43 protein-coding genes and 1 pseudogene are annotated in these 55,778 nt (G+C 60.6%); 10 read left to right on the top strand and 34 right to left on the bottom strand.

Features of this window, described 5'->3' with window-relative positions:
• Positions 1-109: 109 nt before the first annotated feature.
• Entirely contained in the window at positions 110-2,026 is a 1,917-nt protein-coding gene (locus M5B43_RS24375) for a methyl-accepting chemotaxis protein (RefSeq protein ID WP_248752459.1), read from the top strand.
• Positions 2,027-2,161: 135 nt separating this feature from the next.
• Entirely contained in the window at positions 2,162-4,069 is a 1,908-nt protein-coding gene (locus M5B43_RS24370) for a methyl-accepting chemotaxis protein (protein WP_248752458.1), read from the top strand.
• 3 nt (positions 4,070-4,072) lie between these two features.
• Here the strand turns inward: M5B43_RS24370 and M5B43_RS24365 are convergent, their stop codons facing one another.
• The 22 genes and pseudogenes from M5B43_RS24365 to hutC all read right to left on the bottom strand — a co-directional run bounded on the left by M5B43_RS24365 (position 4,073) and on the right by hutC (position 30,682).
• Positions 4,073-4,807, bottom strand: a complete 735-nt coding sequence (locus M5B43_RS24365; protein ID WP_071497080.1) for an amino acid ABC transporter ATP-binding protein — start codon at positions 4,805-4,807, stop codon at positions 4,073-4,075.
• Positions 4,800-5,759, bottom strand: a complete 960-nt coding sequence (locus M5B43_RS24360; protein WP_248752457.1) for an amino acid ABC transporter permease — start codon at positions 5,757-5,759, stop codon at positions 4,800-4,802. Before M5B43_RS24360 ends, M5B43_RS24365 begins: the two co-directional genes overlap by 8 nt.
• Positions 5,760-5,967: 208 nt before the next feature.
• Positions 5,968-6,765 carry a transporter substrate-binding domain-containing protein gene (locus M5B43_RS24355; protein WP_248752456.1) on the bottom strand — a complete coding sequence of 266 codons (798 nt, stop codon included), beginning with the start codon at positions 6,763-6,765 and terminating at the stop codon, positions 5,968-5,970.
• Between the two features lie 219 nt (positions 6,766-6,984).
• A complete protein-coding gene (locus M5B43_RS24350) occupies positions 6,985-7,785 on the bottom strand; it encodes a transporter substrate-binding domain-containing protein (RefSeq protein ID WP_248752455.1) in 801 nt (266 codons plus the stop codon).
• Between the two features lie 185 nt (positions 7,786-7,970).
• Positions 7,971-10,543 (bottom strand): annotated as a pseudogene (gene mdoH / locus M5B43_RS24345) (glucans biosynthesis glucosyltransferase MdoH); the annotation flags it as partial.
• Entirely contained in the window at positions 10,536-12,284 is a 1,749-nt protein-coding gene (locus M5B43_RS24340; RefSeq protein WP_349292385.1) for a glucan biosynthesis protein G, read from the bottom strand. The pseudogene mdoH and the gene M5B43_RS24340, both read right to left, overlap by 8 nt.
• 266 nt (positions 12,285-12,550) lie before the next feature.
• On the bottom strand, positions 12,551-12,988 hold the full coding sequence (dtd, locus tag M5B43_RS24335) for a D-aminoacyl-tRNA deacylase (protein ID WP_248752453.1): 438 nt from the start codon (positions 12,986-12,988) through the stop codon (positions 12,551-12,553).
• Positions 12,985-13,956, bottom strand: coding sequence for a prolyl aminopeptidase (gene pip / locus M5B43_RS24330; RefSeq protein ID WP_248752452.1), 972 nt, complete (start codon positions 13,954-13,956; stop codon positions 12,985-12,987). Before pip ends, dtd begins: the two co-directional genes overlap by 4 nt.
• Positions 13,957-14,059: 103 nt before the next feature.
• Entirely contained in the window at positions 14,060-14,989 is a 930-nt protein-coding gene (locus tag M5B43_RS24325) for an alpha/beta hydrolase (RefSeq protein ID WP_248752451.1), read from the bottom strand.
• Between the two features lie 38 nt (positions 14,990-15,027).
• Positions 15,028-15,969, bottom strand: coding sequence for a choline ABC transporter substrate-binding protein (locus tag M5B43_RS24320; RefSeq protein WP_248752450.1), 942 nt, complete (start codon positions 15,967-15,969; stop codon positions 15,028-15,030).
• Positions 15,970-16,211: 242 nt separating this feature from the next.
• Complete coding sequence (gene hutG / locus M5B43_RS24315) at positions 16,212-17,012, bottom strand: N-formylglutamate deformylase (protein ID WP_248752449.1); 801 nt, start codon at positions 17,010-17,012, stop codon at positions 16,212-16,214.
• Positions 17,013-17,023: 11 nt separating this feature from the next.
• Positions 17,024-18,229 carry an imidazolonepropionase gene (hutI, locus tag M5B43_RS24310; protein WP_248752448.1) on the bottom strand — a complete coding sequence of 402 codons (1,206 nt, stop codon included), beginning with the start codon at positions 18,227-18,229 and terminating at the stop codon, positions 17,024-17,026.
• A gap of 15 nt (positions 18,230-18,244) precedes the next feature.
• On the bottom strand, positions 18,245-19,654 hold the full coding sequence (locus M5B43_RS24305) for an amino acid permease (protein ID WP_248752447.1): 1,410 nt from the start codon (positions 19,652-19,654) through the stop codon (positions 18,245-18,247).
• Between the two features lie 115 nt (positions 19,655-19,769).
• Positions 19,770-21,308: a histidine ammonia-lyase gene (hutH, locus tag M5B43_RS24300; protein WP_248752446.1), complete on the bottom strand. Its 1,539-nt coding sequence runs from the start codon at positions 21,306-21,308 to the stop codon at positions 19,770-19,772.
• Between the two features lie 32 nt (positions 21,309-21,340).
• Positions 21,341-22,864: a histidine ammonia-lyase gene (hutH, locus tag M5B43_RS24295; protein WP_248752445.1), complete on the bottom strand. Its 1,524-nt coding sequence runs from the start codon at positions 22,862-22,864 to the stop codon at positions 21,341-21,343.
• Between the two features lie 133 nt (positions 22,865-22,997).
• A complete protein-coding gene (locus M5B43_RS24290) occupies positions 22,998-23,822 on the bottom strand; it encodes a glycine betaine/L-proline ABC transporter ATP-binding protein (RefSeq protein WP_248752444.1) in 825 nt (274 codons plus the stop codon).
• Entirely contained in the window at positions 23,819-24,670 is an 852-nt protein-coding gene (locus M5B43_RS24285; RefSeq protein ID WP_248752443.1) for a proline/glycine betaine ABC transporter permease, read from the bottom strand. Before M5B43_RS24285 ends, M5B43_RS24290 begins: the two co-directional genes overlap by 4 nt.
• A gap of 71 nt (positions 24,671-24,741) precedes the next feature.
• Positions 24,742-25,707: an ABC transporter substrate-binding protein gene (locus M5B43_RS24280; protein ID WP_248752442.1), complete on the bottom strand. Its 966-nt coding sequence runs from the start codon at positions 25,705-25,707 to the stop codon at positions 24,742-24,744.
• A 69-nt stretch (positions 25,708-25,776) separates the two neighbouring features.
• The gene (locus tag M5B43_RS24275; protein ID WP_248752441.1) at positions 25,777-27,222 is read right to left on the bottom strand and encodes a cytosine permease; all 1,446 of its coding nucleotides are present in this window, start codon (positions 27,220-27,222) and stop codon (positions 25,777-25,779) included.
• A gap of 48 nt (positions 27,223-27,270) precedes the next feature.
• Positions 27,271-28,941, bottom strand: coding sequence for a urocanate hydratase (hutU, locus tag M5B43_RS24270; RefSeq protein ID WP_248752440.1), 1,671 nt, complete (start codon positions 28,939-28,941; stop codon positions 27,271-27,273).
• A 404-nt stretch (positions 28,942-29,345) separates the two neighbouring features.
• Positions 29,346-29,906, bottom strand: coding sequence for a HutD family protein (locus M5B43_RS24265; protein ID WP_248752439.1), 561 nt, complete (start codon positions 29,904-29,906; stop codon positions 29,346-29,348).
• On the bottom strand, positions 29,903-30,682 hold the full coding sequence (gene hutC, locus M5B43_RS24260; protein ID WP_169918764.1) for a histidine utilization repressor: 780 nt from the start codon (positions 30,680-30,682) through the stop codon (positions 29,903-29,905). The genes M5B43_RS24265 and hutC overlap by 4 nt, the downstream gene beginning before the upstream one ends.
• A 78-nt stretch (positions 30,683-30,760) precedes the next feature.
• Here hutC and M5B43_RS24255 point away from each other — a divergent pair, with 78 nt between their 5' ends.
• Positions 30,761-32,125, top strand: a complete 1,365-nt coding sequence (locus M5B43_RS24255) for a formimidoylglutamate deiminase (protein ID WP_248752438.1) — start codon at positions 30,761-30,763, stop codon at positions 32,123-32,125.
• A gap of 96 nt (positions 32,126-32,221) precedes the next feature.
• Here M5B43_RS24255 and M5B43_RS24250 read toward each other — a convergent pair whose 3' ends face one another.
• The 6 genes from M5B43_RS24250 to M5B43_RS24225 all read right to left on the bottom strand — a co-directional run bounded on the left by M5B43_RS24250 (position 32,222) and on the right by M5B43_RS24225 (position 41,869).
• Positions 32,222-32,791 carry a lipocalin family protein gene (locus M5B43_RS24250; protein WP_248752437.1) on the bottom strand — a complete coding sequence of 190 codons (570 nt, stop codon included), beginning with the start codon at positions 32,789-32,791 and terminating at the stop codon, positions 32,222-32,224.
• A 30-nt stretch (positions 32,792-32,821) separates the two neighbouring features.
• Complete coding sequence (locus M5B43_RS24245; RefSeq protein ID WP_248752436.1) at positions 32,822-33,076, bottom strand: outer membrane protein assembly factor BamE; 255 nt, start codon at positions 33,074-33,076, stop codon at positions 32,822-32,824.
• Positions 33,077-33,260: 184 nt separating this feature from the next.
• Positions 33,261-34,271: a class 1 fructose-bisphosphatase gene (locus M5B43_RS24240; protein ID WP_248752435.1), complete on the bottom strand. Its 1,011-nt coding sequence runs from the start codon at positions 34,269-34,271 to the stop codon at positions 33,261-33,263.
• 96 nt (positions 34,272-34,367) lie between these two features.
• On the bottom strand, positions 34,368-35,714 hold the full coding sequence (locus tag M5B43_RS24235; protein ID WP_248752434.1) for a DUF3999 domain-containing protein: 1,347 nt from the start codon (positions 35,712-35,714) through the stop codon (positions 34,368-34,370).
• Positions 35,714-39,247, bottom strand: coding sequence for a DUF2339 domain-containing protein (locus M5B43_RS24230; protein ID WP_248752433.1), 3,534 nt, complete (start codon positions 39,245-39,247; stop codon positions 35,714-35,716). Before M5B43_RS24230 ends, M5B43_RS24235 begins: the two co-directional genes overlap by 1 nt.
• Before the next feature lie 171 nt (positions 39,248-39,418).
• Positions 39,419-41,869, bottom strand: a complete 2,451-nt coding sequence (locus tag M5B43_RS24225) for a glycogen/starch/alpha-glucan phosphorylase (RefSeq protein ID WP_248752432.1) — start codon at positions 41,867-41,869, stop codon at positions 39,419-39,421.
• A 236-nt stretch (positions 41,870-42,105) separates the two neighbouring features.
• Between M5B43_RS24225 and M5B43_RS24220 the strand changes: the two genes are divergently transcribed.
• Positions 42,106-42,540 (top strand): YkgJ family cysteine cluster protein, encoded by a 435-nt coding sequence (locus tag M5B43_RS24220; RefSeq protein ID WP_248752431.1) that lies wholly within the window; start codon positions 42,106-42,108, stop codon positions 42,538-42,540.
• A gap of 194 nt (positions 42,541-42,734) precedes the next feature.
• Here M5B43_RS24220 and typA read toward each other — a convergent pair whose 3' ends face one another.
• Both typA and thiI read right to left on the bottom strand, forming a co-directional pair.
• The gene (gene typA / locus M5B43_RS24215) at positions 42,735-44,555 is read right to left on the bottom strand and encodes a translational GTPase TypA (protein WP_248752430.1); all 1,821 of its coding nucleotides are present in this window, start codon (positions 44,553-44,555) and stop codon (positions 42,735-42,737) included.
• 139 nt (positions 44,556-44,694) lie between these two features.
• Complete coding sequence (thiI, locus tag M5B43_RS24210; protein ID WP_248752429.1) at positions 44,695-46,149, bottom strand: tRNA uracil 4-sulfurtransferase ThiI; 1,455 nt, start codon at positions 46,147-46,149, stop codon at positions 44,695-44,697.
• 333 nt (positions 46,150-46,482) lie between these two features.
• Between thiI and glnA the strand changes: the two genes are divergently transcribed.
• The 4 genes from glnA to ntrC all read left to right on the top strand — a co-directional run bounded on the left by glnA (position 46,483) and on the right by ntrC (position 51,475).
• A complete protein-coding gene (gene glnA, locus M5B43_RS24205; protein ID WP_024072899.1) occupies positions 46,483-47,889 on the top strand; it encodes a glutamate--ammonia ligase in 1,407 nt (468 codons plus the stop codon).
• Between the two features lie 204 nt (positions 47,890-48,093).
• Positions 48,094-48,630, top strand: a complete 537-nt coding sequence (locus tag M5B43_RS24200; protein ID WP_248752428.1) for a chorismate mutase — start codon at positions 48,094-48,096, stop codon at positions 48,628-48,630.
• Positions 48,631-48,956: 326 nt separating this feature from the next.
• A complete protein-coding gene (gene glnL / locus M5B43_RS24195; protein WP_248752427.1) occupies positions 48,957-50,042 on the top strand; it encodes a nitrogen regulation protein NR(II) in 1,086 nt (361 codons plus the stop codon).
• On the top strand, positions 50,039-51,475 hold the full coding sequence (gene ntrC, locus M5B43_RS24190) for a nitrogen regulation protein NR(I) (RefSeq protein ID WP_248752426.1): 1,437 nt from the start codon (positions 50,039-50,041) through the stop codon (positions 51,473-51,475). The genes glnL and ntrC overlap by 4 nt, the downstream gene beginning before the upstream one ends.
• Before the next feature lie 388 nt (positions 51,476-51,863).
• On the opposite strand, the gene M5B43_RS24185 is transcribed toward ntrC, so the two are convergent.
• Positions 51,864-52,304 (bottom strand): hypothetical protein, encoded by a 441-nt coding sequence (locus M5B43_RS24185; protein WP_248752425.1) that lies wholly within the window; start codon positions 52,302-52,304, stop codon positions 51,864-51,866.
• Between M5B43_RS24185 and M5B43_RS24180 the strand changes: the two genes are divergently transcribed.
• Positions 52,303-52,758, top strand: a complete 456-nt coding sequence (locus tag M5B43_RS24180) for a tRNA (cytidine(34)-2'-O)-methyltransferase (protein ID WP_003171120.1) — start codon at positions 52,303-52,305, stop codon at positions 52,756-52,758. The genes M5B43_RS24185 and M5B43_RS24180 overlap by 2 nt on opposite strands.
• 126 nt (positions 52,759-52,884) lie before the next feature.
• Here the strand turns inward: M5B43_RS24180 and secB are convergent, their stop codons facing one another.
• The 3 genes from secB to M5B43_RS24165 are packed head-to-tail and all read right to left on the bottom strand — an operon-like array spanning position 52,885 to position 54,076.
• Positions 52,885-53,364, bottom strand: coding sequence for a protein-export chaperone SecB (gene secB / locus M5B43_RS24175; RefSeq protein WP_005783933.1), 480 nt, complete (start codon positions 53,362-53,364; stop codon positions 52,885-52,887).
• A 42-nt stretch (positions 53,365-53,406) separates the two neighbouring features.
• Entirely contained in the window at positions 53,407-53,661 is a 255-nt protein-coding gene (gene grxC / locus M5B43_RS24170; RefSeq protein WP_248752424.1) for a glutaredoxin 3, read from the bottom strand.
• 1 nt (position 53,662) lies between these two features.
• The gene (locus tag M5B43_RS24165) at positions 53,663-54,076 is read right to left on the bottom strand and encodes a rhodanese-like domain-containing protein (RefSeq protein WP_248752423.1); all 414 of its coding nucleotides are present in this window, start codon (positions 54,074-54,076) and stop codon (positions 53,663-53,665) included.
• 152 nt (positions 54,077-54,228) lie between these two features.
• Here M5B43_RS24165 and gpmI point away from each other — a divergent pair, with 152 nt between their 5' ends.
• Positions 54,229-55,755: a 2,3-bisphosphoglycerate-independent phosphoglycerate mutase gene (gene gpmI, locus M5B43_RS24160; RefSeq protein WP_248752422.1), complete on the top strand. Its 1,527-nt coding sequence runs from the start codon at positions 54,229-54,231 to the stop codon at positions 55,753-55,755.
• Positions 55,756-55,778: the final 23 nt, after the last annotated feature.

The following is a 55,778-nucleotide window of genomic DNA, read 5'->3' as shown; positions in this document are numbered from 1 at the left end:
TGGGAGGGGGCTTGCCCCTCCCACATGGGGTCTGTGTCGCTACAGAATAATCCCGCACTGCCGATAGCCTCTGAATAAGTCCAAGCCTTGTTCCAGGGGAGATCGCAGCATGTATCGTTGGTTAGCCGAGAAATTGGGGAATGTCAGCGTCAACCGCAAGCTGGGCATCGGCTTTGGCTCAGTGTTGGTGCTGACACTGCTGATCACCTTCACCGGCTGGACCGGCCTGGGCGATGTGATCAGCCGCGGCGACAAACTGGGCTTTATCTCCAGCCTCAACGGCCTGACCAAAGACTTGCGCCTGGCGCGCCTGGACTACGAAATGCGTCGGGGAGAACAAGGCCCGGGTGCGGTCAACGACTTGCTGACCCGCTTGGGCGATGGCCTGAAAACGGCCCGTTCGCTGATCGAGCAACCCGCCGACGTTGCCCTGATCGACGAACAACTGGCCGCCGTGGAGCAGTACAAACGCGCCTTTAGCGCCATGGTCCAGGCTGGCGTCACCCGTGAAGACGCGCGCAGCAAGCTGGGGGATACCGCCGACAATGCGGCGGCCAAAACCAGCGAGATCGAAAAAAGCCTGCTACAGGGTGACAGCGTCACCCAGTTCAATAGCGTGGTAGACCTGAGCAAACTGATCCAGCAATCACGCTTCCAGGTACGCGGCTACACCTACAGCGGCAAAGCCGAAGCCGAACAACCCGCCCTCGACGCCATCGACAACACGCTGAAGAAAATTACCGAGCTCCAAGGCCAACTGCCGACGCAGTACCAGGCCAACCTGCAGCAGGCCAGCGCCTCATTCCAAGCCTACCGCGCCGCCGTCAGCCAGTACCGCGATTCCCAGGTTGCCAGCACCGCGGCCCTGACATCCATGATCACCCAAGGCGATACCCTGCTGGGGCACAGCGAGAAACTCACCACGTCTCAAACCGCCGTGCGTGACCACGATGCCGCGCAGGCCAAGTCGCTGTTGCTGCTGGCCACCGTGCTGGCGCTAATCTTCGGCTTCGTCGCGGCCTGGGCCATCACCCGCCAGATCGTCATCCCGCTGAACCAGACCCTCAAGGTCGCTGAGCGAGTCGCTTCCGGCGACCTGAGCCACAACCTGAACTCCGGCCGCCAGGACGAATTGGGCCAGTTGCAACGCGCCATGCAAAGCATGACCGTGGGCCTGCGCGAGTTGATCGGCGGCATCAGCGACGGCGTTACCCAGATCGCCAGTGCAGCAGAACAACTGTCGTCCGTGACGGAACAGACCAGCGCCGGGGTCAACAGCCAGAAAGTCGAAACCGACCAAGTGGCCACGGCCATGAACGAAATGGCTGCCACCGTGCAAGAAGTCGCGCGCAACGCCGAAGAGGCTTCGGAAGCCGCCGTAGCAGCAGACCAACAAGCCCGCGAAGGCGACAAGGTGGTCGGTGAAGCCATCGCACAGATAGAGCGCCTGGCCACCGAAGTCGGCCACTCCACGATCGCAATGGGCGACCTGAAGCGCGAAAGCGACAAGATCGGCAGCGTACTCGACGTGATCAAGTCGGTGGCCCAGCAAACCAACCTGCTGGCGCTGAACGCGGCCATTGAAGCAGCGCGGGCTGGGGAAGCCGGACGTGGCTTCGCCGTGGTGGCCGATGAAGTGCGCAGCCTGGCCCAGCGCACGCAGAAGTCCACCGAGGAGATCGAAGAACTGATCGTCGGCCTGCAAAGCGGTACTCAGCAGGTGGCGACCATCATGAACAATAGCCGTGGGCTGACCGACAGCAGCGTCGAACTGACCCGGCGCGCCGGTGACGCCTTGGGCAACATCACGCGCACGGTCTCGACCATTCAGGCGATGAACTCACAGATCGCCACCGCCGCCGAGCAACAAAGCGCCGTGGCCGAAGAGATCAACCGCAGCGTGCTGAATGTGCGGGATGTGTCGGAACAAACCTCTTCAGCCAGTGAAGAAACTGCCGCCTCCAGCGCCGAGCTGGCGCGCCTGGGGATCTACTTGCAGAGCCTGGTCGGGCGCTTTCGCATCTGACCCACCCTTCGCGGTGGCCCATCGAGGCCACCACATCTTGTGAAATTTCCTACGCAGTTATCAGCCCGCCATGGCTCCGAATCGATTTAGCGTTTCATCTGTCGCGAAACGCTTTTTCTGATTGGGAGGTTCACCATGTTTTCTCGGCTGACCCGTTTGCTGGTCAATGCCAGCGTCCGCCTCAAGCTCGCCCTGGGTTTTGGTCAAGTACTGATCCTCAGCTTCCTGATTGCCGCCACGGGCTGGCAAGCCTTGAACGCCGTGCTATATCGCTCCAGCAGCCTGACGACCCTGGGCGCGCTGACCGTGGAAGCCGAGGCCATGCGTGCAGACCGCATCGTGTACCGCACCCTTGCCAACCGTGACAACCTGGAAAAAATGGCCGTGAAAATCAAACAAATCGACCAGCACCTGAGCGACCTTTCAAGCCGCCTGAAAGACCCGGACGACCTGCAGCGGCTCCAGCAGGCAACACAGCTGGTGGCTGGCTTCAAAGCGTCACTGGCAGAGCTACCCGCCCTGATCGAGCAGCGCGAAAATATCCGCCCGGCACTCAAACGCACGGCGCTGCAAGCCAGCGACACCCTCTCCCAACTCGCCAGCGAACTGCCCGACCAGGAAGACGACAAGGCCCTCGACGCCATCGAACAGCTGCGCCAAGCCATGGAACAAGCCGAGGATCGCGCCCAGAACCCCGCCTGGGCCGCCGATTCATTGCAAGCCTATGCCGAGGCCGTCGGCATGGCGCTCGAGGCACTGGAGGTCGCGCAAACAGCCGTCGCGACACTGCCGGTGGACTCAACGCTACTCAAAGCCGACTTGACCCACTATCGCGAGCAACTGGTAAGGCTCAAGCAAGCCCAGCTCAACATCGAGACCGTGCAGAACCGCTTCGAACAACAACTCAATGAGTTGCGCGAGCACAGCAACCTATTGAGCCAAGGCCAGAACGCCAAGCGTGACAACGAGGCCGAGCAGACCCGCTCGCGGCTGGTCAGTGTCACCGCGGCCGCACTGCTGCTGGGCGCCCTGGCCGCCTGGTGGATCGCCCGGCAGGTTGCCAGCCCATTGCGGGATATCCTCATCGCCGCCCACCGTGTCGCCGAGGGCGACCTGAGCCACGACACTCAAGTGGATCGCCATGACGAGCTAGGCCAGCTACAGCAAAGCATCGGGCAGATGACCCGCAGCTTGCGCAACCTGATCAGTAGCATCGGTGACAGCGCTCGGCAGATCGCCGGTGCCGCCGCCCAGCTATCCACCGTGACCGAACAGACCCGTACCGGGCTCAACGAACAGAAAGATGAAACCGATCAGGTCGCCACGGCAATGAATGAAATGCTCGCCACCGCTCAGGAAGTTGCCCGCCACGCCGAACAAGCCTCCGTTGCAGCGAATGAAGCCGACCAGCAGGCCAGCGCCGGAGAGCAAGTGGTTACACAGGCGGTTGAGCAAATCGGCCACCTGGCGAGTGAAATGGCGCTCTCGGGCCGGGCAATGCTGGCACTGCAACAGGAGAGCCAGAAGATCGGCAGCGTGCTGGACGTGATCAAGTCAGTGTCCCAGCAGACCAACCTGTTGGCACTGAACGCCGCCATCGAGGCCGCGCGCGCAGGCAGTGCCGGGCAAGGCTTTGCGGTGGTCGCCGATGAAGTGCGCAGCCTGGCCCAACGTACCCAGGAGTCCGCCGAAGAAATTGAAGGGCTGATACTCGGCTTGCATAACGGCACCCAGCAGGTGGCTGACATCATGGACAGTAGCCGCGGCCTGACCGACAACAGTGTTGGCCTGACCCGTGACGCTGGCGACGCACTGGCAGCGATAGCCCGCACGGTGTCGGTCATTCAGGAGATGAACCCACAGATTGCCGCCGCTGCCGAGCAGCAAAGCGCGGTGGCCGAGGAGATCAATCGCAGCGTGTTGAAGGTGCGGGATGTATCGGAACAGACCGCCGCCGCCAGTGAGGAAACGGCGGCCGCGAGTGTTCAGTTGACGCGGCTGAGCCTGGATTTGCAGACGCTGGTCGACAAATTCAAGCTCTGAGGTTTACAGGACCTGGCGCAGGAACGCCTGGGCCCGCGGGTCCTTCGGCGCATCGAAAAATTCGGCAGGTGCCGCATCCTCCAGCAACTTGCCGTGATCGAAGAACAACACCCGGTCCGCGACCTCACGGGCAAAGCCCATCTCGTGCGTGACACAGACCATGGTCATGCCTTCCAGAGCCAGGGTCTTCATCACGTCCAGCACCTCACCGACCATTTCCGGATCGAGGGCCGAGGTCGGCTCATCAAACAGCATCACCTTGGGCTCCATCGCCAGGGCACGGGCAATCGCCACCCGTTGCTGCTGGCCACCCGAGAGGCGCGAAGGAAACTCGTTGGCCTTCTGCGCGATCCCAACCTTTTCCAACAAGGCCAATGCCTTGGCTTCGCGCTCTTGCTTGCCGCGCTTGCGCACGACCTTTTGCGCCAGGCACAGGTTCTCCAGCACGGTCATATGGGGGAACAAGTTGAAATGCTGGAACACCATGCCGACCTCGCGGCGATAGGCATTCACATCGGTTTTCGGGTCGGCCAGTTGCAGGCCGTCAATGCTCACCGACCCCGAGTCGAACGCTTCCAGGCCATTGAGGCAGCGCAGGAAGGTGGACTTGCCGGAGCCGGATGGGCCGATCACCACCAGCACTTCGCCCTTGGCCACTTGGGTGGTGACATGATCCACCGCGCGCACCACGTGCCCGCGGGTATCGAAGACTTTTACCAGATCGCGGACTTCAATCACTTTGCGCGAGCCTCCGCTCAAGCCGGCTGGCCATTTTCGACAGCGGCAGGTTGATCAGCAGGTACAAGCCTGCCACACAGAACAGGATTTCAAACGGCGAGAACGAGGTGGTAATCACCTCACGACCACTCTTGAGCAGTTCGGTAATGGCAATGACCGAAACCAGCGAAGTGTCTTTCACCAGGCTGATAAATTGCCCGGCCAGCGGCGGCAGCACGCGCTTGAAGGCTTGCGGCAACACCACGTGACGCATCGACTGGCTGGCACTCAAGCCCAGCGAGCGCGCCGCTTCGTTCTGGCCACGGGTGATGGACTGTACGCCGGCGCGAACGATTTCCGCCACGTAGGCCCCCGTGAACAGCGACAGCGCAGCGATCCCGGCGAACTCCCGGGACAGGTTGAGTACCGTGCCGATAAAGAAATAGAAAATGAAGATCTGCACCAATAGCGGCGTGCCACGTACCAGTTCGACGTAGATCGTCGACAGGTCGCGCAAGGTCGGGTTGCTGGACAAACGGCACAAGCCCGTCGCCAGCCCGATCACCAGCCCCAGGATGCCGGATATCACCGACAGCCACAGCGTGGTCCACAAGCCCCACATCAGCGGGCCCAGCGCCCAATGCCGGGTCACGCCGATGACATCGCCTTCGGCCACATCATCGCCACGCGCCACTTGCAGGCTATTGTCGGCCACCGTCAGTTTTTGCTCGACGCCTGCGTCGTTGCGCAAGGTGACTTCGGCCACATCGCCTTTGCGCACCAGCTCAACGACGGTGGCTATATCCGACGCACGCTGGGAGGTCTCGGCCTGGTAGGCAAAATACTGCGGGACGCGGTTCCAGCGCCATTCGTAGGACATCAGCGAGGTGGCGTAATACAAGGCACCGGCCAGGCCAACCAGCACGACCACGGTCAGCAGGTGCCAGGGCCATTGGGCTTTTTTCTGTTTCATTACTCAACATCCAAAAGGGTCGGGTAAGCCCCCGCCTTTGTGGCGGGCGGGCTTGCCCTAATGCCATTCAGTCAAGGCATTTTGTAGGAGCGAGCTTGCTCGCGAAAAACTCAAAGACACCGCGTTTATTCAGCAAGCCCGCGTTATCGTTGACGGCCTTCGCGAGCAAGCTCGCTCCTACAGAAAGCAGGAGCCATAGGTGCCGGCGTTATTCCATGTCCTTGAGCCACTCGGAGCTCTTGAACCACTTGTCATGGATGCGATCGTAGGTGCCGTCGTTGCGGATCTGGTGCAGGAAGTTATTGATGTAGTTGATGCTGTCGTAGTCGCCTTTTTTCAGGCCGAATGCCAGAGGTTCAAAGGTGAAGGGTTCTTCGAGGAACACCAGCTTGCCATTACCGACCTTCTTCTCGGCGACCACGTTATATGGCGCGTCATACACAAAGGCATCGGCCTTGCCGTTGACCACGTCCAGCACACCTTCCTGCTCATTGTCATAGCCGTGGTACTTGGCCTTGGAGATCAGCTTCTTGGCGACCATCTCGCCGGTGGTACCGAGCTTGGAGGTCAGGCGGTACTTCTCATCGTTCAGGTCTTTATACGACTTGATGGTGCCTTCCAGGTCCTTGCGAATCAGCAGGGTCTGGCCGACCACGATGAAGGGTTCGCTGAAGTTCAGGCGCAGGTTGCGCTCCTGGGTCAGGGTCATGCCGCTGCCGATCATGTCGAACTTGCCGGTCAGGAACGCCGGGATGATCCCGTCATAACCGGTGGAGACCAGTTCCAGCTTGACGCCCATGGACTTGGCCATGGCCTTGAGGATGTCGACTTCGAAGCCGATGATTTCACCCCGTTTGTCGGTCATTTCGAACGGCATGTAGGTCGGGTCCATGCCGACTTTCAGCGTACCGCGCTTGACCGCATCATCGATGGCGCCGGCCTGGGCCGCAGCAGCGGCGACCAGCGCGGTGACGCCGAGCATCAGCATCGAAAGATACTTTTTCATCATCAAGTCCCCAGAACGATTCTTGTAAGGTCGGCGCGCAAAAGGGCTGCACCATTTCGGGGTGCGATCCTAACCCACTCGTTGTCCGTCACAAAGGTTTCACGGGTAAATGTTATCGGCATATGTCGGAAAAGACCTACAGCCATGCAGCTAAGCGCAGGGGCAGACGCGTCAGCACAAGGACTCGGCAATTGATTGATGTGTAAGTAGTTATGACGATCAGTCCATCTCTGCCATCCAGTCCGTGTCCCTGAACCACTTGTCATGCAGGCGATCATAGGTCCCGTCCTGGGCCACCTGATTGAGGAAGTGGTTGATCCAGTTGAGGCTGTCGTAATCGCCCTTTTTTAATCCGAACGCCAGGGGCTCAAAGGTGAACGGCTGCTCCAGCGTCAGCAATGCGCTGTTTTCCGGCCGGCTCATCGCGATCAAGTTATAGGGCGCGTCATGAACAAAGGCATCGGCCTTGCCTTCCACCACCTGCCGTACGCCTTCTTCCGGTGTGGCAAAGCTGCTGAGCCGAGCCGCCCCCAGAAAGCGTTGCGCCGCCGCTTCCCCGGTGGTGCCTTCCGTGGCCGCGATCCGGTAACCGGCCTCGTCCAGGTCTTCGATACTGGAAATCGTACCGGCCAGGCGCGGATGCATCAGCACGGTCTGGCCCACCACGATAAAAGAGTCACTGAAATTGAGCTTCAGGTTACGCTCCTGGGTGACCGTCATACCGCTGCCAATCAGGTCAAACTTCCTTGCCATCAGCCCCGGTACCAACTCGGTGTAGGGCACTGCAACCAACTCCAGCTCAACACCCAGCGCGCGGCTCATCGCCTGGAGCAAGTCGATCTCGAAACCGACGATGCGCCCCTGCTTATCCGTCATTTCGAAAGGCACGTAATTGGGCGTGGTGCCCACTTTCAACACGCCACGGCGTACCGCATCGTCGAGAGCGCCAGCAGTGAGCAGGCCCGCATAAACCCATACGACAACGCCAATCAGCAGTGCCGAACCATACCGTTTGATCATGAATGCCCCCGTGGCGAGTCAAATTTTGGGGGGCGATGCTAACCCAGGCGCAGGCACGGCAATACGCCTCGAACAAAGGTCTTTTGTTTCGAAATAACAAGGAGTTAGCGCAGGAGTGAAGAGACTGGAAACGCTGTAGGAGTAGCGCTTGGAACGCCCCCGAGGTGAGCCCTCGGGGGTGTCTGAATCAAGCCGGTTGGGCTTGGGACGACAGCGGCTTGAGCGGCAGCAAAGGTGCGTGCGGATCAGCCTTGATCGAGGCACGCCAAGCCCCCAGCCACTCGGCGTGACCTTCGCTCCACACCTGCTGGTGCAGACGCGCCAGGGCGACCGGATCGCTGAGCAACGCCAGGCGCTCGCCATTGTTGAGACCGGCGGGGCCGGCTTTCAATGCATGGCGAACACGCTCCTGACGCAAGAGCTCAATCGGCTCCGCCTCACGGTGACGCGAGGTCGCCAAGGCGCAGGCCAAGGCGTTCTGCTGCGGGTCGACCACCGAACGCACAAACCCGTCATTGAGGGCATGCCAACGGTTTTCGTGGGTGTACTTCTCGGTCGACAGCAGCGCTTGCGGCGGATTGTATTCCTCAGGGATCAGGAACAGGCTCTCGTCACGGGACTTGAGGCCCAGCTTGACCCGGCTGGAAATCACCGACACCGGGATCGACAGCATCAGCGAACCGACGATCGGGATCAGCCACCATAGAAAGCTTGGGTTCAACCACACCACCAACAGTGCCCAGAGGAAACCCAGCAGGGTTTGCGGGCCGTGGCGCTTGACCGCTTCGCTCCATGGAGTGGAGTCGTCGTCACGCTGCGGCGAGTTCCAGGTCGCAGCCCAGCCGAGGAATGCGGCAAGCACGAAACGGGTGTGGAAAATCATCCGCACCGGCGCCAGCAACATGGAGAACAACATCTCCAGCAGCATCGACAAGGTCACCTTGAACTTGCCACCGAACTCTTTGGCGCCCTTGGCCCAGATCAGGATGATGCTCAGCAACTTAGGCAGGAACAGCAGCACGATGGTGGTGGAGAACAGCGCCACCGCCTTGTCCGGATGCCATTGCGGCCACAGCGGGTACAACTGGCGTGGCGCCATGAAGTATTGCGGCTCCATCAGGGTGTTCACCGCCAGCAACGCGGTGGACAACACCAGGAAGAAGAACCATAACGGCGCCGACAGGTAGGACATCACGCCGGTCAGGAACACCGCGCGGTGCACCGGGTGCATGCCTTTGACCAGGAACAGGCGGAAGTTCATCAGGTTACCGTGGCACCAGCGACGGTCACGCTTGAGTTCGTCCAGCAGGTTCGGTGGCAATTCTTCGTAGCTGCCCGGCAGGTCGTAGGCGATCCACACGCCCCAGCCGGCACGGCGCATCAGCGCAGCTTCAACGAAGTCATGGGAGAGGATTGCACCGGCAAACGCGCCTTTACCCGGCAATGGCGCCAGGGCGCAGTGCTCGATAAACGGCTTCATGCGAATGATGGCGTTGTGACCCCAGTAGTGGGACTCACCCAACTGCCAGAAGTGCAGGCCGGCGGTAAACAACGGGCCATAAACGCGGGTGGCGAACTGCTGCATGCGCGCATACAGGGTGTCCATGCCCGACGCCCGTGGCGCGGTCTGGATAATCCCGGCGTCCGGCGTGGCTTCCATCAAGCGCACCAGGCTGGTCAGGCATTCGCCACTCATCACGCTGTCGGCGTCGAGTACCACCATGTATTTGTATTCACCGCCCCAACGACGGCAGAAGTCGTCGAGGTTGCCGCTCTTGCGCTTTACACGCCGCCGACGACGGCGATAGAAGATCTTGCCGAAGCCGCCGGCCTCGCGGCACACGTCGAGCCAGGCTTGCTGCTCGGCGATACAGATGTCGGCGTCGTTACTGTCACTGAGCACGAAGAAGTCGAAGCGATCCAGGTCACCGGTAGCGGCCACCGATTCGAATGTCGCGCGCAGGCCGGCGAATACCCGGGGCACGTCCTCGTTGCAGATCGGCATTACCAGGGCGGTACGCGCGTCCTTCGGAATCGGCTCGTCACCGGCACTTTTACCGGAAATACGGTATTTATCGTGACCGGTCAGCAACTCCAGGAAGCCCATCAACGCGGTCCAGAAACCCGCCGAAACCCAGCAGAACAGAATCCCGAACATGATCAGGATGCTGGTTTGCAGGGCGTAAGGCAGTACCTGGGTGGCGGTTTGCAGCAGGGTCTGGTTGCGGATTTCGTCGAAGTCGACCAACGACCAACCCTGGTACGGCATGATGCCTTTCATGTACCAGCCGGCAACGATGGTCTGGCCGAGCATCAGGATCAGCAGGATATAGCGACGAATGGAGCCCACGGTACGCCAGCGCGCGGCCGGCAGTACACGCTCGTCTTTCGGCGGCTGCGGTGGGTTGGTACGCCCGGTCATCCGGCGCCAACCGCGCACCAGGATGTTGGTGCGCCAAGGCTCAGGCACCACCTTGGTCCGGCGGATCGCAGGCGTGGCCTTCAGACACACGCGACCGGTGGCGTCGAGCACCAGCATTTCCGCGTCTTGCAGCTCTTCGGCGGTGCTGAGGGTCAGTCGGCGGCCGACGGATGCTTGCGCAGCTTCCGTCGGTGCGTCAAACGTCTTCGACGACAGGCGTTCGTGCAACTCACTGAAGGAGGTGCAGCCCGCCAGCTCGGCGCGCTGCTCAGCCGTCATGGGTAGATGCGCCAGGTACTCGGACAGAGTCTCCGGCTGGATGTGTGAATTACTCATCGGCAGGCAACTGATAGCTCCAGGTCTCGGTCAGGACATGTTCTGTCTTGGCCGGCTCTGTATTGGCTGGGGCAGCAGCTTCTGGCTGCTTGGCTTCCTTGTCTTTCGCCTCTTTGGCGTCTTTCCTGGCCTGTTTTTCGTGCTGTTTAGCCAGCACTTTGTCGGCCTTCAACACTTGAGTCGAGACCTTCTCAGGCTCAGGCTTGACGATGTCCTCGACCAGGGCAGCACGCATTTCAGTCGGTTTGCCTGCGTCCTTGATCTTCATGCGCAGGGTCAGGCGCCAGCCTTTGGTGTGCTCGTTGTAGCGCACGCTGTTTTCAACCAGCTCGGCGTTGTCACCGACACTGACCTGGCTGCGTACCGGGGCATCCGCCGGCAGGTTCTTCAGGGACGGGCCCTCGAAGTCCACCAGGTAAGCCACGCTGCCGTCGGGCTGACGGATCAGGTTGGATTGCTTCACGTCACCGGTGGAGCGCAGGGTCTGCTTGACCCAGGCGCTGTCGGCCGGGTGCAGGTCCTTTTCGTCCATGGTCCAGTGCAGGCGGTAGCTGACGTCCAGCGGCTCACCCACCTTCGGCAATTCGGCCGGGCTCCAGAACGCAACGATGTTGTCGTTGGTTTCGTCGGCGGTCGGGATCTCTACCAGGTCGACGGAACCCTTGCCCCAGTCGCCCTCAGGCTCGATCCAGGCGCTTGGACGCTTGTCGTAGTTGTCGTCCAGGTCTTCGTAGTGGCTGAAGTCGCGACCACGCTGCAGCAGGCCGAAACCACGCGGGTTCTCGACGCTGAAATTGCTGACCGACAGGTGCTTGGGGTTGTTCAGTGGGCGCCAGATCCATTCGCCATTGCCGGCATGGATCGACAGGCCGCTGGAATCGTGCAGCTCGCGACGATAGTTGAGCACCTTGGACGGCTGGTTGGCGCCGAACAGGAACATGCTGGTCAACGGGGCAACACCTAGCTTGCTGACCTTGTCACGCAGGTACATCTGGGATTTCACATCGACAATGGTGTCGGTGCCCGGACGCAGGGTCAGGCGATAGGCGCCGGTAGCCCGTGGCGAGTCCAGCAGGGCAAAGATCACCAGCTGCTTCTCACCCGGCTTTGGACGTTCAATCCAGAACTCGGTGAAACGCGGGAACTCTTCACCAGACGGCAAGGCGGTATCGATCGCCATGCCACGGGCGGACAGGCCATAGGACTGGCCCTTGCCAACGACGCGGAAGTAGCTCGCGCCGAGCATGGTCATGATCTCGTCTTGCTTGTCAGCCTTGTTGATCGGGTACAGCACGCGAAAACCGGCGTAACCCAGTTGCTCGGTGGATTTTGGATCAAACTTCACGTCGCCGAAATCGAAACGAGTCGGGTCGTACTTGATTTCCTGGACGCTGTCGGCGGTGACTTCGTTGATTTTCACCGGCGTGTCGAAGTGCATGCCCTGGTGATAGAAGGACAGCTTGAACGGGGTGTTTTGATCGGCCCACTCGGCTTTTTCATTGCGGAAACGAATTTTCTGGTAGTCAGCGAATTTCATTTCGCGGAATTCGTTCGGCAGATTGCTGCGCGGAGCTTCGTATTTTTGCCCGGCCAGCTCTTTTGCCTTGGCCGACACATCATCCAGACTGAATGCCCACAGTTGACCCGCGCCGAACAGGCAAAACAGGGCAGAGCCCGTCACCAGTGCGTTTCGTAACCGTTTGGCAGACAATTTTGGTGCATTACAGGGACTAACAATCACGAGCAACCCTCGCCGAAAACAGATCAAAAAACCAACGGCCAGCTATCTATATGCCAGGTTGGCGAGCATTGTTCCGACTCCCCTGGGACAAAATGATTCCCCAAAGGCTATCGGACAAGTCTCTACCTAAGTCAAAAATGGACCAAACAACGCTGATCCCCGTAGCGCGCGATTATCTAGCAGCACGCGATACAACGCATCAGGGGCAGCGAAGTATTTGTAGCGAAACCCTGCGTTTTTAGGCATTAAAGTCGTTTTTAATACATTCATGTCTGTAAGAGGAAGGTCACAGGGCCATCATTGACCAAATGCACCTGCATATCCGCGCCAAAACGCCCTGACGCCACCTTGCCATGCAATTGTTGCGCTTGTAACAACAAGTGATCAAAAAGCGCCGCTCCCAACGCCGGAGGGGCCGCGGTGGAGAAGCTTGGCCGCAGCCCGCTTTTAGTGTCCGCCGCCAGGGTGAACTGCGACACGAGCAACAAACCGCCCTCAATCTCCTTGAGCGACAGGTTCATCTTGCCCTCCTCGTCGCTGAACACCCGATAGTTAAGCAGCTTGTGCAACAGTTTGTCGGCGCTCTCGGGGGTATCTGCAGGTTCGACCGCCACCAGCACCAATAACCCCTGGTCAATCGCGCCCACAACCTCACCCGCTACCTCGACCCGGGCGCCACGCACCCGTTGCAACAGGCCCTTCATGCTTCTTCTGGCGGCAGATCGAGCAGGCGCCGCGCCATTTCGCCGGTCGCACGCACCAGGGCGTCGGTAATACCGGGCTCCGACGCGGCATGGCCGGCCTCGCGAATCACCTGCAGCTCGCTGTTGGGCCACGCCTGATGCAGCTCCCAGGCATTATCCAGCGGGCAGATCATATCGTAGCGGCCATGGATGATGACGCCAGGCAGATGGGCGATCTTGTGCATATCGCGAATCAGCTGGTTGGGTTCCAGGAAAGAGTTGTTGGTGAAGTAGTGGCACTCGATGCGTGCGATCGACAAGGCGCGTTGCGGCTCGGAAAACCGCTCGACATGCTGCGGGCTCGGGCACAGGCCCAGCATGCGGCCTTCCCAGCCAGACCAGGCTTTGGCCGCGTGCATCTGGGCGATCTGGTCGTTGCCGGTCAGACGCTTGTGATAAGCCGCAACCATATTGTGGCGTTCGTCCTGCGGGATCGGCGCCAGATAGTCCTGCCAGTAATCCGGGAACAGGCGGCTCGCCCCCTCTTGGTAGAACCAGTGAATGTCCTGTGGGCGCGCCAGGAAAATACCGCGCACGATCAGGCCATGCACGCGCTCGGGATGGGTTTGCGCGTAGGCCAGGGCCAACGTCGAGCCCCAGGAGCCGCCGAACAATACCCATTTGTCGATGCCCAGGTGCTCGCGGATGCGCTCAAGGTCGGCGACCAGATCCCAGGTGGTGTTGTTTTCAAGGTTGGCGCGAGGCGTGGAGCGGCCGCAGCCGCGCTGGTCGAAAGTGACAATGCGATAAAGGTTCGGATCGAAGTAGCAACGGCTCTGGGCGTCGCAACCGGAGCCTGGGCCACCATGGATGAATACGACAGGCAAGCCTTCGGGGGAGCCACTTTCATCGACGTACAGCGTGTGAATGTCATCGACGGCCAGATCGTGCCGGGCGTAGGGTTTGATCTGCGGGTACCAAGTCTGCATTGCGCGCTCCGTAAGGGGTCGGGTTCATCCCTGGGGGGACGTCTATTATTTTGCCGTCTGGCATCATAAACCCGAATTGTGCAATGAGCATGTCCTTGAGCACTTAGACCTGTGTCAGTAGTTCCCTCCCCAGGTAAGCCAGCAGATAACGGTACAGCTGGTCGACCTCCGCCACCTGGCCACGCGCGCGCAAACAGCCGTGCACGAGGCCCTTGCCGGGATACAGGACGGTTTCCACTGCCGCCGCTTGCAGGCGTTCGGCGTAGAGCCTGCCGTCGTCGCGCAGTGGGTCGTACTGGGCCACAGCGATCAGCGCCTTGGGTAAACCGCTGAAAGCCTCGGCCAACAGCGGCATGGCGTAGGCGGACGGTTTGCCTGGGCCCGGGCAATACAGCGCCAGGTAGCCGTCGGTGTCCGCGCTGCTGAGCAAGGGCGCATCCTGGCAGTCACGCCGTGACGGCAAATCGGGCGGGCCGCCCAGGCCCGGGTAGATGAGTACTTGGGCACGGGGCAGCGACTGCCCGTCGTCCCGCAGGCCCAGGCACAACGCCGCCGCCAAGCTGCCGCCGGCGCTGTCGCCCATCACGACCACCCGCTGCCGGTCAATGGCGTGCGGGCTCTCGCCCACGTGGATCGCCTGCCACACGGCACGACAATCCTCGTACGCTGCGGGAAACGGGTGCTCCGGCGCCAAACGGTAGTCGATGGCGATCACCAGCACGTGCAACGCGCTCGCGAGTTCGAAACAGATGAAGTCGTGGGAGTCCAACCCGCCGACCACCCAGCCGCCACCGTGTATATAAAGAAGGCATGGCCAACCTTCGGACGGCGTCGACGCCTTGGGCCGATAACTACGCACGCCGACTCCAGACAAGGAAAAGTCCGACACCAATAGCCCAGGCGGCCGTGGTGGGGTGAACGCCTGGCACATGCGGTCATAGCCGTGGCGCAAGCCCGCCAACGACGAATCGTCGCTGGTGAAAGACTCTGTCTTGGCGACGAAGGCTGCAAGTTGCGGGGATATGGGATACATACGCAATGATCTCTAGCACATTTGGATCTTCATTTGGCTTAAGGTTTGAGGCTCGCCTGTACGGCCGTCACGCCATCCTGGCCATCAAACGCCGTCACCCCCGCCAACCAGCGCTGCAAATCCTCGGGATGCTCACGCAACCATTGCTTGGCCACCTCCTGGGGCGACTGGCGCTCCATGATCGGGACCATCAGTTGGCTTTCCTGGGCGGAGGTGAACGTGAGGTTGGTGAGCAACCGGTTGGCATTCGGGCAACGTTCGGCAAAGTCCGGCGCAGTCACCGTGGAAACCGTGGCACGGCCTTCATTGGGCCCAAACACGTCCTCACTGCCGGTGAGGTAGGCCATTTTCATGTTGATGTTCATCGGGTGCGGCGTCCAGCCCACAAACACCACGAACTCCTTGCGGTTCACCGCACGCTGCACGGCGGCGAGCATGCCCGCCTCGCCAGAGGCCACCAACTTGAAGCCCCCCAGGCCAAAGTGGTTGGTGTCGATCATTTTCTGGATATCGGTATTGGCGCCGCTGCCCGGCTCGATGCCATAGATCTTGCCGCCCAGTGGGTCCTTGAAGCGGGCAATGTCTGCAAAGGTTTTCAACCCGGCATCGGCGACATATTGCGGCACAGCCAGGGTGGCCTGGGCGTCGGCCAGGCTGGGCGTGTCGAACACCTTGACCTGCTTGGCCGCCAGGAACGGCGCGATGTTGTTGTCCATCGCCGGTTTCCAATAGCCCAGGAAGATATCCAGGCGTTTGTCGCGGATGCCGGCAAAGATGATCTGCTGCACGGCGCTGGTCTGCTTGCTGTCGTAGCCCAGGCCATTGAGCAGCACGTCGGCCATACCGGAAGTGGCAATCACGTCAGTCCAACTGACCACGCCCATGCGCACGGTTTTGCAGGAAGCCGGTTCAGCGGCCATGGTTTGGGCACTGGCACTGAGCAATGCCGCGCCGGTGAGGGTCAACAATAGTCGTTTCATGGAAGAAATCTCACTCGGCAGTTTTTATTGTGGGGATGGCGTCTGATGCGCCGTATCCACAACCTTACCTAGCGAAACCTTGGTGAACTCGACCTGTGGCGACCGACACTTGCACTGTGGCGACTGCCAGTCCGTCTTCACGAGCAAGCCCGCTCCCACACTTGAGCGCGATCCATCATGAGAATGCGCTCGAAATGTGGGAGCGGGTTGGCTCGCGAAAGCTGTTGCAGCGGCACCAAAAATTACCGGTAGTGTTCCTTTCCCCAAGCCAGGAATCCTTCCAGCAACTGCCTCAACACCACCCGCGTCGGCTCGGCAAGGTCGGGGCGATAACGGAACGGCTCAAACTCCTCCATGTAGGTGCTCTGGCACAGTTCCAATTGCACAGCATGGATATCCTGCGCCGGGTCGCCGTAGTGGCGGGTAATGTGGCCGCCCTTGAAGCGTCCGTTCAGCACATGGGTGTACTGCGGATGCGTGGCGCAGATGGCTTCCAATTGGCTGGCCAGTTGCGGGTCGCACGCGGCGCCGTTGAAGGTGCCGAGGTTGAAGTCCGGCAGCTTGCCCTCGAACAGGTGCGGGATCACCGAGCGGATCGAATGCGCATCGAACAGCAACGCATAGCCGAACTCGGCCTTGAGGCGTGCCAGCTCCTCTTGCAGCTTACGGTGATAAGGGCCCCAGATCTTTTGCAGGTAGGTCGCGCGCTCTTCCTCGGACGGAGTGTGCCCGTCACGGAACAACGGCACGCCATCAAACAGCGTCTCCGGGTACAGGCCGGTGGTAGCACCCGCGTAGAGCGGTTTGTTATCGGAGGGCCGGTTCAAATCGATGACAAACCGCGAGTACTCCGCCGCCAAAGTACTGGCGCCCAGCGCTTGGGCAAAGTCATACAACACAGGGATGTGCCAGTCGGTGTCCGGCAGGCTTTGCGCCTCAGGGATCAACCCGGCCTCGACCACAGGCGTAAGACGCAGGCCGGCGTGGGGCATGCTGATCAGCAGCGGCACGCGGCCTTGTTTGAATGTCAGAACCTTATCCACAACAGCGCTCCTTAAACAGTGACATCGACGCCATGGCGCACGACGCGTTTATCCAGCTCGCCGCCCAGCCAGTAAGCCAGGTCGGCAGGACGATCGATCTGCCAGGCGACAAAGTCAGCGACCTTGCCCACTTCCAGGGAGCCGTGGGTGTCGCCCATGCCCAGCGCGGTGGCGGCGTGTTGCGTGGCACCGGCCAGGGCTTCTTCCGGGGTCATGCGGAACAGGGTGCAGGCCATGTTCAGCATCAGCCGCACGGACAACGCAGGCGAGGTACCGGGGTTGAGGTCGCTGGCAATGGCGATCTTCACACCGTGCTTGCGCAGGGCCTCCATCGGCGGCAGTTGGGTTTCGCGCAAGAAGTAGAAAGCCCCTGGCAGCAAGACGGCGACAGTGCCGGAAGCGGCCATGGCGATGGCGTCTTCTTCGGTCATGAATTCCAGGTGGTCCGCCGACAACGCCTGGTAACGCGCGGCCAGGCTGGAGCCGTGCAGCGACGACAGTTGCTCGGCGTGCAGCTTTACCGGCACGCCGAGTTGCTGGGCGACTTTAAACACACGCTCAACCTGCTCGGGGGAAAACGCCAGGTATTCACAGAACGCGTCTACCGCGTCCACCAGCCCCTCTGCCGCCAGAGCCGGCAGCATCTCGTTGCAGATGTGCTCGATGTAGTCGTCGGCGCGGTCCTTGTACTCCGGCGGCAGCGCGTGAGCGGCCAGGCACGTGGCGCGCACACTGACCGGCAGCGTTTCACCCAGGCGCCGGGCCACGCGCAACATCTTGCGTTCGTTGGCCAGGTCCAGCCCGTAGCCGGACTTGATCTCTACCGTAGTGACACCGTCACGCAGCAAACTGCGCAGGCGCTTTTCAGCGCTGACAAACAGTTCATCTTCCGTGGCCGCGCGGGTCGCGCGCACAGTGCTGGCAATACCGCCGCCCTTGGCCGCGATCTCGGCATAGCTGACGCCTTCGAGGCGTTGCTCGAATTCGCCGCTGCGATTGCCGCCAAACACCGTGTGGGTGTGGCAGTCGATCAGCCCGGGGGTGACCCACGCGCCTTGCAGGTCATGCACCTGGGCGTAATCCGCCGTTGGCGCTTGGCTGCGGGGGCCGATCCACTCGATGAGTACACCCGCAGTCACCATGGCGGCATCCTCGATGATCGAGTATTTGCCGTCGGCCATGGTTGCGACGTGGCAGTGTTGCCAAAGCGTTTTCATCAACGCCTCCCTAAGTTATTGATGAGACAAAACCGGATCGTAATCGACCTTGGCCGCTTGCCCGGCGGCGGGCTTGACCCACAGCAGGTACGCGACCACCAGCAGCACGATCCACACGGCGCCGACCAGCAAGGCCGCCTGGGTGTCCGGGAAGTAGCCAAGCACGCCAAACACAAACAGCATGAACACAATGGCCGCTGCCGGCGCATAGGGCCAGAACGGCACCGGGAATTTCAGTTGCGCGACCTGCGCCTGGGTCATCGAGCGGCGCATGGCGACCTGGGTGAACAGAATCATCAGCCAGACCCACACCGTGGCGAAGGTGGCAATCGAGGCAATCAACAGGAACACGTTTTCCGGGATCAGGTAGTTGAGCACCACACCGCCGAGCAACGCCGCGCCCATGACCACCACGGTCATCCACGGCACACCTTGCTTGGACAACTGGGCGAAGCCCTTGGGTGCCTGCCCTTGCTGTGCCAGGCCATACATCATGCGCCCGGCGCCGAAGATGTCGCTGTTAATCGCCGACACGGCCGCCGAGATCACCACGATGTTGAGGATAGTCGCGGCCGAGCCAATCCCTAGATTGCTGAAGATCTGCACAAACGGACTGCCCTGGCTACCGATCTGCGGCCATGGGTAGATCGCCATCAACACGAACAAGGTCAGCACGTAGAACAACAGGATACGCAGCGGCACGGCGTTGATCGCCTTGGGGATCACTCGTTGCGGGTCCTTGGCCTCACCGGCGGTGATGCCGATGATTTCGATGCCGCCAAAAGCGAACATTACCACCGCAAAAGAAGCGATCAGGCCACCGATGCCGTTGGGCATGAAGCCGCCGTGGGCCCAGAGGTTACTCAGGCCACTGGCCGGGGATTGGCCTGCCGAGTGAATGCCGAACAGCATGATGCCGAACCCGCCGAGGATCATCGCCACGATGGCGCCGACCTTGAGCAGCGACAACCAGAACTCCATCTCGCCAAAGACTTTGACGTTGCACAGGTTCAGGCCGCCGATCAGGAACACAATGCCGAGCACCCAGACCCAACGTGCGACCTCGGGAAACCAGAAGCCCATGTAGATGCCGAAGGCGGTGACGTCAGCCAGGCAGACGATGATCATTTCAAACGCGTAGGTCCAGCCGAGGATAAACCCGGCCATGGGGCCCAGGTAGGTGCTGGCGTACTGGCCGAAGGAGCCGGACACTGGGTTGTGCACCGCCATTTCACCGAGGGCGCGCATTACCATGAACACTGCGGCGCCGCCGATCAGGTAGGCCAGCAGCACGGCGGGGCCGGCCATTTGGATCGCGGAGGCAGAGCCGTAGAACAACCCGGTGCCGATCGCGGAGCCGAGTGCCATGAAGCGAATATGTCGGGCGGTGAGCCCGCGTTTCAAACCTTTTTCTTGCTGGTGCATTTCTCTTCCCTAATTATTCTTATCCCGAGAAAGTCTGGATCTGCAGAAGATCAAATGTAGGAGCTGTCGAGCTTTAGCAAGGCTGCGAAGGCTCCCACATTGATCGGTGTCGCTCTTACAGGCTCGGCAGCAACTGGGCCGGCATCAGCTCATTCAGACAGCGGGTGGCGAGCAGTTCGCTGGCGGCGTTGATGTCCGGGGCGAAGAAACGGTCCTTGTCATAGAAGGCGACTTTGTCGCGCAGGATGCCGCGGGCTTTTTCCAGCTTGGGCGACGTCTTGAGGCCATCGCGCAGGTCCAGGCCCTGGCATGCGGCGAGCCATTCCACCGCGAGGATGCCACGGGTGTTCTCGGCCATTTCCCACAGACGCTTGCCCGCAGCTGGCGCCATCGACACGTGGTCTTCCTGGTTCGCCGAGGTCGGCAGGCTGTCGACGCTATGGGGATGAGCCAATGCCTTGTTTTCGCTGGCGAGCGCGGCAGCGGTCACCTGGGCGATCATGAAGCCGGAGTTCACTCCGCCATTGCCCACCAGGAACGGCGGCAGTTGCGACATGTGCTTGTCCATCATCAACGAGATACGGCGCTCGCTCAGGGAGCCGATCTCAGCGATGGCCAGCGCCATGTTGTCGGCCGCCATGGCCACAGGTTCGGCGTGGAAGTTACCACCGGAGATCACGTCGCCTTCAGCGGCAAATACCAGCGGGTTATCCGACACCGCGTTGGCTTCGACCACCAGCACTTCGGCAGCCTGGCGGAACTGGGTCAGGCAGGCGCCCATGACCTGAGGCTGGCAGCGCAGCGAGTACGGGTCTTGCACCTTGTCGCAGTTCTGGTGCGACTGCGACACCTGGCTGCTTTCACCCAACAGGTCGCGATAGGCCGCGGCCGAATCGATCTGCCCCCGCTGGCCGCGAGCGGCATGAATACGCGCATCGAACGGCGAGCGCGAGCCCAGCACGGCTTCTACCGTCAGGCCACCACACGCGAGTGCACCGGCGAACAAGTCTTCGCCTTCGAACAGCCCCCGCAGGGCATACGCGGTGGACACCTGGGTGCCGTTGAGCAGTGCCAGGCCCTCCTTGGCGGCCAGGGTCAACGGCGTCAGGCCGGCCACTTTCAGCGCTTGGGTCGCCTCCAGCCATTCGCCTTTGTAGCGTGCCTTGCCTTCGCCCAGCAGCACCAGGGACATGTGCGCCAACGGCGCCAAGTCGCCGGATGCACCGACCGAACCTTTAAGCGGGATATGTGGGTAGACCTCGGCGTTGATCAGCGCGATCAGCGCGTCGATCACCTGACGACGAATCCCGGAGAACCCACGGCTGAGGCTGTTGACCTTGAGCACCATGACCAGCCGCACCAGCGCATCGCTGATCGGTTCACCAACACCGGCGGCGTGGGACAGCACCAGGGAGCGCTGGAGGTTTTCCAGGTCTTCGCTGGCGATACGGGTCGAAGCCAGCAGGCCGAAACCGGTGTTGATGCCGTAGGCGGTGCGATTCTCGGCGAGAATCTGCTCTACGCAGGCAACACTGGCTTCGATCTGCGCCGTGGCGCTGTCATCCAGGCTGAGGGTTACCGGCTGCTGGTAGATAGCCCGCAGTTGGGCGAGGCTCAGTTGGCCTGGAATCAGATTTAGCGCAGTCACATTCATACTCCTTGTGAATTATTTTTTTGAATCAGTGTTCAGTGCAAATTCGGTAATACGCGGGGCAGCAAAGCGGTGTCTTTGAGCAGCGCGGCGGCGGACGCGATGTCGGGTGCCAGCCAGCGATCCTGCTCGTAAGCCGGGACCTGCTCACGCAGCAGACGCCAGGCACTGTCGGTGCCCGCGCCAAAACGCTGGTCCTTGAGAAACTCAAACGCCTGGGCCGCCAGCAGGTACTCGATGGCGAGAATCTGGGTGACGTTGGCCAGCACCTGGTGCAGCTTGAGTGCGGCGTTGGTGCCCATGCTCAGGTGGTCTTCCTGCAAGCCTGAGGTGACGAAGTTATCGAGTACCGCAGGTTGTGCCAGCTGGCGGTTTTGCCCGCACAGGGACGCCGCGACGTACTGCGTGATCATCATCCCGGAGTTGACCCCGGGGTTGCTCACCAGGAAAGCCGGCAGGCCACTGACGTGCGGGTTGATCAGGCGGTCCAGGCGGCGTTCGGCCACCGAGCCGATTTCGGCCAGGGCAATGGCGAGCATGTCGGCCGCCAGTGCGACGGACTGGCCGTGCGGGTTGGCCTGGGACACCACGCGGTAGGCGTCGGGTGTACCGAGTACCAGCGGATTGTCGGTGGCGCTGTTGAGCTCAGTCTCGATCTGGCGGGTGGCATGTTCCACCTGATCACGCGCCGCACCGTGGATCTGTGGGATCGAGCGAATGCTCAACGCGTCCTGGGTACGAATACCTTTGCTGCCGGCAATGACTTCACTGCCGTCGAGCAGCGCGCGCAGGTTGATGCCGACTTGCTGCATGCCTGGGTGCGGCTTGAGGGCAATGATTTCTTCGTCAAAGGCATCAATCTGGCCGCGCTGGGCTTCAAAACTCATGGCGCCAATCACGTCGGCCCATTGCAGCAAATGATGCGCATCGGCCAGGGCCAGGCTGCTCAGGCCGGTCATGCACGGCGTACCGTTGACCAGGCAGAGGCCGTCCTTGGCACCGAGTACCACCGGCTGCAAGCCTTCTGCTTCTAACGCGGCTTGCGCCGTCACGATCTGACCGCGATAACTCACCGTACCGACGCCCAGCAACGCCACGCCGATATGGGCCATGTGCGTCAGGTAGCCCACCGAACCCTGGGACGGCACTTGCGGTGTGATGCCGTGGTTAAGCAGCGCCAGCAGCGAATGCACCACCTGCGGGTGCAGGCCGGACTTGCCGTGACTGTAGTTGATAACAGCCGCGCACATGATCGCGCGGGTTTGCTCATCGCTCAGCATCGGGCCGACGCCGCAGGCGTGGCTCAGCAGGGTGTTGCGCGATAGCTGGCTGAGTTGCTCGCCCTTGAGCGACACATTGCACAGCGCCCCCAGGCCGGTGTTCACGCCATAAGCACGCTCACCGCTGGTGACGATGCGCTGCACGATGGCCTGGGCATTGTCGATACGCGCCCATGCCTGGCCCGCGAGTTCGAGCACCGCACCGTGGCGGGCCACGGCGACCACGTCCTGCCAGCGCATTGGCGTATCGGCGATGGTGATTTTTGTTGCCTGGGACATTGTTGACCTCTTCATATTCTCGACAGCTTCGCCGGCCTCATCGGAGGCAAGCCCCCTCCCACAGGGGAGCGTATTTCAAATGTGGGAGGGGGCTTGCTCCCGATAGGGCCAGCAGCCTCACCACCAACCTGGGTCAGACCACCGCCGCCCGCCGCTGAACAAACCGGTCCACATACTCATCTGCCGGAGAATGCAAGATCTCGCGAGGCGTGCCGACCTGGATCAGCTTGCCGTCCTTGAGGATCGCAATGCGGTTGCCGATGCGCACGGCCTCATCGAGGTCGTGGGTGATAAATACGATGGTTTTGTGCAGGGTCTTTTGCAGCTCCAGCAACTGGTCCTGCATCTCGGCGCGGATCAATGGGTCCAGGGCGCTGAAGGCTTCGTCCATCAGGATGATGTCGGTGTCGGCCGCCAGTGCACGGGCCAGGCCGACACGCTGGCGCATGCCACCGGAAAGCTGGTGCGGGTATTTGTTTTCATAGCCCTTGAGGCCCACGGTTTCGATCCAGTGCAGGGCACGCTCGGTGCAAACCTGCTTGGTTTCGCCACGCACCTTGAGGCCGTAGGCAACGTTGTCGAGCACGCTCTTGTGGGGCAACAGGCCGAAGCTCTGGAACACCATGCTGATCTTGTGCCGGCGGAATTGACGCAGGGCATCCATGTCCAGTTGCAGGATGTCTTCGCCGTCGACAAGGATCGCGCCGCTGGTCGGGTCGATCAGGCGGTTGAAGTGACGTACCAGGGTCGATTTGCCGGAGCCCGACAAGCCCATGATCACGAAAATCTCACCCGTGCCAATGCTCAGGGACAAATCGTTCACGCCGACCACGCAACCGGTCTCGGCGAGTACCTGGTCCTTGGTCTTGCCCTGGCCGATCATGGCCAGCGCATCCTTGGAACGGGCGCCGAAAATCTTGAAGACGTTTTTTACTTCAATTTTGCTGACAGTAGTCATTTGCTCGCCTCGTGCCGTGGACGACCATAAGCCTGGGTAATGCGGTCGATGACCACAGCAAGAATCACGATCGCCAGCCCGGCTTCAAGGCCACGGCCGACGTTGAGGGTCTGGATGCCGACGAGTACGTCTTCACCCAAGCCACGGGCACCGATCATCGAGGCGATCACCACCATCGACAGCGCCATCATGGTGGTCTGGTTGATGCCGGCCATGATGCTCGGCAGGGCCAGCGGCAATTGCACACCGAACAGTTGCTGCCAGCGGTTGGCACCGAAGGCGTTGATGGCTTCCATGACTTCGCCATCGACTTGGCGAATGCCCAGGTCCGTCAGGCGGATCAGTGGCGGCGCGGCGTAGATGACCGTGGCGAAAATCGCCGGCACCTTGCCCAGGCCAAACAGCATCAGCACCGGAATCAGGTACACGAAGCTGGGCATGGTTTGCATGATGTCGAGCAGCGGCATGAGCACAGAACGCAGGCGATTGCTGCGCGCCGACAGGATGCCCAGGGGAATGCCGATCAGCACCGAGATCACCGTGGCGACCATCATCAGTGCCAGGGTTTGCATCAGCTTGTCCCACAGGCCCACCGCGCCCACCAGGAACAGCAAACCGACGATCACCACCGTGGTCACCAGCTTGCGGGTGGCGTGCCAGGCGATGCCGCCGACGATGGCCAGCATCAGCCACCAGGGCGCTGCGCGCAGCAGCCCTTCCAGGTTGACGATGGCCCACAGCAGGGTGTCGGAGATGTGCCGGAATACATCGCCGTAGTTGGTGACCAGTGAGTCCACCCAACCGTTGACCCAGTCGGCGATGGAAAACGTAAAACTCTCAGGAAACATATCGTGCTCTCGATCCAGTGGGTTGTGGCCAGGCGTCCGGTTGCCTGTTAAGGCAACCGGAAACGCTCAACCTACAAGGCCGCGTCGATTTTCTTGGCTGCGTCGTCGCTCACCCATGCGTGCCAGACCTCAGGATGTTCCTTGAGGAAAACTTTCGCCAGTTTTGGTGATTCAATTCTCTCTTTGGCCATACGCCCAAGGTTCTGGTTGAGCAGATCGATGGGCAGGTTGACCTTTTCCAGCACCGCAACGAGCTCCGGTGCTTGTTCGTGGAAGGTCTTGGACAGGCCGACCTTGATGCTCACGGTTTTATCCACTCCAGGCTTTTCTTCCAGCTTGACCAGATCGACCTGGCCCATCAGCGGGGTGGGCGACCAGTAGTAGAACAGGATCGGTTCGCCACGCTTGTAGCTCGACAGCACAGCGGCATCCAGCGCCGGGCCGGTGCCCGGGCGGAAGTTGGTGTAGGTGCTTTCCAGGCCGTAGCTTTTGAGCATCTCGCTGTTGTCCAGCTCACAGGTCCAGCCGGCCGGGCAGTTGTAGAAACGGCCCTTAGAGGGCTCTTCCTGGTCCTTGAATACCGAGGCGTATTTGGCCAGGTCGGCGATATTTTTCAGGTCCGGCGCTTTGGGTTCCAGCTTGCGCTTGGCGTCGCCTTCGATCACATAACGCGGCACGTACCAACCTTCCACGGCACCGACAACCGGCGCGCCAACGCCGACGACTTTGCCGGCCTTCTCGGCCTTGTTCCAGACTTCGCTGCGGCCCACCCACTCTTCGGCGAACACCTGAATGTCGTTGCTGCTCAGGGCGTTTTCCATGGTGATGGAGTTGCCCGGCAGGCTGTCGGTTTTACAGTCGTAGCCTTTTTCCAGAACGGTTTGCAGGATGTCGGTGAGCAACATGCCGCTTTCCCAGTTCAGGCCGGCGAACTTCACCGGTTTACCGGATTCACACCAGCCAGCCGCTTGAGCGCCGGCACTCGCCAATACGCTTGCAGAGAACAATGTGGCCAGCAGGGTCTTATTCATTTTCATTGTTGTGACGCTCCCAATCTTGAAATGGATTACGGCAGTCAGTAGGCATCCTGCCCTGTCCACGTCCCATCAGGCTTGTGCGGCCAGCCCGTTTGTTATGGGTATAGCGCCCTGCTCTACCGGCAGGATCAGGTGTTCAGGAATCGCGCTGTGCCACTTCTTCGCGGCCCAGTAATAAAGTGCGGCAGGCACCACCAAACCGATGATCCAAGAGATATCGGTGTCGCCAAGGCTGGCGACCAGGGGGCCGGTGTAGAAATGCGTAGAGATGAACGGCATCTGGATCAGCACGCCGAACACATAGATGCTGATGCCCATCCAGTTCCAGCGGCCGTAGCGGCCATTGGGGTTGGACAGCGCCGGAATGTCGTAGCGCTCTTTGGTGATGCAGTAGAAATCCACCAGGTTGATCGCGCTCCAAGGCGTGAAAAACGCCAGCAGGAACAGGATGAACGCGGAGAAATCCTTGAGGAACGAGTCCTTGCCGAGTAACGCCAGCGCGGCGGCAATCGACACCATCAGGAAGATGTACAGCAGGCGTACCGCACTCGAGATGTGCCGGCTGCCACGAAAGCCGCTGATGATCGTCGCGATGGACATGAAGCTGCCGTAGGCATTGAGCGTGGTCACCGTGACCTTGCCGAATGCGATGCTGAAATACAGCAGCGCCGCGACAATGCCGGTGCCGCCCAAACCGACAATAAACGACACTTCGTGGTGGGCGAATTGCGCACCGGCCAGGGCCGCCGCAAATACACCGAACACCATCGACGCCTGCGCACCGATGACCGAACCCAGGCCCACGGCCCAGAAGGTTTTCGAGGCCTGCGTACTCCGCGGTAAGTAGCGCGAGTAGTCCGCCACATACGGACCAAACGCAATCTGCCAGGACGCCGAAAGGGAAATCGCCAGCAGGAAACTGCTGAGGGAAAAATGCTTGTTGCCCAGCAACGCACCCACGTCGTTACCGGCCAACAATTTGTAGAACAGGTAGATGAAGGCAACCACGCCAAGCACACTGGCGACGCGGCCAATCCCGTGGATCACGCGGTAGCCGAAAATGGTGAACACCATGATCAACCCGGCGAACAGCACAATGCCGACCCAGTCTTCCACGTGCAGCAACTGTGCAACGGCCTGCCCTGCCAGCAGCGAGCCGCTGGCCGAGAAGCCGATGTACATCAGGCACACCAGCACCAGCGGAATCACCGCCCCATACACGCCAAACTGCACGCGACTGGAGATCATCTGCGGCAAGCCCAATTGCGGGCCTTGCGCAGCGTGCAGCGCCATGACGCCGCCGCCCAGCAGTTGACCGATCAACAGACCGATCAACGACCAGAACACATCACCGCCCAGCACCACGGCCAAGGCCCCGGTGACGATGGCAGTGATCTGCAGGTTGGCACCCAACCACAGGGTGAACTGGCTCAATAGACGACCATGTCTTTCCGCTTCCGGGATGTAGTCGATCGAACGCCTTTCGATCAACGGGGTGGTGTCATTCGCAGCCATGTTGTTCAACCTCTGATGGATTGTTTTTGGGTCACTGCAGTTCAAATGTTATTTGATCATCGGGAGATTGAGGCCCTGCTCTTTGGCGCAGTCGATGGCGATCTGGTAACCGGCATCGGCGTGACGCATCACACCGGTGGCCGGGTCGTTGTGCAGCACGCGCGCAATGCGCTCGGCCGCTTCGTCGGTGCCGTCGCAGACGATCACCATGCCGGAGTGCTGGGAGAAGCCCATGCCCACGCCGCCACCGTGATGCAGCGAAACCCAGGTCGCGCCGCTCGCGGTGTTGAGCAGGGCGTTGAGCAATGGCCAGTCGGACACGGCGTCGGAACCGTCCTGCATGGATTCGGTTTCGCGGTTGGGGCTTGCAACCGAGCCGGAGTCGAGGTGGTCACGACCGATGACTACCGGGGCCGACAGCTCACCGCTGCGCACCATTTCGTTGAACGCCAGGCCCAACTTGGCGCGCTGGCCCAGGCCAACCCAGCAGATACGTGCCGGCAAGCCCTGGAAGCTGATGCGTTCGCGGGCCATGTCCAGCCAGTTATGCAGGTGGGCATCGTCCGGGATCAGTTCTTTGACTTTGGCGTCGGTCTTGTAGATGTCTTGCGGGTCACCGGACAGTGCCGCCCAACGGAACGGACCAATGCCACGGCAGAACAGCGGGCGGATGTAGGCGGGTACAAAGCCTGGGAAGTCAAAGGCGTTTTCCACGCCCTCTTCTTGCGCCATCTGGCGAATGTTGTTGCCGTAGTCGAAGGTCGGAATGCCTTGCTTCTGGAACTCCAGCATGGCTTTGACGTGCACGGCCATCGACTGCTTGGCGGCCTTGATCACGGCAGCAGGCTCGGTCTTGGCGCGGGCGCGGTATTCGTCCCAGGTCCAACCGGCCGGCAGGTAGCCGTTGAGTGGATCGTGGGCGCTGGTCTGGTCGGTGACCATGTCCGGGCGCACGCCACGCTTGACCAGTTCCGGCAGGATCTCGGCAGCATTGCCCAGCAGGGCGATGGAGATGGCCTTGCCTTCCTTGGTGTACTTGGCAATACGGGCCAGGGCGTCGTCGAGGTCGGTGGCTTGCTCGTCGACGTAACGGCTGTTCAGGCGGAAATCGATGCTGACCTGCTGGCACTCAATGTTCAGCGAGCAGGCGCCGGCCAGAGTCGCGGCCAGAGGCTGGGCCCCGCCCATACCGCCGAGACCGGCGGTGAGGACCCAGCGGCCCGTCAGGTCGCTGTTGTAATGCTGGCGGCCGGCTTCGACGAAGGTTTCATAAGTACCCTGGACGATGCCCTGGCTGCCGATGTAGATCCAGCTGCCGGCGGTCATCTGGCCATACATGGCCAGGCCCTTGGCATCCAGTTCGTTGAAGTGTTCCCAGCTGGCCCAGTGCGGCACCAGGTTGGAGTTGGCGATCAGTACGCGCGGGGCGTTGCTGTGGGTCTTGAATACGCCGACTGGCTTGCCGGATTGCACCAGCAGGGTTTCATCGTCATTCAGGTGGGTGAGGCTCTCGACGATCTGGTCGTAGCACTCCCAGTTGCGCGCCGCACGGCCGATACCACCGTATACCACCAGCTCTTTCGGGTTCTCGGCCACTTGAGGGTCGAGGTTGTTCATCAACATGCGCAGCGGCGCTTCGGTCAGCCAGCTTTTGGCGGTGAGCTTGTTACCGCGGGCGGCACGGATTTCGACGTCACGGTATTTTGTAGGCTTGGTCACTGCTAGGACTCCTCGGCGATCGATGCGCGAACATTGATGGTGCGAAGGAGAGTCTTACGCACACATCTTTACTTGTACATACAAGCATATGCAATCAAGCGGCCAACTTTCTGCGCGAGCGGTTGAGATTTTTTTGCGAGGCGTGTGTAAGCCTTGGAAATTAAGGCTTGGAGGCTTGGTGAAATTTCTTGCAAGAGCGTTTTACGGCGAGGAAGGTTTGTCACGAGCAAGTGGTTTTGCGCCACTCTGGGGCATTCGGTAACAAATGGGTGCGCGGGTTGGAAACAGATTATGTGCACAACGTAAAACCAAATGTGGGAGGGGGCTTGCTCCCGATGGCGGTGGATCAGTCAGTACATCTACGACTGAAACACTGCTATCGGGAGCAAGGCCTCCCACATTTTTTAACCGCGTGCGGTCAGTTCGATCAGGCAGCAACGGCCAGTGACCGAGATATCCAACAGGCCAGTGTTACCGTCCACTTGCAGGCAATCATGATGCCCCAGCTTCTGGCCCAGCACCTTCACCTCATCCGCCACACTGAACACCAACACAGTCTGCGCCGTCGTGAAAAACTGCTGCACACCCTCCACCCACTGAAAGCGCGCGTGGTAACGCTCAGGCGAGTAGATCAGGTTGAAATCGCGGATCGGCCCAGCGATCAAGCGGCATGACACCTCGCTTTCACCCTTGAACGCGAACGGCTGCAGCGGTAACAAGCCGCGCTGCTCCTCGCCATCCACCGTCAACACCATGCCCGCGCCTTTGATCACCGTGATCACGCGCTGGTAGCCGGCGAAGGTGGAGAACCCACCCGACTCGCCGATGTCGGCAATCGACAGGCGCCAACCAAAACCCTCCAGGCCAGTGCCCGCATCACGGGTGATTTCTTCGGTACTACCGCCGCCGTTTTTCCACGGCATGCGTACATAGTCGGCGGCGCGCCAGACGTTGACTTCACTCATTTACTGAAACGTCCTTCCAGGCTGTGACGGGAACCGGGGTGGATCAAACGTGCGGCGGTCACGGGCTGGCGTCCGGACCAGGTACGCCGGCGAATCAACAGGCACGGCTCACTCGGCTCGATCTGCAGCAACTTGCACTCGGCAGCATCGGCGAGGATCGCTTCAACCACGTGCTCGCCCTCGGTCAGCGGCGCAACCTGGTTCAAATAGGCATAGGGTGTTTGCTGGGTAAAATCCTGCTGCAAGTATTCCGGCGCCACCAGGGCGTTGACGAAACGGTCCTCGATTTGCACGGGAATATCGTTCTCGTAATGCACGATCAGCGAGTGAAACACCCGCCCGCCTTCGCGCATTTCCAGGGCGACGGCGCGCTCGGAACCGGCCGCCTCTTCACCCAGGGTGATGACCTGGCACGTATGACGATGGCCGCGGGAGGCAATCTCATCGGCAATGTTATGCACTTCAAAGAGCGCCGACTGACTCTTGGGCTCGGCGACAAACGTACCGACACCTTGCATGCGTACCAGCAGGCCTTCGGCGGTGAGTTCACGCAGTGCACGGTTGATGGTCATGCGGCTGAAACCCAGCTCGCTGACCAACTCGCTTTCGGATGGCACACGGTAATGAGGCGGCCAGTTACCGTTGAGAATCTGCTGGCTGATCATCTGTTTGACGCGGGCATACAAGGGCGCCGGACTTTCGTCCATGTGGGCAGCCAGCGAAGAGTTGGCGGGCGGAGTCGGCACAGGGAATCCTTGCAGGGGGAAAAGATGCATAGATTGCCGGAGTTTACCGAGCAGGCAAACGTCTGTATATGTATATACAAATAAACACACGACCGGGGTGCCTTGATCATGTCCGCTTTCTTTGCCGAACGCGCGCTGCTGCCTAATGGATGGGCTAACGATGTACGTCTTGAGGTCAGCGCCGACGGCCTACTGACTCAAGTTGAGCCCAACGCCAGTGCGGCCGGTGCCGAACGGCTCAGAGGCCCGGTATTGGCGGGCATGCCGAACCTGCACTCCCATGCCTTCCAACGCGCCATGGCGGGCTTGGCGGAAGTGGCCGGCAACCCGAATGACAGCTTCTGGACCTGGCGCGACCTGATGTACCGCATGGTCGGCAAGATCAATCCCGATCAATTGCAGGTCATCGCCCGCCAGCTGTATATCGAGATGCTCAAGGCCGGCTACACCTCGGTGGCCGAATTCCATTACGTGCACCACGACGTCAGCGGCCAGCCCTATGCCGAGCGCACGGAACTGTCCCGCCAGATCAGCCAGGCGGCTGCCAACAGTGGGATCGGCCTGACCCTGTTGCCGGTGCTCTACACCCATTCAGGGTTTGGCGGCCAGGCGCCGAATGAGGGCCAGCGTCGGTTTATCAACAGCACCGAACACTACCTGGACCTGCAAGCGCAGCTCAAGCCCATGCTTGCCGCGCAACCGGCACAGCAATTGGGCCTGTGCTTCCATTCGCTGCGCGCCGTAACACCGGCACAAATCACTGAAGTCCTGGCCGCCAGCGACAAGGCTTGCCCGGTGCATATCCACATTGCCGAGCAGCAAAAAGAAGTCGACGATTGCCTGGCCTGGAGCGGTAAACGCCCACTGCAATGGCTGTATGACAACATCGAAGTAGACGAACGCTGGTGCCTGGTGCACGCCACCCATGCCGATCCTGATGAAGTGACACGCATGGCCAAGAGCCGCGCGATTGCGGGCCTGTGCCTGACCACCGAAGCCAACTTGGGCGACGGGATTTTCCCGGCGGTGGATTTCCTCGCCCAGGGCGGGCGCATGGGTATTGGCTCCGACAGCCATGTGTCACTGAGCGTGGTGGAAGAACTGCGTTGGCTGGAGTACGGCCAGCGCCTGCGGGACCAGCGGCGTAATCGCTTGTACCGCAGCGATCAACCGATGGTTGGCCGCACGCTGTTCGACGCCGCACTGGACGGTGGCGCACAGGCGCTGGGGCAGCCGATTGGTCGGTTGGAAGTGGGCAAGCGTGCGGATTTGATCGTGCTGGACGGTAATGATCCGTACCTGGCGACAGCGACCGAAGACGGGATTCTCAACCGCTGGCTGTTCGCCGGGGGTGACCGGCAGGTGCGCGATGTGCTGGTCAACGGCAAGTGGGTCGTGCGGGATGGACGGCATGCCAGCGAAGAAGAAAGCAGCCGCGCATTCACGCAGGTCTTGAGAGACTTACTCGGTTAAACATGTGGGAGGGGGCTTGCTCCCGATAGCAGTGTTTCAGTCATGGATGTATCGACTGATCCACCGCAATCGGGAGCAAGCCCCCTCTCACATTAGTTACTGCGAAGTCTTCGCCATCTGCTGATCCGACGTACGCCAGATCAACCGCGTGGTGTCGTACCCTTGCTGTCGCGCCCTGCTCAACAGGTCTTCACGGGTGTCGGCACTCACCGTTGGCGTGCGCGACAATATCCACATGTAGCGTCGGCTCGGGCTGCCGACGATGGCGGTCTTGTAGTCATCGCTGACGTACAACACCCAGTAATCGCCTTTGGCGACGCCCGGCAGCAGCGACGTAAACCAGTTATTGAATTCCACCCAAAGCTTGTCGGTCTTGCCCGGCACCTGCGGCGTGGCCGTGCCTTTGGCCTCTTCCCACTTCCATTCAGGTGTCAGGCAGCGGTTGAACACCGACATGTTGCCGTCAGGCAGCAAGGTATAACGGGCTTCCGATTGCGCGCAGTTACGCTGGAAGTACATCGGCAATCGGGCCAACTCATACCAGGTACCCTGGTAACGCTTGAGATTGACGTTGCTCGCGGTCTTGGGTTGCAGATCATCGCCAGAATGGCTGGCGCAGCCCGCCAAAAACAGGCTGGCACAAAGGCATAAAACAAAACGCATCATTCTTTTTCTCCCGCAGGCTCGCGCCCCGGTTTACTTCAGGCCTTGCCCGGAAAACATCAGAACTTTGTCACCGGCGTACTGCACGCTGATAAAGCTGTTTTTATCGCCCCACGTGCAACTGGACATGCCCAGCGCACCGGAACAATCGGTCGGCTTGCCCAGCAACGACTCCACCTCGGCCTTGGCCATGCCAGCCGACAGCTTTGTGTAGTTTTCTTGAGTGACCTTGCTGCAAGCGGCTAACAGCACGCAAAAAGTCAGCAAGGCGAGACGGCGTAAAGACATGGAAAAGCTCCTGGAGAGACAAAGCAGCTGGGGTATCTGCCAGAAGCTTAGAAGGGAAAAGGGGTGTCTGGTTCCCGACGAGCAAAAACAAAAAAGCCCCGAAAACGCTGAAACGTTTCGGGGCTTCCTGTTGTTCAAAGCATCACGCCTGAAAGTGATGAGGGAGCCTGCTCCCTCGCCACCGTTACTTCTTGTGGTAAGCCGTCACACGCGCAACTTCTTCTTTCGAACCCAGGAACACCGCCACACGCTGGTGCAAGCCTTCTGGCTGGATATCGAGGATGCGCTGGTGACCATCGGTGGACGCGCCGCCCGCTTGCTCAACCAGGAACGACATCGGGTTGGCTTCGTACATCAGGCGCAGTTTGCCCGGTTTCGATGGCTCGCGGCTGTCACGTGGGTACATGAACACGCCACCACGGGTCAGGATACGGTGCACGTCGGCGACCATCGCGGCCACCCAGCGCATGTTGAAGTTCTTCTTCAACGGGCCTTCTTCGCCTTCCATCAGTTCGTTGACGTAGCGTTTTACCGGCTCTTCCCAGTGGCGCTGGTTGGACATGTTGATCGCGAATTCCTGGGTGGAAGCAGGAATGGAGATGTCTTCATGGGTGAGCACGAAGCTGCCCATTTCGCGGTCCAGGGTGAAACCCTTGACGCCGTCGCCCAGGGTCAGCACCAGCATGGTCTGCGGGCCGTAGATGGCGTAGCCGGCTGCGACCTGCTCGGTGCCTGGCTGCAGGAAAGCCTTTTCGTTCAGGGCTTCGTTCTGGCTCAGGTATTCGTTCGGGCAACGCAGTACCGAGAAGATGGTGCCGACCGGCGCGTTGATGTCGATGTTGGACGAACCGTCCAGTGGGTCAAATACCAGCAGGTACGCGCCTTTCGGGTATTTGCCCGGGATCTGGTAGGCATTGTCCATTTCTTCGGACGCCATGCCGGCCAGGTGACCACCCCATTCGTTGGCTTCGAGCAGGATTTCGTTGGAAAGCACGTCGAGCTTCTTCTGCACTTCGCCTTGGACGTTTTCAGTGCCCATGCTGCCCAGGACACCACCCAGTGCGCCTTTGGACACGGCGTGGCTGATTTCCTTGCAAGCACGCGCCACCACTTCGATAAGGAAGCGCAGATCGGCAGGCGTGTTGTTGCTGCGGGTCTGCTCGATCAAATAGCGACTCAGGGTAACGCGGGACATGGAAGGCTCCGAAGAATGGGGGGCTTAAAAACCCGCGCAGTTTAACGCGAGTCGGGGCGTATTTCCTCTAATCAGAGGATTTAACTCCAATAGAGTTCACGGCTTGGCCTGCGGCTTGCGCAACAGACTGTAGGCCATGCCCCCCAAGGCCGCCACGCCCAGCAAGAGCACGGCCCACAAGCCAAGCTTCTTCCAGTCGGTGCCCACCTGCGGCGCGACGACCAGCGGCGGGGTCTTGACCGTTACGTCTCCCGCGACCGTGGCCTGCCCCAAGGTCTTGAGACGTTCGGCGCTGTAGTCGGGAATAAGCGTCGATAACGGCAAGTTCGCCGCCTTTACCGACGCATTGCCCAACGCCAGCGTAAACGGCGGTTCGCCCCGCGCCAGGAACACCAACTGCGTGGCGCGCACGGCAAAGCGCAAGGCCGGGGCTTCGACGCCTACGCCACCACCGCGCTCATCCACGTGCAACTTGAGTTCGCCAACGGTCACGCCCGGCAATTGCAATTCATCCTGCACCACGTCCTGGCCGTTTTGAGTCAGGCGATACAACAAGCCATTGCTTAGCGGCTGCCAGGCTTGATTGGCTTCACGGCGCCCCGACAAGGTCACCGGCGCCAGTGTATTGGGTTGCTTGAGCTCGACGCGCAACCGTTCGACGTGCAGACCTGCCGGCAACTGCCAGCTGTATTCCCCGGCCTGGAGCCGCGTACCCGCCAACGGCTGCGACCACACCAACGGCAGCGGCAAGCTGCTGCTGGTGGCGCTGACCAACTTGGCCGAGGTCAGTTGCGGCGCCGCCTGCCCTTGCCATACCAAGCGCAGGTAACGCGCCGATTGGCCCGGCAAACTCACGTCATGCTGTTCGACGCGCTCGTCGGCAAACGACAGGCGTGCCACTTGCCCATCGCCCCAGGATTGCCAGTGCTGCAAGTCATCGCTGGCTTCAATGCTGAAACGCTGGAAGCCGTCCCGCTCACGGCTCCAGTCCAGGCTCAACTGTTGCAACGGTGCCTTGATCGCACTGGCGTCCAGCACCCAACCGCGCAGCACCTGCGGGCCAGCCTTGGACGGGCGCATTTCCAACAACGTGCCTTCGGCGGTGGCTTTCACCACCACGTCCGGCACGCTTTCGCGGGTATCAGCGGCGTACAGCGGGAACCACTTCACATCGGCAACGTCACGGCTCTCGGTACGCTGCGCCGACTGGCGCGACAGCGCATACGCCTGCGGCTCACCGGCGGCGTTGAACACGCGCACGTCTCCGAGATCCGCCTGGCGCGCAGCCAATTGCACCGCCAGCGGCAGTTCCAGGCGATACCAGGGCCCATTGCCGCTCACGGCCAGCGGCACTTGCGTGGTGAAATCGGCCGGACCTTCCTGCGCGTACACCGCCGAACACACCAGCCACAGCGCCAACCCGCACACATTCAGCTTGCCCATCAAGAAGGTGCTCCCTCGGTTTCAATCACAGGTTCGACACGCTTGGGCGGCAGCGGTGCAAAGTAGCCCACCACCAGCAACAACCCGCCTACGCCGATAAACGACACAATCCGCGCCAGGCCGCCACGGTTGCTCAGCTCGACAAAGAACAGCTTGGCGACCACCACGGCAATCAGCGCCGCACCGATCAGCCACACTTCGCGGCGATGGCGCAGGTGCCCGCCGATCATCAGGCCGAGGGCAACCAGGGTCCAGACAATCGACAGGCCGGCTTGTACCAACATCGATTCCAGCAGTGCATCCAGGTGAAACGGCACTGCGCCCCAATGGTGGGCGCTGCGCATGACCAGCGCCGTAAAGAAGGCAAATAGCGACACACCCGCGACCCCTTGAGCAATCAGCTGCGCCCGAGGCCCGCGCTGCGGCGCCACGCTGCGCGACCACAAATACACACCGAGCAGCGCAAACAACAGGCCCAGATCCAGTGGGTTAAGCAGCGGCACATACGGCAGTGGCTTGGCCGTACCGTCACTGAAAATGTTCGCCAGCCAGAACCAGCCGAGCATCAACACGGCCAACGGCAGCGCCGCCAGCACGCGGTATTCACGCGGATACGCCGACACCGGCCATGGCCAACTGCGTGGCGCCGCCGCGAGTACCAAATACAGGCTTGGCAGAATCGCCCAGCCCAACCAGCGCCAGGCGTTGTACTCGCTCGACAGCAACAACAGGCCGTAACGCAGCTCCAGTGCCAGCACGCCAATCAGCATCCAGCAGCCTAATACATGCGCAACGCTCAGTACTTTGCCCGGAACCACCGCCGCCAAACGGCGCAGGGCGATGAAGTGCACCACAAACACTGCCAGCCAGGCCAGCCAGCCGTCATGGGCCGCCGGGTGGTAATAGGCATGGGCGGACATCAGCAATACCACCCCCGCCGCCGGCATCAGTAAGGTGCAGAGCATGCCCAGCGACGCCCAGCGCAAACGCTCGGCCAGCAGCGCCCAGATCGCCACGCTCACCGCCGCAATCGCCAGCAGGAAAGTGCCTTGCAGCTCGTCAGGGATAAACCGCAGCACTTCACCGCCCAACGCCAATGCCCACCACGCCGCGCCCCACACCAGCAGCAGGTCGGACAAGCGTTGCAGCTTGAGCACGGTAAACGTCGGCGCATGCGGCTCACGCTGCAAGCGCCAGGCGCCGACCAGCGCGGCCAGGCCCAACACCATCGGCGTCCAGAAACCGCTGTGGGCCAATGGGCGCAGGCCGTCGCTGGTCAACGGACCAAGCAACTGCGGCACCGCCAGCAGGAACGAAGCGCCGCCAAGCAATTGCAACAGCAAGCCGAACACGAAGCTGACGCGCTGTTGCAGGTACAGGCTCAACCAGATGATCAACAAGCCACTGGCCGCCCACACACCACTGGCGCTTTCCCACGGCAACACGAACAGCACAGCGAGGTTGATCAGTACCAGACCGGCCAACAGCACCACCGAGAGCCCGCGCAACAGGCGCACATCGCTGCGCACCCTGTCATCGCGCGCCGCCAGGAGCATGCCGCCGACCAACGCCAGCCCGATCAGCGAGGCGGTCAGCAAGCCGGTCCAGCCCGCATTGAATACCGCCGCCCCATCACCACCCTGCAACCGCAGGAGGAACAGCGCACCGCCGAGCAATTGCACGGCGAATGCCGTGAACAGGAAGGTCCGCGAACCGATACGCAGGCCGACAAACAGGGTCACCAGCCCAGCGATTGCCCAACTGATGGCGGTGCCTTGAGTCAGCAACAGCAACGGTGCGAGCAGGTACAAAAAGGTCAGGCCCAGGCTAGCCAGAACAGGCAAGCCTTTGTGCTCCCAAGCCGCCGCCTGCTCTACCGACGCCTTGCGCAACTGATCGAAGCTGAACAGCAAGGCAGCGCCCAGTAACAACGCGCCCAGGGGAGCACCGTCAAGCAAGGTAAGCTCACCGACGCGCAGTTCGCTGAGGAACGCCACCGCCGAGCCCAACTGCAACAACAGGCCAAACACACGTGCCAACGGCCGCTGCTGACGCAACCCGAGCCAGAAAATCCCGGCCCCTTCCACAGCCCACGCGGCAGCCGTCCAGCGTGCATCAAGCCCCAGCGGAATCGCCAGGCTGGCAAAGATCACGCCCAGGGCCAGGCAGGTTTCCGCCAGCAACAAGGCGCGCCCGCCGCTCAGCACACGGGCCAGGCCCATATAGAGGATACCCAGGCCCAGCGCACTGAACGCAGCGGCAAACTCCACATGCTGCACCAATGCGAACTGCAAGCCGAAACCTACAAGCGGCGGACCGAACAGCATGCTGCCATCGACATAATCACCCTTGGCGGCCGACCAGCGCAGCAGCGCGCCACGGCTGTCGTCCTCGGGCGCGCCGCTCATCTCCAGCAGCTTGCGCCGGGCGAACAACAGGCCGACGGCCAGGTACATCAGGAAAAACAGGATCAGGAATGGCTCGGTACTCCACAGCAACTGCGGCGTATACGAGCGCATGCCCCAGGCAAAACCAATGCCGAACGTACCAACAAAGCCGATCAGGTTAAGCAGGCGCCAGGCCTTGAACCAGGCGATGCCGAGAATGCCAGCGTTGAGCAAGGCAAAGTAGCTGAACAGCGCTACATGATTACCCGCCCCCGTAGAGGTGAGGATCGGCGCGGCAAAGCCACCCAGTGCCGCTGCGCAGGCCAGGCCCAGGGCGTCTTGGGTGATCGCCAGGATGGCCGAGAACACCGTGACCGCGACCAGCAGGCCCAGCGCCGCGCCCGGGTCGATCAACGGATGCAGGCGCATCGCGGCAAACACGGTCAGGTACAACACGGCGATGCCCGTGCCTTGCAGCATCAGGCCGTAGTTGCTGTTGCGCAGTCGCAACCACCAGCCCAGGCCCAACAGGCCGACGGCGGCAGCGGCCACGCCGGCGTACCTCAGCTCGATCGGTACCACCACGCCTTCGGTGGCATAACGCAGCAGGAAGGCCAGGCCGAGGAACAGCAACACCACGCCGACGCGCAGCACGGTGTTACCGCCAAACAGCCAATTGCGGGCGCCACCGTAGGCGCGCTCGATCAGCGTGGGGCCACGCGGTATCACAGGCGCTTCAGCGCGTGGCGTCGGCGCTGGAGCCCAGATGTCATCCGGCAGGGGTTGGCTTGCTTGCGCGACCACAGGCATAGGCGCCAATTCGGCGGGCAGCTCCCAGACAAGATCAGGCTTGGGTTCAAGAATGGGGGATTCGGTAATCGAGGGTTCGACAAACACACTGTGCGCCAGCGGCTCAGCCTTAGACGCGGGCGTTTCCAGCTGCAACAGGCGTTGCTCCAGCGCGGTTAACGCGTTCTGTGCGGTTTCTAACTGACGACCCTGCTGCTCTGCTTGAGCCGCCAGCTTCGACAGACGAATCGCCTGGCCAATGCCCAAGCCCAGCAGCGCGCCAAAACCGGCGCCAGCGAACGACTCATCGAGCACCCAGCCAAGCAGCAGGCCAATCAGCATGAAAATCCATTGCATAGTCGATATCCCTAAGCAGCCCGAGGCGGGCAAACCGAGCCTAGTATATCGACGCAGAACCAATGTGGGAGGGGGCTTGCCCCCGATAGCGGTATACCAGTCGACATAATCTGCAAACTGACATACCGCCATCGAGGGGCAAGCCCCCTCCCACATGTTGTATTGCAGTGTTTAGTCCAGCGCTTTCCAGATCTCGGTGGCGTATTCGCGGATCGTCCGGTCGGACGAGAACCAGCCCATCCGCGCCGTATTCAGCACCGCCGAACGCCACCACGCCTTGGAGTCGTGCCAATGCGCTTCGACCCGGGCCTGGGCGTCCCAGTAGGCATCGAAGTCGGCGCACACCAGGAAGCGGTCGTAGTCGATCAAGCCGTCGATCAAGCCCACATAACGCCCCGGATCATCCGGCGAGAACACCCCACCGCGAATTGCCTGCAGCACATCGCTCAAACGATGAGACGCGGCAATGTCCGGTCCGGCATTGAACTCACCGGCGTGCTTGCGCGCTTCGACCTGCTGGGCAGTGAGGCCGAAGATAAACATGTGCTCGGCACCGACAAGCTCGTGCATCTCCACGTTTGCACCATCCATGGTGCCGATGGTCAGTGCACCGTTGAGGCCGAACTTCATGTTGCTGGTGCCGGATGCCTCGAAGCCTGCGGTGGAAATCTGCTCCGACAAATCCGCCGCCGGAATGATGCTTTCCGCCAGGCTGACGTTGTAGTTGGGCAGGAACACCACCTTGAGCAAACCGCGCACGGTCGGGTCGTTGTTGACCGTGCGGGCGATGTCGTTGGTCAGTTTGATGATCAATTTGGCCTGGTGATAACTCGCCGCCGCCTTGCCCGCGAAGATCTTCACCCGTGGCACCCAGTCGGTGCCCGGTTCGGCGCGGATCGCTTGGTACAACGCCACGGTGTGCAACAGGTTCAGCAGTTGACGCTTGTACTCGTGGATACGTTTGACCTGCACGTCGAACATCGCCGCCGGGTTGATCGAAATCCCCAGGCGCTCGTGGATGATATCGGCCAGTGCACGTTTACTGTGCAGGCGCTGTTCGGCGAAGGCTTTGCGAAAGGACTGCTTCTCGGCGAAGGTTTCCAACTCCGTGAGGCGGGTTTCCATGTTGTCGAGAATGTCCGGGCCCAGGGCCTCCACCAACATTTCGGTCAGCTTGGGGTTAGCCTGGTACAACCAGCGGCGGAAGGTGATGCCGTTGGTTTTGTTGTTGATACGGTCAGGGTAGAGCTTGTGCAGTTCGGAAAACACCGTGCTGCGCATCAACTGGGTGTGCAAGCCCGATACGCCGTTGACGCTATGGGAACCGAGGAACGCCAGGTTGCCCATGCGCACGCGGCGACCGTTGTCTTCTTCGATCAGCGACACGGCGCGCAGTACGTCGAAGTCGTGGATGCCTTTGGCGCGCAGCGAGTCAATGTGCTGGGCGTTGATCAAGTAGATGATCTGCATGTGCCGGGGCAGCATGCGCTCCATCAGCCCGACCGGCCAGGTTTCCAGGGCTTCGGGCAGCAGGGTGTGGTTGGTGTACGACAAGGTTTCGACGGTGACATCCCATGCGGCTTCCCACGGGATGTCGTGCAGGTCCACCAGTTGGCGCATCAGCTCGGCCACGGCGATGGACGGGTGGGTGTCATTGAGCTGGATGGCGGCGTGCTCGCCCAGGCTCAGTACCGAACCGTGCATGTTTTTGTGGCGGCGCAGCAAGTCTTGCAGCGAGGCGGAGACGAAGAAGTACTCTTGGCGCAGGCGCAATTCCTGCCCCGCTTCGGTGCTGTCGGCGGGGTAAAGCACTCGCGAGATGCTCTCGGCACGGGCCACTTCGGCGACGGCGCCCAAGTGGTCACCGGCGTTGAACCGTTCCAGGTGCAGATCTTCCACGGCCCGGGCACGCCACAGGCGCAGGGTGTTGACGCTGGCGCCACGCCAGCCGACGACCGGCGTGTCATAGGCAACCGCTCGTACGGTTTCGTTAGGCGACCACACCTGAATCATCTTGCCGGAAGCGTCCGCCAGGGTTTCGACGCTGCCCCCAAATCCGATCGGGTAAATCACTTCGGCCCGCTCGAACTCCCAAGGGTTACCAAAGTCCAGCCAGCGCTCGGTCTGCTCCTGCTGCCAGCCATCGACAATCGCCTGACGGAACAGGCCGTGCTCATAACGAATACCATAGCCATGGCCGGCAATGCCCAAGGTCGACATGCTTTCCATGAAGCACGCCGCCAGACGGCCCAGGCCCCCGTTGCCCAGGGCCGCATCGGGCTCCAGCAAGCGGATGCGTTCCAGGTCGACGCCCAGTTCGGCCAGGGCTTCGCGGGCTATCTCCAGCACACCGAGGTTGCTCAGGCTGTCGTAGAGCAAGCGCCCGATCAGAAACTCAAGGGAAAGGTAGTAAACCCGCTTTTGGCCTTTGCGGTAGATACGCCGCGTATGGTCCATCCAGTGGTCGACCATCTGGTCGCGGGCGGCCAGGGCGATGGCTTCGAACCAGTCATGGTCGAAGGCGTGATCCGGGTCCTTGCCCACCGCATAGGTGAGTTTGGTCAAGACGGCATCGCGGAATGCGGCTACCTCTGCTTCTCGTGCAAGCGGTTCCTGAGACATCGGTGCGACCTCGGGCGAGATTGAAGGAGTTGCTAGAGCCTAGTCGGTCTGACAGACGGTAGACGGGCTGGTTCGGCAGTTTTTTAACTCATTCAGCTTTGCCCAAATAAGATGCAGGGGCCGTGCCTGCTTTCATCCAGGGCGCCGTCCAGGATGAAATCTGCAAAATATTGTTCAAAAAACCACCAATCCCGGTATGATCGCGCGCCCGGATACAGCCTCACCTTGGAACCCTGATGAAGCCTCAACTGATCGCCGCCGCGGAACTCGACCGTCTCGAGACCTGGCAGAAATATTCCGCCCACATGTGCGGTGGCTGCGTGTCCAGCTGCTGCACGCTGCCGGTTGAGGTAAAGATCAAGGACCTGATCCGCATCGGTATCGTCGATGAGTTCGAGCGCGGCGACCCGCCGAAGAACATCGCCAAGCGGTTGCAGAAGGAAGGCATTGTCGAGCGCTACAACAACAAATCCGAGATTTTTACCCTGCAACGCATGAGCAACAACGACTGCCTGTACCTGGATCGTAAGACGCGCTTCTGCACTATTTATGACAAGCGTCCGGATACTTGCCGCAACCACCCGAAAATCGGGCCTCGGCCGGGGTACTGTGCTTACAAGCCCAAGGAAGTGGTGCGCGAGACTAACGTCAAGACTCTCGATAAGTTCTGACTCGGGTTTTGTAGTGTTCTGAAGGGCCTCATCGGGGGCAAGCCCTCTCCCACATTTTGATCTGTGAATGCATTCAACGTGTGGGAGGGGGCTTGCTCCCGATAGGGCCAGCAAAGTCAGCACACAATTTGCAGGCATAAAAAAACGCCCCCGGCCTTTCGACCGGGGGCGTTTTTCATTCAGCCTGAGTTAACTCAGTTCTTGGCTTTCTTGGCAGCGCGGGTACGCTCGCCTTCGTCCAGGATCTTCTTACGCAGGCGGATCGACTTCGGCGTCACTTCGCACAGCTCGTCGTCCTGGATGAATTCCAGAGCCTGTTCCAGGGTGAAGCGAACAGGTGGAACCAGGGCGATGGTTTCGTCTTTACCCGAAGCACGCATGTTGTCGAGCTTCTTGCCTTTGGTTGGGTTGACGCCCATGTCGTTGTCACGGCTGTTCAGACCAACGATCTGACCGTTGTAGATCTCTTGACCGTGCTCAACGAACAGCTTGCCACGTGCCTGGAGGGTTTCCAGGGAGTAGGTCAGCGCCTTGCCGGTTTCTACCGATACCAGAACACCGTTCTGACGGCCGGACATGTCGCCGGACTTCATGGTGTCGTAGCGATCGAAGATCGAGGTCAGGATGCCAGCACCGTTGGTCAGGGTCAGGAACTGGTTACGGAAACCGATCAGACCACGAGCAGGGATGTTGTATTCCAGACGCACACGGCCTTTGCCATCCGGCACCATGTTGGTCAGGTCGCCCTTACGCAGGCCCATCTCTTCCATGACCTTGCCCTGGGATTCTTCAGGGGTGTCGATGGTGACGTTTTCGAACGGTTCCTGCTTCACGCCGTCAACCTGACGGATGATCACTTCAGGACGACCTACACCCATTTCGAAGCCTTCGCGACGCATGGTTTCGATCAGTACCGAGAGGTGCAGCTCACCACGGCCGGAAACTTTGAACTTGTCAGCCGAGTCGCCTTCTTCAACGCGCAGAGCAACGTTGTACAGCAGCTCTTTGTCCAGACGCTCCTTGATGTTACGGGAGGTCACGAACTTGCCTTCTTTACCGCAGAAAGGCGAGTCGTTTACCTGGAAGGTCATGGAAACGGTTGGCTCGTCAACGGTCAGAGGCTTCATCGCTTCTACCGCGTCCGGCTGGCACAGGGTGTCGGAGATGAACAGCGAGTCCATACCGCTCACGCACACGATGTCGCCGGCAAACGCTTCTTCAACGTCGATACGGTGCAGACCGTGGTGACCCATCAGCTTCAGGATACGACCGTTACGCTTCTTGCCGTCGGCGCCGATGGCGACAACTGGCGTGTTCGGCTTGACGCTACCACGAGCGATACGGCCAACACCGATAACACCCAGGAAGCTGTTGTAGTCCAGTGCCGAGATTTGCATCTGGAACGGACCTTCACGGTCAACTTTTGGCGCCGGTACGTTGTCGACGATCGACTGGTACAGCGGGGTCATGTCTTCAGCCATGTCGGTGTGGTCCAGACCGGCAATACCGTTCAGGGCCGAGGCGTAGACGACTTTGAAGTCCAGCTGTTCTTCGGTGGCACCCAGGTTGTCGAACAGGTCGAAGATCTGGTCCAGAACCCAGTCCGGACGCGCGCCTGGACGGTCAACCTTGTTGATGCACACGATCGGACGCAGGCCGGCTTCGAAAGCCTTCTTGGTCACGAAACGGGTTTGCGGCATAGGGCCGTCTTGAGCGTCAACCAGCAGCAGAACGGAGTCAACCATCGACATTACACGTTCAACTTCGCCGCCGAAGTCGGCGTGGCCCGGGGTGTCCACGATGTTGATGTGGTAGCCGTTCCAGTTGATAGCGGTGTTTTTAGCCAGGATGGTAATGCCGCGCTCTTTTTCCTGGTCGTTGGAGTCCATCACGCGCTCGTCGTTGAGCTCGTTGCGCTCCAGGGTGCCGGATTGACGCAGGAGTTTGTCTACCAGGGTGGTTTTACCATGGTCAACGTGGGCAATGATGGCGATGTTACGTAGATTTTCGATCACTTGTGTATCTCGATCAGAGGATTCGGTGTGCTGACAGGTCGTGGCAGCGATTAACAGTAGAGTCAGGCCTTGCCGTTACAGCTTGACGGCAGAGTCGGGGGGCCGGTGACGCAGGCCACAGGCAAACAGCCCCGGGCTCTTAGCTCGGTCGATAAACGCGCACATTGGCATGCCCCTCACTGAGCAAATGGTGGGCATGCAGGCGACTCATCACGCCTTTGTCGCAATACAGCAGGTACTGACGGCTGTTATCCAGTTCCTTGAAACGCGCGTTCAGTGCGTAGAACGGCAGCGTTTGCACGTCGATGCCAGCGATTTCCAGCGGCTCATCTTCAGCGGCATCCGGGTGACGGATATCGATGACGATCTGGCCGGCCAGGGCTTCGCTGACTTCTTCGATTTTCACATCCTGGCCCAATTCATCGATGACGCGATCGATTGGCACCAGCTTGGCATTCTCGAGCGCACGCTCAAGAATCGCCATGTCGAATTCTTTCTCTTCATGCTCCACGCGGTGGCGCTTGGCGTGGGTCTTGGGGTTCACCGAAATGACCCCGCAGTACTCAGGCATGTGCTTGGCAAAGTCGGCGGTGCCGATTTCTTCTGCCAGGTCGATGATGTCCTGCTTGTGGCTGGCGATCAGCGGGCGCAAGACCAGCTTCTCGGTGACACAGTCGATGATCGACAGGTTCGGCAGCGTCTGGCTGGAAACCTGGGAAATCGCTTCGCCGGTCACCAGGGCGTCGATCTGCAACTGATCGGCAATCCGCGAGGCAGCGCGCAACATCATACGCTTCAATACGACACCCATATGACCGTTATCGACTTTGCCGAGAATTTCTCCCAGCACTTCCTCAAACGGTACGCTCACAAATAGCACGCGTTGGGAGCTGCCGTACTTCTTCCAGATAAAGTGCGCGACTTCCATCACGCCCAATTCATGGGCACGCCCGCCCAGGTTGAAGAAGCAGAAGTGGCTCATCAGGCCGCGGCGCATGATCTGGTAGGCCGCCACCGTGGAATCGAAACCGCCGGACATGAGGACCAGGGTCTGTTCCAGGGCGCCCAGCGGGTAGCCGCCGATGCTGTTGTGCTGGCTGTGAATCACAAACAACCGTTGGTCGCGAATTTCGATACGGACTTCGATTTCCGGCGATTTCAGCGAAATACCGGCTGCGCCGCACTCGCGACGCAGCTTGCTGCCAACGTATTTTTCAACGTCCATGGAGCTGAACAGGTGCTTGCCGGCGCGCTTGCAACGCACCGAAAAGATCTTGCCCTCAAGCGCACTGCCGTAGTGCTGCTTGCACTTGTCGGTGATGTCGTCGAAGTCGCCCAGCGGGTACTCATCCACCTGCAGGAAATGCGCGATACCCGGCATGCAGCTCAGGCGCTCGGTCATATCCTTCAAGGCTTTGGCGTCGGTGACGCGGGTTTCCAGCTCGAGGTTGTCCCACACGCCGTTCACCACCACAGCCGGGTCCAGGTCACGGAGCACGGCACGGATGTTCTTGGCCAATTGACGGATGAAACGCGTCCGTACCGGTCGGCTTTTGATGGTGATCTCGGGGAAGACTTTAACGATTAATTTCATGGAAACAGCGCGCGCCGGGCCTGCTGAAAAAGGGGGGCGCGGATTATAGCGGAAATCGCTCAAGGTTTAACCAGTTAATATGCATCGAACACGCAACGCACCAAAACGGGTCATTTACAAAAATAAACGCTACATTGCAGTGCGCTAATTATTCCGTTTCAACGGATTGCACCGTTATAGGGGCCATTTTGAAGCAAAAAGGCCATGTTGGCGCACTGGCATGCAATTTGCTCTCTTGTGAGGCAGGTTGCCTTGGCGGAGTATCCGCGCCGGCATCACCCACATTCTAAGGGCTAACTCCACTACCCAGCCCGAAGCCACCCGGAGGACACCATGTCGAAGTCGGTTCAACTCATCAAAGATCATGACGTTAAATGGATTGATCTGCGCTTCACGGACACCAAAGGTACTCAGCACCACGTGACCATGCCGGCTCGCGATGCTCTGGATGATGCTTTCTTCGAAGAAGGCAAGATGTTCGACGGCTCCTCCATCGCCGGCTGGAAAGGCATTGAAGCTTCCGACATGATCCTGATGCCGGATGACAGCACCGCCGTGCTCGACCCGTTCACCGAAGACCCAACGCTGATCATCGTCTGCGACGTGATCGAGCCTTCGACCATGCAAGGCTACGACCGCGACCCACGTGCGATCGCCAAGCGTGCCGAGGAATACCTGAAGTCGACCGGTATCGGCGACACCGTATTCGTAGGCCCGGAGCCAGAATTCTTCATCTTTGATTCGGTCAAGTTCAAGTCCGACATCTCCGGCTCCATGTTCAAGATCTTCTCCGAACAAGGTTCGTGGATGTCCGACCAGGACGTGGAAGGCGGCAACAAAGGCCACCGTCCAGGTATCAAAGGTGGTTACTTCCCAGTTCCGCCGTTCGACCACGACCACGAAATCCGCACCTCCATGTGCAACGCCATGGAAGAGATGGGCCTGGTCATCGAAGTTCACCACCACGAAGTGGCGACTGCCGGCCAGAACGAAATCGGTGTGAAGTTCAACACCCTGGTCGCCAAGGCTGACGAAGTACAAACCCTGAAGTACTGCGTACACAACGTGGCTGATGCCTACGGCCGTACCGCTACCTTCATGCCTAAGCCGCTGTACGGCGATAACGGTTCGGGTATGCACGTTCACCTGTCCATCGCCAAAGAAGGCAAGAACACCTTCGCTGGCGAAGGTTATGCCGGCCTGTCCGACACCGCCCTGTACTTCATCGGCGGCATCATCAAGCACGGTAAGGCCCTGAACGGTTTCACCAACCCATCGACCAACTCCTACAAGCGTCTGGTCCCAGGTTTCGAAGCTCCGGTAATGCTGGCCTACTCGGCTCGCAACCGTTCCGCCTCGATCCGTATTCCTTACGTGTCCAGCCCACGCGCTCGCCGTATCGAAGCTCGCTTCCCGGATCCGGCAGCCAACCCATACCTGGCCTTTGCTGCCCTGGTCATGGCCGGCCTGGACGGTATCCAGAACAAGATCCACCCAGGCGACGCCGCCGACAAAAACTTGTACGACCTGCCGCCTGAAGAGGCCAAAGAGATCCCACAAGTGTGCGGCAGCCTGAAAGAAGCCCTGGAAGAGCTGGACAAGGGCCGTGCGTTCCTGACCAAAGGCGGCGTATTCAGCGACGACTTCATCGATGCCTACATCGAGCTGAAAAGCGAAGAAGAAATCAAAGTACGCACCTTCGTACACCCACTGGAATACGAGCTGTACTACAGCTGCTGATCCGGTAGCGCTGCTTAACGTGGCGTGACAAAAAAGACCTCCTTCGGGAGGTCTTTTTTTTCCTGGAGATTACCCAGCTTCACATCTGCAAACCCAATGAAAAATGTGGGAGGGGGCTTGCTCCCGATGGCAGAGTGTCAGGCAGTATAGGTGTTACCGCCACACCGCCATCGGGAGCAAGCCCCCTCCCACAGGAGATCACCATTGAAACGTCGACTTGTGTTCGCTCTGTTATTCGTCAGTGCCAGTGCGAGCGCTGCACCGCCCAGTCTCGAACCTTTACTCAACAGCATCGCCGAACGCCTGGCCATCGCCGACCAGGTGGCCTTGAGCAAATGGGACAGTAAAAAGCCCGTAGAAGATAAAAAGCGCGAGCAAGAAGTAATCGCCAGCGTTATCGCCCAGGCGCCGGAATACAAGCTGGCGCCCGCCGCCGCCGAGCAGTTTTTCTCCGCGCAGATCGAGGCGAACAAACTGGTGCAATACACCCACTTATCCGACTGGCAGTTCCAGGGCAAGGCGCCTGCCGATCCGCGCCCGGATCTGGTCAAGCAGATTCGCCCACAACTGGACCGACTGCAAAAACGCCTGCTGGAACAATTGGCCGATTTCAGCCCACAGCGCACCGACCCACAATGCCCGCAATGGCTGGCCGAGGCGGTGCATGAACCCTTGAACGACCCGATGCGCCAACTGGCGATGATCCGTGCCACGGCCGAGCTGTGCATTTACAAAGGCTAAGGGCTGCAAGCCCGATCAAGAGTTGTGGGAGAGGGCCTACCCCCTCCCACATTTGGCCCGCATGCATTCAAGCCCACCCCTGGTAGCGTCCTGAACAACCTTCACAAAACCGCACTATATTGGTGCAATAGCTTGCACCCTTCCCACCTGATCAACCCATTTTGGTTCGATTCTTCCCGGGAAAGCTGGCAGAACGCCACAGTTTCGCGCCTTAAGCCCCCATTTCAGGGGCTGGACGCTTCTTTTCGGAGCTTTGGTTTGGTTTTTGCATTTTCCTTGTATCAGCGTGTGCCTCAAGCCCACGCCTTGCTCCAAAAGAGGTCCTGATGACCATCAGCGATGCACTGCACCGTTTGCTACTCGACAACCTGACCACCGCGACCATCCTGCTCAACGACGACCTGCGTCTTGAGTACATGAACCCGGCGGCGGAGATGCTCCTGGCCATCAGTGGCCAGCGCAGCCATGGGCAGTTCATCAGCGAATTGTTCACCGAGTCAGCCGAAGCCTTGAGTTCGTTGCGCCAGGCAGTGGAGCAAGCGCACCCGTTCACCAAGCGCGAGGCGATGCTGACCGCGCTGACCGGGCAGACGCTGACCGTCGATTACGCCGTGACCCCGATCCTGAGCAATGGCGCCACCCTGCTGCTGCTCGAAGTGCACCCCCGCGACCGCCTGCTGCGCATCACCAAGGAAGAAGCCCAGCTGTCCAAGCAGGAGACCAGCAAGATGCTGGTGCGCGGCCTGGCCCATGAGATCAAGAACCCGCTGGGCGGCATTCGTGGCGCGGCACAGTTGTTGTCCCGCGAGCTGCCGGACGAGCACCTCAAGGACTACACCAACGTCATCATTGAAGAGGCCGACCGCCTGCGTAATCTGGTAGACCGCATGCTCGGCTCCAACAAGCTGCCGTCGCTGGCAATGACTAACGTGCATGAGGTGCTCGAGCGAGTCTGCCAACTGGTCGATGCCGAAAGCCAGGGCTGCATCACCCTGGTGCGCGACTACGACCCCAGCATTCCCGACGTACTGATCGACCGCGAACAGATGATCCAAGCGGTACTCAACATCGTGCGCAACGCCATGCAGGCCATCAGCAGCCAGAACGAGCTGCGACTGGGCCGCATCAGCTTGCGTACCCGTACCCTGCGCCAGTTCACCATCGGCCATGTGCGCCATCGCCTGGTAACCAAGGTCGAGATCATCGACAACGGCCCAGGCATTCCTGCGGAACTCCAGGAAACCATCTTCTTTCCCATGGTCAGTGGCCGCCCGGACGGTACCGGGCTGGGCCTGGCCATTACCCAGAACATCATCAGCCAGCACCAGGGTCTGATCGAATGTGAAAGCCATCCTGGCCACACCACGTTCTCGATCTTTCTGCCTCTGGAACAAGGAGCCCCATCGACATGAGCCGTAGTGAAACTGTGTGGATCGTCGATGACGACCGTTCTATCCGCTGGGTCCTCGAGAAAGCCTTGCAACAGGAAGGCATGACCACCCAGAGCTTCGACAGCGCCGACGGGGTGATGAGCCGCCTGGCTCGCCAGCAGCCGGACGTGATCATCTCCGACATCCGCATGCCCGGTGCCAGCGGCCTGGACTTGCTCGCGCGGATTCGCGAACAGCACCCGCGCCTGCCGGTGATCATCATGACTGCGCACTCGGACCTGGACAGCGCTGTCGCATCCTACCAAGGCGGGGCGTTTGAATACTTGCCCAAGCCATTCGACGTGGATGAAGCCGTGGCACTGGTCAAGCGCGCCAACCAGCACGCCCAGGAGCAGCAAAGCCAGGAAGCCCCGCCCACCCTGACCCGCACCCCGGAAATCATCGGTGAAGCACCGGCGATGCAGGAAGTGTTTCGCGCCATCGGGCGCTTGAGCCACTCCAACATCACCGTGCTGATCAACGGCGAGTCAGGCACCGGTAAAGAACTGGTCGCCCATGCCCTGCACCGTCACAGCCCACGGGCAGCCTCGCCGTTCATCGCGCTGAACATGGCGGCGATTCCGAAGGACTTGATGGAGTCCGAGCTGTTCGGCCATGAGAAAGGTGCGTTTACCGGCGCAGCCAACCTGCGTCGCGGGCGTTTTGAACAGGCTGACGGCGGCACACTGTTTCTCGATGAAATCGGCGACATGCCGGCCGATACCCAGACCCGCTTGCTGCGCGTCCTGGCAGATGGTGAGTTCTACCGCGTGGGCGGGCATACGCCGGTCAAGGTGGACGTGCGCATCATCGCCGCGACCCACCAGAACCTGGAAACCCTGGTGCACGCCGGCAAGTTCCGTGAGGATTTGTTCCACCGCCTGAACGTGATCCGCATCCACATCCCACGGATGTCGGACCGCCGCGAAGACATCCCAACGCTTGCCCGCCACTTCCTCAGCCGCGCCGCCCAAGAGCTGGCGGTCGAGCCGAAGCTGCTCAAAAGCGAGACCGAGGAATACCTGAAGAACCTGCCGTGGCCCGGCAACGTGCGCCAATTGGAGAACACCTGCCGCTGGATCACCGTGATGGCGTCCGGGCGTGAAGTACATATCAGCGACCTGCCGCCTGAGCTGCTGAACCTCCCTCAGGATTCGGCACCGGTGACCAATTGGGAACAGGCGCTGCGCCAATGGGCCGACCAGGCCCTGGCACGCGGTCAGTCGAGCCTGCTGGACAGCGCCGTGCCGGCGTTCGAGCGGATCATGATCGAAACCGCCTTGAAGCACACTGCCGGCCGACGCCGCGACGCCGCCGTGCTGCTGGGTTGGGGCCGCAACACCCTGACTCGCAAGATCAAGGAGCTGGGGATGAAGGTGGACGGCGGGGATGATGACGAGGGCGATGACGCCTGATCACACCTCCCACATCCACTGAAAGTCTAATGTGGGAGGGGGCTTGCTCCCTCCCACACTGACATCTCTACAAGGCTCCAGGATTGTGCACCATTTCGATGCACCATGAACCGGCATCGGGCAAGCCTTTCAACCCTGAAACAACCGAACCGCTCAGAAAACCTTGAATTCCAAAAACACCAAAGCCCCGGAATCCGGGGCTTTGCGCGTTCTGATGGAATTATCTTGCACAACTTGACGACTCTGGCACGCGCCCTGCATTAACCCTGGTACTACCCAGTTTCGGGGACCTTGGTACAGGCAGGCCGAGAATCCCCTCTTTTATACGAAGCCCCCAGGCTTCACGCTTTTGGGAGCCCTGGCACAGGCAGGCCAGGAACTCCCTCTTTTATTGCTCTTGGAGATGGATCTGCAGCCGCCAGCGGCCATCGACCTTCTCCCCCTTCCACTCCCCGCGCAAAGGCCGAGCCGCCACCAGGTTCAGCAGCAGGCCGCCATCGGTCTTGCGAATGCGCCAGTTCACGTCCTTGTCATTGACCTTGAGCTGCCCACTGCCAGCCTGGCCTTGCGCGTCGAACAACAACGCCACGGTGCCGTCGATAAGCTCGCCGTGCAGCTTGGGCTCACTGTTGAACCACACCGCGACACCCTCGGCCACGGTCTCTACTTGCTGCAGTTCGACCGGGTCAGGCGTGGTCAGGCGACCGATCATCAAGCCAATCATCAGCCCAACGATTGCCAATGAGCCCATGACCCGCGGCAATAGCTTCGGCCTTGGGTCCTCTTCGGGGGTAGAATGCAGCGCATCTTTGCCTTCGGAGCCGTGCATGTTTCACGTCATCCTTTTTCAACCAGAAATTCCGCCGAATACCGGCAACGTTATCAGGCTGTGCGCCAACAGTGGCTGCCACCTGCATTTGATCGAACCGTTGGGCTTCGACATGGACGACAAGCGCCTGCGCCGCGCCGGACTGGACTATCACGAGTACGCCACCCTCAAGCGCCACGCCGACCTCGCCAGTTGCCTGGAGAGCCTGGGCCACCCACGGTTGTTCGCGTTCACCACCAAGGGCTCGCGACCGTTTCATGATGCCAGTTTTGCCGAGGGCGATGCCTTCCTGTTCGGCCCGGAAAGCCGTGGCTTGCCGGCCGAGGTGCTCGACGCCCTGCCCGACGGCCATCGCCTGCGCTTGCCGATGCGCGAGGGCTGCCGCAGCTTGAACCTGTCCAACACCGTAGCCGTTGCCGTCTACGAAGGTTGGCGCCAGCTCGGCTTCAAGTAACACACAAAACAAATGTGGGAGGGGGCTTGCCCCCGATGGCGGAGTGTCAGTCGATATTTATGTGACTGATCCACCGCTATCGGGGGCAAGCCCCCTCCCACATTGGGTGCTGCGTCGGGTTCGAGATTACTGAACCGTCGGCGCGCCTTCCTGTTGCATGCGCTGCAGCTCTTGAGCGTACAGGGCATCGAAGTTCACCGGAGCCAGCATCAGGGCCGGGAACGAGCCGCGGGTGACCAGGCTGTCCAGGGTCTCGCGGGCATACGGGAACAGGATGTTCGGGCAGAACGCGCCGAGCGTGTGGCTCATGGACGCTTCGTCCAGGCCCTGGATCAGGAAGATACCGGCCTGTTGCACTTCAGCGATGAAGGCAACTTCTTCGCCGTTCTTCACGGTCACCGACAGGGTCAGCACCACTTCGTGGAAATCACCTTCCAGCGCTTTTTGACGGGTGTTCAGATCCAGCGCGACGCTTGGGGTCCATTCCTGACGGAAGATGGCCGGGCTTTTCGGCGCTTCGAACGACAGGTCACGCACATAGATGCGTTGCAGCGAGAATTGTGGGCCTTGGTCTTGCGCTGCTTCGGTGTTCTGTTGGTCAGTCATCGCAGATCCTTCTTGATCTTGGGGTCTTTTAGGGTTTTGGAGTCAGACGAGCAGCAGCGCATCGAGTTTACCGGCGCGCTCCAGGGCGAACAGGTCATCGCATCCACCAACGTGCTTGCTGCCGATCCAGATCTGCGGCACGGACGTGCGCCCCGCTTTCTGGGCCATTTCGGCGCGTACCTGAGGCTTGCCATCGACCTTGATCTCTTCGAAGGCAACGCCCTTTTTCTCAAGCAGGGCCTTGGCCCGCATGCAGTAAGGGCACCAATCGCTGGAATACACGACAACCTGGCTCATATCACTTCACCAGCGGCAGGTTATCGGCCTTCCAACTGCCGATACCGCCGGACAGCTTGGCGGCGGTGAAACCGACCTTGAGCATTTCGCGGGCGTGGGTGCCGGCATGCTGGCCTTGGGCATCGACCAGGATGATGGTCTTGGCCTTGTATTTTTCCAGCTCGGCCAGGCGCGCGATCAGCTTGTCCTGGGGAATGTTCAGGGCGCCGACGATATGACCGGTGGCAAAATCCTTGGCCGGGCGGATATCCACGACAACGGCCTCATCCTTGTTGACCAGTGCGGTCAGCTCCGACGTGCTCAGGCTGCGGCCACCGCGGCTCATCTCATGAGCGATCAGCAGCGCCAGCAGGATGACGAAGGCACCCGCGAGCAGGTAGTGGGCAGTGGCAAATGCAATCAGGTGATCAACCATCAAGGAGGTTCCAGGGCGTTAAAATGGCCGTAAGTATACACAGCCGCCAGGGGGGGCCAACCCCCGTAAAGCGGTGACGTGGTTGGAACTTCGCTTTAAACTGCCACTCCCTTTTCAATTGCCTTCCTTTAATTACCGCCGCGAGAGGATCTATGACTACTACGCCTAAACCTTTGGTCCTGATAATTCTCGATGGCTTCGGACACAGTGAAAGCCACCACGACAACGCCGTGTACTCGGCGAACAAGCCCGTGCTGGACCGCCTGACCGCCACCGTACCCAACGGTTTGATCTCCGGTTCCGGCATGGACGTGGGCCTGCCGGACGGCCAGATGGGCAACTCGGAAGTCGGCCATATGAACCTCGGCGCCGGACGAGTGGTATACCAGGACTTCACCCGTGTCACTAAAGCGATCCGTGACGGCGAGTTCTTCGAGAACCCGACGATCTGCGCTGCGGTAGATAAAGCAGTCGCCGCCGGCAAGGCCGTGCACTTCATGGGCCTGCTGTCGGACGGTGGCGTACACAGCCACCAGGACCATCTGGTCGCCATGGCCGAATTGGCCTTCAAGCGCGGCGCCGACAAGATCTACCTGCACGCTTTCCTCGACGGCCGCGATACCCCGCCCAAAAGCGCGCAATCCTCCATCGAACTGCTCGACGCCACCTTCGCCGCACTCGGCAAGGGCCGCATCGCCAGCCTGGTGGGCCGTTATTTCGCGATGGACCGCGACAATCGCTGGGACCGCGTCGCCCAAGCCTACAACCTGATCGTCGACGGCCAGGCTGAATTCCACGCGGCTACTGCCCAGGAAGGCCTGGAAGCAGCCTATGCCCGTGGCGAGAGCGATGAATTCGTCAAAGCCACCACCATCGGCGAGCCGGTCAAGGTCGAAGACGGTGACGCCGTGGTGTTCATGAACTTCCGCGCCGACCGTGCCCGTGAGCTGAGCCACGTATTCGTCGATGCCGGTTTCAAAGACTTCGAGCGCGCGCGCCAGCCGAAAGTCGAGTTCGTGATGCTCACCCAATACGCCGCCAATATCCCGGCCCCGTCGGCTTTCGCCCCGGGCAGCCTGGAAAACGTACTGGGTGATTACCTGGCGAAAAACGGCAAGACCCAGCTGCGTATCGCTGAAACCGAGAAATACGCCCACGTGACCTTCTTCTTCTCCGGTGGCCGCGAAGAGCCGTTCCCGGGTGAAGAGCGCATCCTGATCCCGTCGCCAAAAGTCGCCACTTATGACCTGCAGCCGGAAATGAGCGCACCGCAAGTGACCGACAAGATCGTCGATGCTATCGACCACCAGCGTTACGACGTGATTGTGGTCAACTACGCCAACGGTGACATGGTCGGCCATAGCGGCAACCTGGAAGCCGCCATCAAAGCGGTGGAATGCCTGGACAAGTGCGTCGGCCGTATCGTCGACGCCTTGGAAAAAGTCGGGGGTGAAGCACTGATCACCGCCGACCACGGCAACTGCGAGCAGATGTCCGACGAATCCACCGGCCAGGCTCACACCGCCCACACCACCGAGCCGGTGCCGTTCATCTACGTCGGCAAGCGCGACCTGAAAGTGCGTGAAGGTGGCGTGCTGGCGGATGTGGCACCAACCCTGTTGAAGCTGATGGGACTGGAGAAGCCGAAAGAGATGACCGGGACTTCGATTCTGGTCTGAACTCCAGCGTCACCGTGAAACAG

This window comes from Pseudomonas sp. MWU15-20650 (genome assembly GCF_023242475.1).
In the GTDB taxonomy this organism is placed as follows: domain Bacteria; phylum Pseudomonadota; class Gammaproteobacteria; order Pseudomonadales; family Pseudomonadaceae; genus Aquipseudomonas.
This window is presented reverse-complemented; position numbering and strand designations above follow the sequence as displayed.

Coding starts and splice junctions, on each gene's coding strand:
- hutI (WP_248752448.1), bottom strand. CDS start 18,229: ATGAAAACGCTTTGGCAACACTGCCACGTCGCAACCATGGCCGACGGC.
- M5B43_RS24350 (WP_248752455.1), bottom strand. CDS start 7,785: ATGATCAAACGGTATGGTTCGGCACTGCTGATTGGCGTTGTCGTATGG.
- M5B43_RS24275 (WP_248752441.1), bottom strand. CDS start 27,222: ATGGCTGCGAATGACACCACCCCGTTGATCGAAAGGCGTTCGATCGAC.
- M5B43_RS24220 (WP_248752431.1), top strand. CDS start 42,106: ATGAAGCCTCAACTGATCGCCGCCGCGGAACTCGACCGTCTCGAGACC.
- M5B43_RS24285 (WP_248752443.1), bottom strand. CDS start 24,670: ATGTTTCCTGAGAGTTTTACGTTTTCCATCGCCGACTGGGTCAACGGT.
- M5B43_RS24165 (WP_248752423.1), bottom strand. CDS start 54,076: ATGGTTGATCACCTGATTGCATTTGCCACTGCCCACTACCTGCTCGCG.
- M5B43_RS24360 (WP_248752457.1), bottom strand. CDS start 5,759: ATGAAACAGAAAAAAGCCCAATGGCCCTGGCACCTGCTGACCGTGGTC.
- pip (WP_248752452.1), bottom strand. CDS start 13,956: ATGCAGACTTGGTACCCGCAGATCAAACCCTACGCCCGGCACGATCTG.
- M5B43_RS24180 (WP_003171120.1), top strand. CDS start 52,303: ATGTTTCACGTCATCCTTTTTCAACCAGAAATTCCGCCGAATACCGGC.
- gpmI (WP_248752422.1), top strand. CDS start 54,229: ATGACTACTACGCCTAAACCTTTGGTCCTGATAATTCTCGATGGCTTC.
- M5B43_RS24265 (WP_248752439.1), bottom strand. CDS start 29,906: ATGAGTGAAGTCAACGTCTGGCGCGCCGCCGACTATGTACGCATGCCG.
- M5B43_RS24185 (WP_248752425.1), bottom strand. CDS start 52,304: ATGCACGGCTCCGAAGGCAAAGATGCGCTGCATTCTACCCCCGAAGAG.
- M5B43_RS24280 (WP_248752442.1), bottom strand. CDS start 25,707: ATGAAAATGAATAAGACCCTGCTGGCCACATTGTTCTCTGCAAGCGTA.
- hutH (WP_248752445.1), bottom strand. CDS start 22,864: ATGTCCCAGGCAACAAAAATCACCATCGCCGATACGCCAATGCGCTGG.
- M5B43_RS24355 (WP_248752456.1), bottom strand. CDS start 6,765: ATGAAAAAGTATCTTTCGATGCTGATGCTCGGCGTCACCGCGCTGGTC.
- ntrC (WP_248752426.1), top strand. CDS start 50,039: ATGAGCCGTAGTGAAACTGTGTGGATCGTCGATGACGACCGTTCTATC.
- M5B43_RS24325 (WP_248752451.1), bottom strand. CDS start 14,989: ATGTATCCCATATCCCCGCAACTTGCAGCCTTCGTCGCCAAGACAGAG.
- M5B43_RS24225 (WP_248752432.1), bottom strand. CDS start 41,869: ATGTCTCAGGAACCGCTTGCACGAGAAGCAGAGGTAGCCGCATTCCGC.
- M5B43_RS24320 (WP_248752450.1), bottom strand. CDS start 15,969: ATGAAACGACTATTGTTGACCCTCACCGGCGCGGCATTGCTCAGTGCC.
- glnA (WP_024072899.1), top strand. CDS start 46,483: ATGTCGAAGTCGGTTCAACTCATCAAAGATCATGACGTTAAATGGATT.
- M5B43_RS24375 (WP_248752459.1), top strand. CDS start 110: ATGTATCGTTGGTTAGCCGAGAAATTGGGGAATGTCAGCGTCAACCGC.
- M5B43_RS24255 (WP_248752438.1), top strand. CDS start 30,761: ATGTCCGCTTTCTTTGCCGAACGCGCGCTGCTGCCTAATGGATGGGCT.
- M5B43_RS24370 (WP_248752458.1), top strand. CDS start 2,162: ATGTTTTCTCGGCTGACCCGTTTGCTGGTCAATGCCAGCGTCCGCCTC.
- hutH (WP_248752446.1), bottom strand. CDS start 21,308: ATGAATGTGACTGCGCTAAATCTGATTCCAGGCCAACTGAGCCTCGCC.
- thiI (WP_248752429.1), bottom strand. CDS start 46,149: ATGAAATTAATCGTTAAAGTCTTCCCCGAGATCACCATCAAAAGCCGA.
- grxC (WP_248752424.1), bottom strand. CDS start 53,661: ATGAGCCAGGTTGTCGTGTATTCCAGCGATTGGTGCCCTTACTGCATG.
- secB (WP_005783933.1), bottom strand. CDS start 53,364: ATGACTGACCAACAGAACACCGAAGCAGCGCAAGACCAAGGCCCACAA.
- glnL (WP_248752427.1), top strand. CDS start 48,957: ATGACCATCAGCGATGCACTGCACCGTTTGCTACTCGACAACCTGACC.
- M5B43_RS24250 (WP_248752437.1), bottom strand. CDS start 32,791: ATGATGCGTTTTGTTTTATGCCTTTGTGCCAGCCTGTTTTTGGCGGGC.
- M5B43_RS24235 (WP_248752434.1), bottom strand. CDS start 35,714: ATGGGCAAGCTGAATGTGTGCGGGTTGGCGCTGTGGCTGGTGTGTTCG.
- M5B43_RS24245 (WP_248752436.1), bottom strand. CDS start 33,076: ATGTCTTTACGCCGTCTCGCCTTGCTGACTTTTTGCGTGCTGTTAGCC.
- M5B43_RS24230 (WP_248752433.1), bottom strand. CDS start 39,247: ATGCAATGGATTTTCATGCTGATTGGCCTGCTGCTTGGCTGGGTGCTC.
- dtd (WP_248752453.1), bottom strand. CDS start 12,988: ATGAAGGGCCTGTTGCAACGGGTGCGTGGCGCCCGGGTCGAGGTAGCG.
- hutC (WP_169918764.1), bottom strand. CDS start 30,682: ATGCATCTTTTCCCCCTGCAAGGATTCCCTGTGCCGACTCCGCCCGCC.
- M5B43_RS24305 (WP_248752447.1), bottom strand. CDS start 19,654: ATGCACCAGCAAGAAAAAGGTTTGAAACGCGGGCTCACCGCCCGACAT.
- M5B43_RS24290 (WP_248752444.1), bottom strand. CDS start 23,822: ATGACTACTGTCAGCAAAATTGAAGTAAAAAACGTCTTCAAGATTTTC.
- M5B43_RS24240 (WP_248752435.1), bottom strand. CDS start 34,271: ATGTCCCGCGTTACCCTGAGTCGCTATTTGATCGAGCAGACCCGCAGC.